Source organism: Clostridium sp. TJA020 (assembly GCF_058310295.1).
In genome coordinates, this window is record NZ_JBZEFC010000001.1 from 519,043 (window position 1) to 576,713 (window position 57,671).

Consider the following 57,671-nt stretch of genomic DNA (forward strand, 5'->3'; position numbering starts at 1 on the left):
TCTCATATTATGTCCAAAAATAATTAAATTTTTTGAATTTTTTAAATTATACTTATCATAAATAAATAATGCTCCTCCTGAATTATTCTCTTTTTTAAAACTATGATTTAAATAATATTCATTATTATTTGTTTGTACTACTGGATAATTTATTTTTGTATTAGGTATGTTTATCCATAATTTGTATTCATTATTAATCTCCTTTAATTTGTTATCTATATTTTCTATATTCTCGTTATCTTTAACTATTTTTTGTATTTCTTTATTTTCTTTATCATTTTCATAATAACTAAATTGTTTATAGCCTATTTGAAAAATACAAAATAAAACTATTAAACACAATATTAATTCAACTATTCTTCTTACAAATTTCATAATTCTCCTCTTTTAAATAAACTTATACATATATTCTACTAATCATTTTGTTAACTCATTAAAAGTACTGTTAGCTTTAATTCTATGAATTTAAATAGGATATCTTTGATTATACGAGTCATTTATAACCTAATATTTTAAATAATTCATAATTGTAATATATATTTTCCACTGATTATCTATAATGTAAAAAACTTTTCTAAATAAGTTCTTCATTAATATCTTAATTATTTATAAATTTATTATTAAAATAATATATCAAGTTATTTTTCTTTTTAAGTTTTGATTTGTAAGACATATCCATGAAATAGGACAATAAATAACTTTCTTAGATAAACAATCAAACTGTGCTTCAATTACCTTTTTAAATGAAGAATTACTCATTAGCTCACCTCCCTTCTATCTAGGATGAATTGAACTATTGTTCATCCCCTTTTTCACTCCCTAACTTCTCGGAGCGGTGTCAAATTGCCGAAGTTTTCAAAAATTTTTTTAGATTTTTTCTGAGCATTAAAAAAGCCCGCACAAAACATATTGTTTGTACAGGCAAAAACCATCAAGTATTTAATTTTTAAAATTCAAGGTATGATAGCAATGTTTAGTTATTATATCTTTTTCTATGGGGTACATTCTACCAATTTTCATATAGAATTTTATTTTGGAATGCTTCATCATAGTATAGATATATTCTTCAGGTGTATGTATCTTATTACCAAAATACTTTTTAAAAGTTGCCTGTACTCTTGAATCATCACTGTATTTCTGTTCATTAATAGTAATTTGTAAAATTTCTTTGATTTCAGTTAATGACATTCCTTCGGCTTTAACACAAAACTTTAATATAAATAATCTATTTATTCCTAACACACTTTCAATACCTCTCTTCTTTCTTAATCAATGGTTTTATTTAATTATGTTTCTTCTTAAACAAAACTAACAATGCACCAAGGCTTAATACCATCTCACCTAAAAGTCCAGTGACATTTGTTGTATCTCCTGTTTTTGGATTGACAGATTCTTTTGTATTATTTGATTCCACAGGTTTACTTGATTTTGATGCTAGGTCATTTGAGCTAACTGGTACATTTGATTTTGGTGTTGAATTATTTGGTACAACTGGTTTATCACCTTTTAATTCACGGTAAACGTATGTTACTTTTGTTGTGCCTTCTGTCACTTTTCCTGTTTCTTCTCCAGCTGTTTTCTCTGGAACAATCTCATAGGTACGTCCGTCTTCTGTTACAATACGAGTTGGTTTGTTATCAGTTGTATCGTATGCTGTACCTGTTGAAGTTTCTGGTGTATCTACTACGGTTTCTTTAATCGTATTTCCAGCTTCATCTTGATAGTGTACGATAACGTCACCTTTGACTAATTCGTAGATATAGGTTACTTCACGTGTACCATGTGTTAGAATCCCTTTTTCAGAATCACCTTCTTCATCGATTTTCACATAACGATATGTTCCCTCGAATGTTTGACCATCTTCCGTGATCTCTTTTTTGATTTCCTGATTATTTTTACGGAATTCTGATGTGTCGTATTGAACATTATCATTTTTATGGAATTCAGTTGGCTCGGTATCCGTGTCGTCCTCTTTTATTCTTTCACCATTTGTGTTTACATAGTGAACAATGACACTGCCCTCATAGATGAGCGGAATCATGAAATCCTCAACCTCGCCATTTACAGCTCTACTCGTACTGTGTTCAATGTCACTCTTATTAGATGAAATTCTAACACGTGCACCAAGTTTTTCAGCATCAACTTCCGTGATAACTAAATTGTCACCAGACCATTTCAGTGTGACTTCTTGATTTTGACCAGTTACTTCAACTAATTCAGAACGTTCATTATCTGAGAAGATACCGTCATTGTTAAAGTCAACCCAGCCATAAACATATGCTGACTTATCAGAACCATCCGTGTCATTGCTTGCAATGATAGTTAACTCATAGGTATTTTTATTTGCATAGTGTGTTGTGTATGATTTATTTTTACCAACTAATTGTTCTTCACCCTCATCTGCTAATCTTGCATTTTCTAAACCTGAGTGATGATCGTCTACGAAAAAGTCGAATCGAGATCGATCGAGATTAAACTCACCATTATCATCGCTATCGATATCTGGTTGAACAGTACCAAGATATGGTTTAGTAATGGCATTACCTAAATAGTCTTTATCAGCAAGTGAGTGAGTAGCTACGCCATAGGATTCAGGAGCATCAGAATAATCTTCTACAAGGAAACCAATCGCAACCGCTTGCATACCAGATGAATTGATATAAACACCTAATTCAGAAACATTAAAGGCGCGGAAAACAGGGTACGAAGTAAGTGAGGAATAGGTACTCATTCCATTTTGCGAACCGTTCCAGTCGTATATAAAGTTATAAAAGCCACCTACTGTATGGGTGCCAATACCAGCATTATCATTTGGGTTAACATAAGCTTGCGGATTTGGGGCAGTTCCTTTTTTATAGACACCTCTAGGAACTACAGCATCTCCAGCAAACGATTCAAGCCATTTATCTTCACGTAAAGCACCCGTCAAAGTCACCGGTGTATGAATTAACCAAGGTTTATAGTGTTCTTGAGCATATGTGCCGTACAATTCCCAAGGCGTTGCATTTTTATCTGATGTCAAATAAATAAACTCGCGATTGGTTAATTCTTCTCCATCATAAGCTATGATATCAACTGGCTTAGTTGTTCCATCTTGAAGAAGTGCTTCTAATTTGAATTTTACACCGATATCACTACCATCCTTATTTGATCCAATATAATATTTTTTATTTCCAGTATTAATAGCATTGAACCTTTGCTTCAATATAGAATAATCCTGCTGTCTTACACGCATGAAATTATCTGCACCGTTGTGTGACATATTTTTTGCATTTGGATCATATACCTCGTTAGCATAGCTGGTACCATTGATCTTATCGATTAATTTAGCCATCTCAAGGTATTCATCAGTAGCTCTAAATGGCTTTGTTTCAAGTACGGTGGCGCGAATCTTATAGTTTTTTGAAACTGTCATTTCAAAGACTTGTCCAGCTTCAAATTGACCATTTTTGTAGTTACCCTTAGTAAGATTCTTTTCATCAAAATCAAAGTAAACCACGTTTCTAAAATCTTGAGCCTTTAAACTCTTTCCATTTGGACCATGAGGATTATTTGCATGAAACTGTTCTAATGTCACTGAACCACGCGGTATGCTATATGCTTCATCACGACTATATGGACGACCTAAGTTTTGAGAACCCTCTTGAGTCACCTCAGTTTCAGCACTGCGTTCTTTTAAAATATTCGTTGCTGAGACTGCTTCTTCTGTATTCGCAGTTTCCACTTCTTCTGTAGGCTGATTATCCGTTTCAGCACTACGTTCTTCTACAACCTCTGTTGCAGGTTCTTCACTTACTTCTGAATTGTTTTCTGATGCAACTGTTTCCGAATGAGCATTTGCCGTACTCACCTCAGGAGATTCATTCTCTTCTACAACTTCACTATTAGGTTGAAGATAATTTTCGCTATTATTTAGATTCTCATCAGTTATTGAATCTTCATTATTGGTAGGTTTTTCATTACTAACAGCAGTATCGGAAGCCACACTATCTGTTTCTGTTGTTGCTGAAGTATTTTCTGCTGCTTGAACAGTAACTCCTGTTCCAAAGAAAACCACACAACCTAAGACACAAGATACAACACCGATACTTAATTTTCTTAAACCGTACTTTACTTTACGATTTTCTTCTATTAAAGGTCGATTGCCTTTTGATTTATACTCATACTTCATTGTGTTTTCCCCTTTCTTTACCTTTTTTGTGTATTTTCCACTTCTTCTTTCGACTTATCCATAGCTTGATTTGCTTCATTCTTAGCATTTTGTATATTTTCATTACTTGTCTTAACTATTCCATTGTAAGTGCTATCATATTAATTGTTTTCCATTTGTCAATGTAGCATTTATATCTGGAGTAGTTGTTGCATCATCAATTGCTTTTTCAGCAGCTTCTTCTACTTTCGCTACTTTTTCTTTTGCTTCTGTTTTAAGTTAAGCTATCAATATCTTTTCCCGTATTTGATTCCTTTTGTACTATTTCTTGTTTTGCATTATTTTTAGCGTTTGCTTGATTTTTTGCATTATATTTACCATCTTTATATCCTATAATTTTATATTGTTTATCTTAAATAAAATTATTATCAGGTTAAAGCTTCTTCATTTACTAAAGTAGACAATATACCAACTGATACCACGGCAATTGCTGTTCCTGTAACTGATAACCTTTTAATTTTAGACATTTTTTTATTCATATTTTAATCACCTCAAATTCCAAAATATTTTCTTCATGTATAAAAATATAATTTTTTAAAATTTTGATTTGTTAAATCAAACGTTTGCATCATTATTTAGGTCTAAACCATCTGTCTTTACTCATATAATCATTGCTCCTTTGTATAAAATTAATTAATTTAACATCAATTAATTTATTAATTTAAATTTCAATAATTACATTTTTAATTTCTATTTTTTAAAATACTGTGCCTATATATTAATAATAATTATTTTTTTGCAATAATTACTTTCATCTTTTTTTGTAGAAATAAAAAAAAGAGAAAGAATATAATTAAAAAAATTAATTATATTCTTTCTCTAAATTTTCTCTTTTTGATATTTTCACTTAATTATATCTTAATTTTCCCATAATAAATTCATATTTTTTCGATTAGTAAAAAATGTTGTTTGAAAAATAGAATCTTTTATATTATAATAAACAAAAATTACATTATAATGTAAATTTCTATTAAAAAAATAAATCTTGCTTATCTATATTATAAAAAAGAAGTATTTTTATTGTTATTAATACTATGCCTAATTATTATTTTGCATTTTGTATAGCTTATTTAAAAACTTATATAACTATGTAAAAATCTTTAAAAATATATATTTTTTATATAAAGGAGAGTATCATGTTTAAAGAAGATTTATTAGAACTATCAGAAAAAACTGAAATTGAAATTTTAAAAAAACTTTATATTAATAATGGAAATTTTTCTAAACACAACATGTGTACTGAATTAAATATTTCTTTTCCAACACTAAAACATTATATAAAAAATATTAATACAATGTTTTCTAATTATTATGATGATAAAATTAATATCTATATTAACAAAGAAATTATATTTTTAAAATATGACATTGATATTAGCTTAGATAATTTTGTTTCAATATATATAAAAAACTCATTAAAATATAAATTATTATCTATGTTTTATTATTATAAAGATTTAAATAGTATTAAATTAAGTACTCAATTAAATGTAAGTCTATCAACGATTAATAGGAAAATTAAAGAATGTAATGAACTACTTGCTCCTTTCAATTTAAAAATAAAAAATTTTGAATTAAAAGGCTCTCCTATTCAGTTTGCTTATTTTTATTATTCTTTTTTTAGAAATAGCGGTGTAAATAAACAAATTAAACCAACTTGCAATGATAAGGATTTAGTCAAATTCTTAGAAAAGGTTTTATCTTTTAAATTTGCTTATTCATATAAATTAAACATATATATTTGGTCAAAAATAATTTTAAGGCACAGAGATAAATTTAATGAAGAAAATTTTTCAGATGAATTTTCTTTATCAAATTTAACCAATTTAAAAGACAACATTATTTTTAAAAACCTCGAATTATTTTACTCTAGATTTTTAATTAATAAAAAATACTTAGCTTTTGTAACAACTTGCTTTTTAAAAAGTTTTGGTGGTTTACCATTTGAAGATAATATAGATCAAAACACTCCTTTTATTTTGTCTAATTTTATTTTAGCAAATATAAAATCTTTATTTTCTAATAATTATTTTAGATTTTCTAAAGTATTTAAAAATAATATTCTAACTTATTGTAATCGACAATTTTATTTTAAAGGTGTATTTTATTCTATCGATAAAAATTTTAGAGATTTTTATTTAAATACTCATTTAAGTTTTTTAAAAAATCACTTCATAACAAATTTATTTAAAAACATACAATCGTACTTTAACTTAAATTATTTTGACTTTGATTGTTTTAAGTTTTTAATAGTACTAAACTTATCAATTTTAAATGAAGATAATAAATATCAATTTATAGATAAAACTAATAAATACACTTTAAAGATTGGAGTTTTATCAAAGACAGATAATTTAGTTTTAGAAATCAAAATTAGAGAGTTTAATAATTTTCTAAAACGAAGATTTAATGCAAAAGCTGAAATTTTTTATGAAGAAAATTTAAATAGCTATGACTTAATAATAACTAATATGCATGATAAATTTTTAGATGGTTTAACAATTAATGTTTTTAGATACACTTACCTAGGTATTGAATACGATTCTAAAAATTTAATCGAAGCTTTGAATTCTATAGAAAAAGAAAGAATAAAAAAACTAGAAATGTAGTTCACTTATCATATTTAATAGTATCAAGAGATGTACTTTATGAAGTTTTAAATAGTACATCTCTTTTTAAGTTTTATTATATATATTTTTAATATTTTATTTTTCAGGATAAATTTCTTCATCCGGAACCCAAGCTTTTCCGAAATTTACATCTTTAAACAAGTAAGTAAGACCTGTAATCTGTTTTAATCTCAAAATTTCATCTTTATCCATACCCAAATGCTTAGATATCCATGCATCACTTCTACCAATTTCATGAAGCTCACGTATAATATTGCTCATCAAATCTACATCATGTGACCCCCTTGCTCTATTATGTCGTATTGTACTTGCCATCCTGCAATCTAATGGTTTATCTATAATAACAACAGGTATTTTACCATTCTCTCTTTCATAAATATCTTTATAGTCCATCATAATACGATATCTATGAAATCCATCTACTATTATATATCTATCTTTTCCTCTTGAGTAATAACATACTATAGGCTGAGTATATCCATCTTCTTTAATACTATCGTATAACAATTTCATTTCGGGTGGAGCTACTGCATTAGGATTGTATGTATTAGGAATTATTTTTTCCACTGGTATTGCAGCTATATTATAGACAGGACTTTTAAAACTCATTATTTTTCCTCCAATCCTTTATATTTTTTTCTTATTATATCAATTTTTCTTTGTTCATCACTCTTAACACTAAATCCCATGAAACGGCATAAATGATCATTTTTTAAAATACAATAACACATTCTCTTCCAAGAAGGTATATCTTTTGTACTTTTTATATCATCTGTATTATCTGGAATCTTCTGAATAAAAATTATTCTAGATTTTTTATCTAATGTATAATTTGAAATTCCATTTCTCTTTATTTTATATCCATTATCTAAAAGTTCTTTAATGGTTTCTTCTGATAATCCTCCCCCCGTTTTATGCCAGAAGTTTATAGAAGTATTAAATTTTTTCACGTAACTATTTCTAACTCTATCTGGAAGCGTATCCAAAAGAAATTTTGTATATGATTTCCATGTATATCCCTCTGGCAGAGTAATATTTCTATATCCAACAGCCTTAGTTTTACCGTAAATAGATGCAAAATTAACACCTTGCACCCTACCTACAAGTTTTGTCCATGTCTTAGGTTCTAGTACTCTATAAAGATTTAATGCATCTTTTGCGTAATCATTAAATGGAGAAGCAACTCTCATCTGACTTGGTTTTAAACCCGCTTTATAATATAAATCATATAATTTATTATATTCATATCCAAATTTATAATAAGCTGTCCAAATATCAGATGTAGTCCAATCATATAAAGGTGAAGCTGACCAAACATCTTTAAATTGTTTGGAAATCCAACACTCTCCTTTATATCCATTTTTTTTATTTAAAAATCCACTATATCTTTGAAGTGATTCATCTGCTCTAATTCCTAAAAGACAAACTGTTTTTTTATCATTATGTACTTGCTTGTACCATCTTCCAAACTGCTTAGCCAAATCTTCTTGCAACATACGATATTTATATAAATAAAATGGATTATTATTCACATGGATAACATAAGGTTTATCTGGAATATTTCTTACCCAAATATCTTTATTCTTATCATCCCAAGGATACCAATATAATTGATAATTACTAAGTGAAGTTCTTACAGCCATAGGTAAACATACCCAATAAGGTTCAATATCAGAAATATATTTTTCAAAAATTTTTTCTACAAATTCAGTTGTCACTTGATATTGAGCTTCAAAATCTTGATGAAATACTCCAATCTTATTGGATAAATTATTTCTTTTTTTATAATCCATTACTAAATGCAATAATAATGCACTATCTTTTCCACCACTAAAAGAAATAAATATATTTTCAAACTCTTGAAAAATTAAATTTAATCTTTGCTGAAGTGCTTCATAAACATTTATATCTTGATATTTACGTTGCACATTACCCCTCCTATTTTTCAAATTCTTATATTTTATTAAGCTTCTAATTACCTTCTTTCTCTAAAATTTAAATCACTGTTTTAAGCACCTAAATATCTCTATAATTTTCATTGCATTGTTTTACAATTTTTACAAAAGAAAAAGTAGTGCATATAATCACTATTCCCAATAAAAATATACTTATTTCTGGGACACTTAATATTAAATTAGGTAATATCATCATGCTTAACCAATTAAAAATCAAGTTTACTATTATACTTCCTAATATAGATTCAGCATATATATATTAATGCTAATACTATTCCTAAAATAAATGTATAAATACCTTGAACTAAATTCAAATGCATAACACCCCAAATTAAAGCTTGCAATATAACTGATATTGCAATATTAAAATTATTCTTCATATATCCGAAAATAATTCCCCTATATAATATCTCTTCATATACTGGTATTAAAATTATATTTATAATCATTTGCAATAAAGGTGAAGTAAAATCTTCTATTTGATTTAAATTACTATTATTCTCAAAAATAAAATTACTCAAAATAATATTTAAAAATAACATCAGTATAGTTATACCTAATCCTAAAATAACTATATTAAATAATTTTTTAATTGAAAAAATTTTAAAACTAATTATATCTTCTATTCTATAATCAAATTGTAAAAAAAATAAAGATATAATTATAAGTACTACTAAATTTCAAGCTAACACTATAGCGTTACCTATATTTAGTCCAAATATTGAAACAACTCCTTGTATAGCTTCTATTACAATTAGATTTAAAACAGGTAATCCTATACATACTCCTATTGTTTTCGATATTTTTTCCAAATCAAATCCTCCTTATAATGATAATAAAAAGTATGTCACTAATTTATAAAAACAAATCTATAATTATCTCAATCAAAACCGATAAATCAACTTAATACTTAAATTTTTTATTTAAATTTATACACTTGTGAACAGATACTGATATTGCATTTTTAGGACACACCTCTATGCACTTTCCACATCTTATACATTCAATACTATTAGGTGTTTTATTCACAGCTATATTCATATCGCAGTTTTTATAGCATAAATTACATTTTGTACACTTATTGTTATTTATTTCATACTTATAAATAGAATATTTATTTAAAAAACCATATATAGCACCTAAAGGACAAATATATTTACAAAATGGTCTATATATCATTGTTGATAAAACAACAATAACTATTAAAATTAATAATTTCCAAACAAATAAAAAACCTATTGAATTGCTAAGTGAACTATTCATTAAGATAAGAGGAATACCAGCCATTAATGTCCCTGAAGGACAAATCAACTTACAAAACCATGGCTTTCCATAGCCCGAATAATTCACTAAAACAATTGGAAATATAACTACAAATATTATCAATATAATGTATTTAATTCCTCTTAAAGCTTTATCAATAGGAACTTTTTTTATCTTTTTCACATAAGGAATCTTATACAATAAATCTTGTACTAATCCAAACGGACATAGCCATCCACACACAAACCTCCCTAAAGTTGAACCAATAATCATTAAAAATCCAATTAGATAAAATGAAAACTTAAAATCTCTATTCCCAATAATTGCTTGAATAGATCCAATTGGACAAGATGCTATTGCACCTGGACATGAATAGCAATTCAGCCCAGGTGCACATATATTTTTTATATCACCTTTATATATTTTTCCACTCATATATCCCAACAAATAACCATTAGTTAATGCTGTAAATATAATTTGAATAGTTAACCTAAATTTAGATCTTATAACATTTATTAAATTCATATAATCACCTATCCAATACCAATACATTCCAAACATATAATTTTAGATTTTTTAGCAACTACTAGATATTCTCCCCTATGAATACCTATCAAAAAAAATACTATACCTAAACTTATTAAAAACAAACCTATTTTATTTTTTATAATAAAATTACTCACTGCCATCAACCTTTTTTAAAACTTCTTTTATCTTGTTCTTCCACCCTTTATAATCATTAGCCCCCTCTACTTTTTCCACAATATTCCCATTTTTATCTACAAAAAATGTTGTAGGAACCACATCTAACATTTTGAAGACATCACTATCTAACATTTCACTTGATAAAATAAGTTGTTGATAAGTTGCTTTAGACTTTTCTAGTATTTCTTCTACTACTTTTTTTCTTTATCTTTTAATCCAAGCCCAGATTCTAATATTAACCCTTTTATTGAAACTCCTTTTGTCTCATACTCTTTATTGATTTTATCTAATATTGGTATTTCATCAATGCAAGGAGTACATCCTGTATTCCAAACATTAATTAATGTAAGCTTTTTATCTGCAAAAATAGAACCATCTACTTTATTTCCATTAATATTTGTAGTTTTCATATTTTTAAAAACATTACTAGATGAACTACTATTACTAGTACATCCTACAATTCCAACCGTAAAAATAATTGATAATATTAATACAATATTCTTTTTTATTTTTTTAATATTCATGTATTCCCTCCAATAAAATATTATTGCTTTTTACTATCATAAATCTTCTATTTTATTATTGATGATATCATAATTAAATTTAGCATTTTTACCATATTCTTATTTGTTTATAAAAAAATTTGAATTATTATAGAATTATTATAATTCTATAATAAATTATCTCATTCTTAATAAAATTAAAATCCAAACTAAAAATATAGTACACATATATTTTATATTCAATATATATGTACTACATTTTAATAAGTGTTTTAATATTATATTATTTAGATTTCAATTTATTTTTTAGTAATCAAAATTAATACAAAACTTTTTCATTATCTCACTAAATACATTCCAATATCTTCAACATCTCCAGTAATGTTTCCACCTTTAACTTTTAATACCTTTCCTTTATATGTTAATGTAATAATAGGTTCAGTCCAACTTTTATCTTTAGGAATCATATCTTCTGTTACCTCAGCATCTTGTTTCAGAGATATTGTTATTCCTAATTTTTCAAGATCTTCATAATCAATAAATCCTGTCTTCTTGAAATATTCAACATTTTTTATTTTTTTAATTTCATCTTCTGTAAATAAATCTTTTATTACCCCTTGATCTCTAGTTTTAAATTGGAACTTGGTACCTGTCCAATCAATTTTTTGACCAACTTTTATTCTTCCGCTATATTTTTCATATATTGTAGAATCATTTAAATATATTCTAGCATAACTTACTTTTTCTAAACTGTCATTTATATTATTTTCAGAACTTTCTATAGATTTAAAGTTTATGAAAAATGCACTTGAAATATTTTTATTTTTTATTTGATCATCTCTTTTTGGCTCAAAATAATAATACCCATTAGGGCCTTCTACTATATCTTTTAACTCTAATTGATATTTGTCCCCATTTAATGATACTAATCTAATTAATGTTTTTTTCTTATCTATATCAGAAATTTTCACTTCTTGAGAATGATGAATGTTATTATCATTATTAAATTTTTTCAAATCAGTAACTTTATTCCACGTAATCCCATTATCAATACTATATTCCATTCCTATTATGTAATTGTTATTAATCATTATTGGAACTATTGTTAATGTATCCTTATATAAGGACTTCTTATGTTCTATAACAACATCTATATTATGATTTGTTTCATAATCATTTAAATCCATTCCATGATAAATAGTTTTTCTTGTATTTTTTTCATAGATTTCTATACCATTTTCTTCAAATTTATCATATGATATTTCATTTTCTTTTCCATCTCGCATTGATAATGTTACTTTTAAATCTGATAAATTCAATTTTTCTTTTTTATTTATCTCTATCTTTTTAGAATTAGGAGCTTTTATTTTTAAACTACTAATAATATTTCCCGTTTTATAATCATTAGCTGATTTATCCATAGCATCTTTTACAGATTTAGCAATTCCTCTAGCACTATATGTAGCTCCTGAAACAACATCAAAAACAATAGCATTTTTTTGTTCTTTCAAATACTCTCTTACAACTTCATAAATTTTTTTGCGTGCATCAGAAGTATCTTTATTTATACTTTTTAATTTTTCTGCATAATCACCTATTAACTCTTTTCCTTTCTCATAATAATTACTTGATTTATAAATTTCATCACCTATTTTTTCACTAATTAATAAATCATTAATTGTTTTTTCAGTATCATTTTTCAAAAGATCAACAACTTTTACAGCTTTATCTCTAAAAGGTTCGTCATCATCTCCATAATCACCTGATTCTTTTGTTGCAACATTTATACTTTTTATTTTATTATTTTCAAATACTACCTCTGACTTAATTGGCTTACCTGTCCATCCTGTTCCTACACCTATGTACTCACCATCTAAATATTTAATATCCTTAACATTCAAATTGTCTTCTCTGTCATTATTTTCATATTTTTCTAGATTTTCCTTTTGATTCTTTGTGATTTCATTCTTTTTATTATCTAAAGTTTCTTTTGGCTCATTATTTTCTGATATATTAATATTTTTAGAAATAGTACTTGTATTAGAAGAAATACTAGTGTCTTTCTTAATTGCTTTATTTAATGCCTCATTAACTGAATTTAATATTCCTTTACTTGAATAAGTAGCTCCTGAAACTGTATCAACCCCACTAGTACCTTGATTCTTTAATATTTTAAATATCAACCTCTTAGCATTATTGAAAAATTCATCATCATCATTGTGATTAATTATTTCAACATTTACTAATGTACCATTTTTTATTATAACTTTTACTTTTACATTCCCTTTAAATCCTTTAGCTTCTCCAATATATTCTCCATCTTTAAATTTATGTTCTCCTAAGTTTTTATTACTATTTTTATTTTCATCTATTCTTATACTACTTTGCTTTAAAATATCTTTTATATTAATTTGTGTAGTATTATTTCCCTTAGATACACTATTATTTTCAGCAATTTTTATGGTATTAATTATTCCCTTATTTTCTTTAGCTACTTTATTTAAAGCTGAATTAACAGCATTTAATATTCCTCTACTTGAATAAGTAGCTCCTGAAACTGTATCAACTCCAGCAGTTCCTTGATTTTTAACTATTTTAATAATTACTCCTTTAGCTTTATTGAAAAACTCTGCATCATCATTATGACTAATTACTTTAACATCTGATAATTTACCATCGCTTATTATAACCTTTACTTTTATATTTCCCTTAAACCCTATAGCTTCTCCTATGTATTCTCCATCTTTAAGCTTATATTCTTTTAAATCTACGCTTTTAACGTTTTGAGAAGTATTATTAGATTTTAAGTTACTAGTTTTACTACTATTTTTAGATACACTCACTTCTTTATTATTTGCCTCTATATTAAAACCCGCTTTAGATAAGGCATCTCTAACAGCATTTTTTATTCCATCAGAAGTTAAAGTTGCTCCTGAAATAGCATCCACATTAGTAGAATTTTCTTTTAAAATACTTGCAATAACTTTACTACCATTCTCATAATATTTTGGTGTTTCTGAATGAGAAACTACTTCAATATTTTTAATTTTACCATTCTCTATAGTAACCTTTACCTTAATATCTCCACCATAACCTTTTGAAACTCCTAAATATGTTCCATCTTTTATTCCACTTAAACTTATATCTTTTTCATCTTTTTTATTGTCAACATCCTCTTTATCTTTATTATCAGTTTCCATAGTATTTAATCTATTCTTTTGGAGATCTACATTTTTATTACTAAGTATGTTATAAGGATCTATTATTGCAAAACTTGTTGCTCCAATCATTCCTGTAATAAGAATTCCCCCGGCAATTATTTTTGATTTATTCTTCATAAATTTTCCTCCTTATTTAGCATTTTTCAATGCATTTTCCACAGCTGAAATTATTCCTTTTGAACTATAAGTAGCTCCACTTACCGAATCAACTTTTGAACTTTGCTTTTTAATTATTGTAGGTATTAATTTTTTAGCTTCATTTAAATACTCATCATCATCACCTGAATTTAGTATATCTATTTTTTCAATCCTTCCATTCTTAACTTCAAGTGACACTTTAATTTTTCCGTTAAATCCTTCTCCTTCCCCCTCAAAAATACCATCTTTAAAAGCAACCAAATTATCATCAATACTAGCCTTTTCATTTTTACTTTCTTTTACACTAACGTTTTTTTCTGAACACCCAGAAAGTGCTACTCCTAAAGAGATAATACCTATTGAAAAAATCAACTTTTTATTCATCATAATACTCCTTTTAAAATTTATATATAATAATTATCATTATCAATAAACCAATTTATTTAAATAAATATTTTTTAAATCTTTTCATATCTAATTTTTAAGAAATCACTTCAGTTAAAAAAATAAATTTTTCACCTATACTTAAACTTTTTAGGATTAATAGCAAAACTGTTAATCTTAAAATTTAGTATATTTTACTATTTATTCACTTACAATATTTTCGGAAATTTTCAGTAAATCTTATATTTCCATCCTTATTTATAAAAATACCTTCTACCCCATCTATAGAATTTATAAGATCTAACCCCTCTCTTTCACCAAATGATAATGCTATTGTACTTAACGCATCTCCATCCATAGAATCATCAGATATTATAGTCACTTGAAGTAAATCTGTTTCAAAAGGTTTACCACTTTTAGGATTTATTATATGATGATATACTTTGTTCTCTTTTTCAAAAAATCTCTCATATATTCCCGAAGAAACAACTGATTTATCACATATTTCTAAAACACCTAATACTTCACCTCTTTCTGAAAAAGGTTTCTGAATACCAATTTTAAAATTTTCTCCGTTATCTTTTTTTCCTATGCATAATACATTACCACCTAAATTTATTATCCCGCTACTTATCCCCTCTGAAATTAAATACTCCTTTATCTTATTTGCTATATATCCTTTAGCAATTCCACCTAAATCTATTGACATTCCATTTTTTTTAAGTCTGACATTTTTTCTATTAATAACTATATTTTTATAATTTACGAGTTTTAAATTTTCATCAATATCTTTTTGATTAGGAATAACCTTTTTTTCACTTTTAAAATTCCAAAGTTTTAAAAGTGGCTGAACGCTAATATCAAAATTTCCTTGAGAAAGTTTACTGTAATATATACTTCTATTTATTATATTTAGTGTTTCATTGTGAACATTAAAACCATCCATTCCACTATTGTTTACATTATAAATATCACTGCCTTTTTTAGTTTTACTAAGAAGAACTTCATAATATTTACATAAATCAAAAGCTTTTCTTAATATATATTCACCATTATTACAATTGCAATATATACTAATTTCTACAACTGTATCAAAATAAAACCCTTGCATAAAGAAATTATTTTTAAAAAAACTATCCTTTCTATCTACTAGTACATCTTTCATTTAACTTCTCATATCCTCCTAACTTAATAAATTATAGAAATTGATTATCATTATCAATATCGATTCAAAAAAAAATTTACACTGAATAATATTTGATTCTTATACTTTTTATCTTATCTTCATTATTCATTTTAATTAAATTATTTTTCAATAAACTCTATAATTTACTTTTAATAATAACATAGCCTGATTTATGTTTTTCATCATTTTTTTATATTTTTTCGAAAAAAAATGATTTTGCAAATCCAAGCAATTTCATTTCATCCACCGTAAAATTACAATGATTTTCTAAAAATTTTATATGCTCTAAATGATTTCAATAATACTCTATGTATTATTAGATACAAATATTAATTACGCATAGACATGACTTAAAGTTTAGAATAAAAAGAAATATACGAGCATATAAATATTCAATTGGTGTTTTGGCTAGTATAATTGCTACTATGGTTATTGGTGGAGCTGCTGCATTCTTTTCTGTAGCAGCATTTTGGGCAGAAACTTCATATGACGAAGTTTGAACTAAATCATCAGTGTATTATAAATATAACCGAATAAGCAGAAATAGAACTAAATTTATTACAAGCTTCTATTCTAATTCTTAAAGAAACAATAAAATAGTCCCTATTGTTACTACATTTGAAAAAGGATTAAGGTGATACTTAGATGGGTGTATATGAAAAGAAATTATTAAAAAATGGTTTTTTATTTTTAATTCTATTTTTGATTTTTAAATATCCACTTAGCAAATTTTGGAGTAAGAATCATATATTATGGCATTTGTTTTACTTACTATTATTACTATAATTCAAATATTAAATTTTAGGCTAAAACATAAAAAATAAAATAGTACTTAAACATTCCTTTTTATTTTCCAAATAAAACAAGGACTCCAAAATCAATGTCCTTGTTTTATATAATGTTAAACTGGAATTTACTATAAAATATCAGCATATATTTTATCATTATCTTTTGTAAAAACAACTTCTGCTGGAAACAAATTTGTTCCCATATTCGCAAATCCTACTACAGACATTGCCCATTCGCTTAAAGTATTAGGTAACCTATAACAGTAATTACCTCCACGTTCTGCTATAGTAGCCAATGGAATCCCTTCCTTGCTAAATCCAATTGAAAGAACGTGGCATTTGTAACTTCCATTCGGCACCTTTAATAATGGTTGTCGTTGTACATCAAAAAACACTTTTGCATTTCTTTGATTTAAAAAAAAATCTTTTTCATCTGATGTTATAAAATTAATTGGAAGTTTATTTCTCATTTTAGAAAAATAATCTTCAAGATACTTACATGCACATGTATTAAAGTATTCACTTTGCATATTAATATCCTGTTTTAATTCTTCTGCTGAAGAAAACTGATTCATATAATTTAAAAGTGCAATAAACACTATTAAATCATCAGAGTACTTGCTTAAAAATGTTTTATACAAATCATTATTTGATTTACAAATTATATTATACATCTTCTTGTACAATTCAAATTGCTCTTCAGTAAGTGAAAACCATTTCTGGTTTAGAAGCTTCTTTTCAGGTTTATCGTTAGAAGAATCATATCTTAAAGAATTATGCAGAGATTTAAGCAATTTTGAAATTAATCCTGCAAACATATCAGAAATACGTACTCCTACTGAATCTTTTGAATCAATTTCTATAGCAGTATTAAAACCTACATACTTAGCTGCATTTAGTGTATTGCTATTGCCCTCTTTATCTATTATCAGATTAGGATTTTTTATTTGTCTATATGTCAAATATTGTTTAAATCCTAAAAAAGCTATATTATAATCCCAATTAATAGTATTAACATCACTGATATCATTTAAAACCTCTAGAATTTCTCTAAAATTCTTGCTTTCTTTTTGTTTTAATGCTAAGTCTAATTTATTTTTTTCAATTCTCTCTTCCAAAAAAGCTTTCAAAGCATCTATAAGTTCTCCTGTATTTTCAAATACTCTCTCAATTATTTCTTTTGGTCTATACATCAAAATAGCTTTTACTATTGAATACTTCATAGCATCCATATCATGCATAAAACTATTTTCATAACCATCAAAAATTTGAGAAATTATAAATTCAATCTTACTAATTACTGCAAAATAAATAGAAATATTTTCATCAAATAATGACAAAAAATCATCAATAAAACAAATATTCTCTTTATTCATAGAAGCAAATCCATTATAAAAGTATTTTTGCTTGAGTGTCTGACTTTTTAATTCTCCTTTAGATTTACGATCACTGTATTTTTCTTCAAATAGAACATAATTATCAAATATTGAATTTTCGTTTTCGCTTTTCCATCCGACAAAAGCAGCAATAAAATTATCATAATAATTGTCAGAAGTTACCGTATTAAGATTGATTTTTCTGCTATGCTCTGATTCATCATAATAAAAATGATATTGTGTCATAAATTCTTCCTCCCCTAATAATAATTCTCCTATACTAATTAGTAATTTTATATTTTTCAATGAAACTTAATTTAAAGTTAACCTTATCTTATATTTTATAATAATAAATCTAAATTTTAATACAAAAACGTAAATTTTACCAATTAAATCTTATACAATATTTTTTATTTTCTAATAACCCAATTACCTTCCTTCTCTAAAGTTAAACTATATTGAGAGATTTGTATTGCTTTTGTCTGTTGATCTATATATTTTACACTAGTTGATACTTTTATATTTTTACCTTCTCTTTTGAAAATAGGATTTACTAATTCTGAAAATATATATTCTTTATTTATAGGTTTAAGTACATCTTCTTTTACATAGTATTCTAACTCATTTTTAGATGCATTTGGATATAGTTTAAAGAATGTATTTAAAAATTCTGTAATTTCTTTAATTGTTTTTTGATCTATTGTACTATCTGTTTCTTCTTTCTTAGGTTCATAATTTAATTTTTCTGGCATTTGAGATAATGTAGGATTTTTAATAATTATCATATTTCCAGAATTATCTCTTCTAACTACAATTTCATATGAAGATATAACATCTTTTACCTCTTCTCCCTCTTTTATAGTCTGCTCCACAGAATACTTAACATCAAGTTCATTTTCTTTAGTCTGATTTACACTCCATATCTTAACATTTTTTACACTAGAGCTTGTTGGAATGTCATTTCTTATTGTATCTCTATTTAATTCCTGCAATTCTTTTATGAGATATTCATTAATTTTAGATGTTCTTCTTTCAATAGATTCTTTATTATTTTCCCATGAATAATATTCTTTAGCAAAGTTTTTCACAAAATTTTCAATACCATTTGTATCTATAATTTTCTGTTCTATAACTTCTTTTTCATGAATAGTATGTTTATCTATTGCAGTAAAATTTTTATAAACACCAAACACTATACTTATAATTAAAACAATCCATAAGACAAGTACAGACTTTCTATTTTTGCCTAATCTTATAACTGGTATCTTATTTACTTTATATTTTTTATCCTTTTTTCTTAACATATTTTCACCTCATCTATTTTTTATTCTGCCTGCTCCAATTAAATGTTCCTTCCAATAGCTCCCGGTTAAATCTGCATACCCAATAGGATCTCCTGCATGATACATTTTGTTATTTCCAACATATATTCCAACATGAGTTACATAAGTTCCAGCATTATATGTCCCATGAAAAAACACTAGATCTCCTGGTTTTGCTTGATCTAGTGTAATACGCTGCATAATATCATATTGCTCTTGTGCTGTTCTTGGTAAATTTATTCCTGCTTTTTTAAAACACCATTGTGTTAACCCGCTACAATCAAAAGAAGTATTTGGATTATCTCCTCCAAATACATATTTCCACCCTTTATACTTTAATGCTTCATTTATGATTATTTTAACTGTTTCATTACTAAATTCACTTGTTCCAATATACTGAAGTACTAATTCTACATAAAATTGATTCCCATATTTATATCTCCAACCACCATTTTTAGCAATAGCTATTGGATTAGTATAAGTTACCTTAACTCCCTGAGCCATATTTTGTGAAAATCTTTCTGCTAAATTATAATTATGAATTTTTCCATTACTTTGAATATAATTTAAATATCCAAATCCATAGTTATATGCTTGTATAGTTGAATTCAGATCACAGCCTTTTTCTTTTGAGGTCTTTAAAAGGTTTGAAAAATATCTACATCCTTGTTCTATTGATTCTTCTGTTCCTAAAGTATTAGGTGAAAGTCCTAGTGATTCTGAAGATTGCATAACATCAACTAAAATTCCACCTGATTCAACTTGCATAATAGCAAGTAAATAATTTATATACTCTTTAATATCATATTTCTGAGCATATCTCTCAACCATAGGCTTATACTTTAAAACTTCTGGTGATAAATTCATTCCTATTATATTTTGATTTCTATATTCATTAAAATTTTCATCTGATATTAAAGGGATAAACAGTAAAATTACTCCAAAGATAAATAAGAATATACTAATAAAAATAATAGATATCTTTATTTTCATTGTTTTCTCACCTTATTCTCAGGAGTAAGATTAGATTTATTTTTTATTTTTCTCTCTTTACTATCTATGTGATTATACTTAGAATCTTTGAAATTAGACTTGGTATTATGTCGTTCTATTTTAATAGTTTTACTGTTTTTTAATTTTTCATTTTGATTATTTTTAACTTTATTAGGTGACTCTTTACCTTGATTTGTAATATCTCTTTTTTTATGAAGAATTTCTTCTGTAGGTATTTCTATTTTATTTATAGAATTACTTTCTTCTAAATTCTTACCATTAACTATTTTTTCTGAGATTGTTGGTCTAATATTTTTTCCTTTTTTATTTTTCACATTTTCAGAACCAATTGAAGGTTTATCTTTTAAACTTAAGTAGTTATCTATATTTTTATTATCTGTAAAATTTTTATCTTTAGATACTACTACATTCCCTAATTTAGCTCTTTTTTGAGCTATAGTTTCCCTATGATTTTGCTGCTTTTTATCTCTACCTTGTTGACGCTTTTCCTTTTCTTCTACGATACCTCTTTTAAAATCAGATATATTATATTTAGTTTTTTCTTTTGTATTATGAATGGCATATTTAGTCTGTATAGGTATATCTTTTATATTTTCCTTAACTTGTCTTGATTTATCAGCTATATTTTTCTTTGTATCTATAACTGCACCAATATTATTACCCATACGTTTTGAGAAACTTTCTTTATTAATTAATTTATTATAGTTATCTCTACTAGGTAAATAATCTACTCTTTTTTGTAAGTTATTTATATTACCTTTATTACTTCTGTTAAGTGATAGTTTGTTTTTGTCTTTTCCTCTAGATATTAAAGCTTGTCTTATATAACGTTCTATATGTTTACTCTTATTTTGCATCTTTCTATATGGCTTTCTAAAGATACGACTACTCATATTTTGGCTATCCCTTGAGTGTAAGCTAAACATCCCCATTATATCTCCTAACTTCATATAAATACCTGCAAATGTTACTATCTGCAAAAATGAAATCATAAAAAATGGATAATCTTTAGATATGGTATAAAACATTGTTGATATACTAAACGCTACAGTTATAATAAGAGTTATTCCAGCTCTCATCATGATAGTATTAAATAACTTTACAACTGCTTGTCTTCCAATACTTTCATATGAGGGTATCATAGATAGTAAAAAACTTAATGGCAAAAATATAGAAAAAATAATAAAAAGTATCTGTGAAAATATCATCATAGATACTAATAAAAATACAAAAATGGTTATTCCTATATTAAATATAATTAGAAAAAACACCTTACCTAATCTACTTATAACTTCTGTTATAGTCAAATTATTATTATGTTTCTCTTCTATTTCAGTTTTAACTATTTCCTCTCTCTTTTTTCCATCATCTTCACCTGGATCTGTCGAAATTAACTTCTCTACTCTTTCTTTCCCTATTTCTTCTATGTTAGAATTTCCATATTGTAATAACATCCATGGTTGTTGCACTTGTATAGAAAACAAATTATCTCTAATTAGATTTATACTATCTTTTCCTTCACTATTTGAATTAGAAATTACAATTTTCGTTCCTAAGTTCAAAGCAGCCGTACTAATATCAGAAGAAAACTCATTTACTTTTTTAATGTAATCAGGAGCATAAGCAATAAAAGATGCAGATATTATAAATATCACAACGAAATTAATAACAGAATTAATTGCCTTAGTAGTTTCTTTTTTAACCAATCCTATATATGCTACGTAAATTCCAAGAATCAAAATAAACAAAAGTAGAAAACCTATATAAAATCCATTATTAGATATTCCGTTTTGATTGATGCCAGCAATTGTTTGAATGCTCTTACCTATTGAATCTGCCATGTCATTAATAAAATCTAATTTATATGCTTCTTGAACAACATATCCAGTTGCATTTGATAGGTATAAACTTATTATCCAAATAAAATTTGTTATGCAATATAACCCATACTGTACTGATTTGCCTATTCCATCAGTCCAATTCCAAGGAAGCCACCCCCAAGAGTTATCAACATAAAAATCAAGCTGATAATTTCCTATAGGGTACATTGAATATATATTCTTTGAATTTATAGTTTCATCTACCAATCCTTCTGCATAAACTACAAATTCACTTATATAGATAAAAAATAATACAAGTATTACTATTAAAATACTTGTCCAGCTTAAATTTCTAAATACCTTCGATTTCATTAATCCACCTCTTTTCTTATAGGTGGTCTTGTATCAAATGCAGTAAGGAGTTCTTGAAAAACTGGATGGATTTGTATTACTCCAACTCTTCCATATAAGTCTTGTATTAAACACTGCCCATTTTCTAACTCTCTTAACCTTTTTTGATTATTCTCATCTTCTTTATCTACTCCAAAAAATTCAAGTGTTCTCTTAATTTCATTAATATCTGTACTTCTAAATGCAAACTTTAATCCAATATTATTTTTTAAATTTTCATCTGATACATCTCCTGCATTTTGAGTAACAAAATATACTCCTGCATTCATAGCACGCCCTGCTCTAACTAATTTATTAGATAAAGTTTTTCCTTGTGCTACATTAAGGAATGTCCAAGCTTCATCTAAATCTACTATTTTAAAAATACTTCTATCTGAATGAATAAAATCTAATGCAAAGGTACTAATTACTATCAACATAGCTACTGAAAGGCTTTCCATTGTTGTATATTCTTCAAAAGAAGTATCTTTATCTGGCAAAACAAGATCTGCAACTTGTATTATATTCATTTGTTTTTCTAGATTAATTGAACCTTTAATATTTCCATCTGAGAAAAGTAATTGTGCAAAATCATAGTCTGTAAAACTTTCAATATGATCTGCAATGTTATTTGATATTTGAGAATTATCTTTCCTTAATTCATCTATTACTTTTAAAAGTCCTCTACATTTACTCTGAGTAACATTTCTTATTGCTTTTCTAAGTATAGGAAACTTCTCTCCATCTCTACTACTTATTCCTGTAAGAAAAGTTAATATATCAATAGCTAAACTTTCACTATCTTTTATTTCTTTCATAATTACATATGGATCTAACATTCCTTTATTTTCTATATCACTTGTTAAATTAACAATGTTTATTTCATGAGCTATCTCTGGTAGGTCTTCCTTCCAATTACCACGTTCAGCTTTTGGATCTACCAAAACAGCTTGTCCTCCAAACAATACTGTATAGTAAACAATTAAATTATTAGCAAATGACTTTCCCCCTCCTAATGAACCTAAAAATGCTGCTGCCAATGCATTAGTTACAGAACCTTTTACTCCTTGGCTTGCAAGAGATGGTTTCAGATATACGTTTCTTCCGGTATCTAAACTATATCCAATATATATTCCTTCATTTTCTCCAAGTTGTTGAGTTGCCCCAAAGCCTAATCCTGCTAAAAAATCACTAGTTACATATTGAATATAATCATTTATATATCTTTTGCTTGAAGGTATAAATTCATTATGAAATCCTATCATATCTCCCATGGGACGTACTAACTTTACATTTAGATCATCATAAAAATCCTTAACCTCATCACAACGACGTTTTAATTCATCAATGCTATCTGCGGGTACTCTAATTACATAACTTAACTTATACATTGATTCTTTTGTTTGATCTAAATTATTTTCAAGCTCATTTACAGCATCTAATGCTTCTACTATATTTGTTCCTGTTTCATTTCCGGCCTGCCAAGCATGATTATCTAAATCTTTTAATTCTTTTTTCTTATTTCTAACTGTAGTTAAAGCCTTTTTATTTGTTACAATTTCTACATTCATACTAGTATCAATAGGAAATGTAAACTGTTGTTGCTGATAATAGAATATCTCACTAGAGGGAAAATCCATTTCTCCAATAATACTTTCAATAGTAAAATAAGCTACAAAACTTTCTGAATCCTCATGTGTAATTTTTAAGTATCTTTGCTTCTCTTCTATAAGACATCTAGTTGGCTTTATAAGATCGTATTTCTTTACTAATGTTTCTCTTTTAAGTTTCTTTGTAGGTAAATGGTATTGATAATCTTCAAAAGCTGTACCTTTCTTTCCATAATTATGTTCAATTAAATAGCCAAAATCATTTTTATCTAACCTTCTAACTTTAAATCTTCTTGAGATTTTATTTTCTAATAACTTTTCCATTTTTGAAAATCTAATGATCTCATCATTATTTATACTGACAAAATCACCCATCAATTTATTATTAACATCATATATAAAATCTGATAGATTAGCTAATATTGACTTTTTTATATTCTTTATATTCATTTCTTCTTCTGTAACTAAAAGCTTAAATCCAATAAAAAAGCGATAATCAATTTGATTATCGCCAATCATAGAAACAAGTGCTTCTGTTTGCTCATCTATTTTTTCATAAGCAATTTCTTTTAATTTTCCTGTAATATTTTTCTTTGACCTTTCTTGTGTAGATCTTATAGAACTTTCAGTGGCTATTTGAAGTGCATGAATTTTACCATTTCTACTTTGTGATATTAATTGCCTAAAACTATCGTGTACAATAAATTTTTGTTCTGCTGATAAGAATGAATAGTTATATGGTATTAATTCATAGTAAGCAAAACATTCTCCCTCCTTATTAAATACAAGATTATTTTCTATATATTTTATGGGGAACATATAATTCACTCCTTACTATAGTTATATTTTCATCAATAATTTTATTTTTAAATTTAATACTTTTTCCTGCATATGTTATTTTAGGTCTTAGTGAATATAGTATTATTGACTTTAAAAATCCATATGGTTTCTTTCCATCAAAAGTCTTTTGAGACATAAACCAAGTTATAAAAACTGGTATTCCAAGATATTTTAGAAATGCTCCTTCAATCATAGATAATGGAGGTAACTTCCCAAATAATATGATTATAAATAGTGTTAATACAAACCATGTCATTTGTGTAAAAGTAACTGGAAATGGAAGTTGAAAATCATTTATTGCATATATAACCTTCTCTACATTCCAAATACCTGTATACGACTTAATCTTTTTCAATCATAATCCTCCTCTTCTATTTAGGATCTATTTTAAATTGCTTTTAATATTAAACATAAAAAAGTGAACAAACTAATTGTCCACTTTTAACTCGCAATATATTAAGATTGTTCCTCAAATTCTAATCGCTAGATTGAAATTTTTCAAATTATATGTCTACTGCTAATTTTAAAATATTAATAAAAGTATTTTTTGTAGTTTCTTATATGCTCATTATTTCATAATGAAGTTCTGCATCAAGTCTAATTTCATTTAGCCTTTGCCATACTCTATATAAAATAAAAATAAATTTATAACTATAATGATTTTCTATTAAATTGGCTAATATACCTCTTACATACTCTTCTCTCTCATAAAGATTCTCTTCATCACATATTGTAGTTAAATGACTTCTATACTCAATATAAGATTTACATTCAAATTCATATAAATCATTTATGTATTCATAATATTTTTTTTCTGATAAAAATCTAATATGTCTTTCCATATAATATTTTTTAGAGTCTTCAATTGAAACATCTTTTTTGCAATTTTTAAATATCTCATAATAAATATATAATGTTGTATACTTTAATTCTTCATAATCAATTTTTCCAATTGGCTCAAAAATGATCTCATAAATATTTTCATATAATGCTACTCCTAAAATTGGATCAACAAAATCTCTATCACTCCATGAAAGAAGTTCTGAACATACTTTTTCAAGATTAAAATATATTCCTTTTGCTATATTTCCACAGTATTCTATTAAAACATCAAGATTAGTCATTTTAACTGTTTGGTATTTAATGTCTCTTAACTTAAGAAATTGTAACATTGTTCTTGTAATAAGTAATGGGTCATATCTTCTTGTGTCATCATTATGTTTGATTTCAGAAAAAATATCATAATTTTTAATTGAGAAAAATTCAGGTTTAAATTCATCCTTCATGATTTTTTTCACTAAATCATATACAAAATTAGACTCTCTTTCTTTAGATTGATTATCATGCCCAAATAAGCTCGTTCCAAAATCAATAATATGAGTATGTAATTCTTTATCTATTATAATATTCCCACCATGTAAATCACCATGAATGATACCAGCTTTCTGATAGTTTTCTACTGTTTGTAATATTTCCTTACAAATTTTAATTCTATCCCATTTATTGTGATCATCCTTAATCCATTCTTTTAATGACTTACCATCTATATATTCCATTGCACACATATAGACTAACCCATTATGTGATATGCTTGCATCATAAATAGTTACAATATGCTCATCTTTTAATTTTGAAATTTTTCTTACTTCTCTTAGATATTGTTCTTGAGAAACTTTTCCATTTTTAGCCTTTTTATGAGGAAGCCATATTTTTATTGCATCAATTCTTTCTGTTATTTGATGCTCAGCCTTTACTACTACACCATTAGCGCCTTCACCAATAACTTCAAGTAAATCATATCCTGCACATTGAATACTTTTCCATTCATTTTTAATATTAATTTCTAGTTTACCATTATCAAATTTGTACTTTTCATTACTCATAGTATTACCTTCTATCTTTATAATTTTATTTGATTAAATATAGCAACATAACACAATATATAATTATATCCAATTAACACTTTTTGTTTTTAGTGCATTATATAGCTGTCAGATAAATAGGACTTTAATTATAAATAAGTAAGTACGAACTAAAAGTGAATAGGTATTAGATATAAGTTAATTTTTACCATCACTTTTAATTCTAATATAAATTCCTATTTATAGAGTATTAAAACTAAATTAACTCATTTTTTAATATATTTCTTTAAAATATATATTTTTATTATATATTAAAATTGGATTATATTTCCATAAAAATTAAATAAAATTAAATTTTTTATTGAGATACCATTAAACCTTCTAATTCAAATTTTCAAATTGAGTTAAAGAATATTTATGTGTTAGTCTTCATTCTCTTACTTATATCTATCCCTTCTAATTTTTTTAGGTTCTAACTCAATATCTGCTATAAATTGAATATGACTTTTATAAGAATTAATATAAAAAATTGTTTTTTAACTATACTATTATTATAAATCTTTTTTAACTCTTCGAAAGTCATCCTATCAGTACAAATTAATTCAATAATTAAATTGATTGCCCATTAAGATAAATGATTACGTAGATCTGTTCCTTAGATATCCATCTATTCTTAACCTTCTTCCATCTTTTACTATAAATTCTTGGCATATTTTAATGATTAGTTACTTTATATGAATAATCCAAAATACATCATAACCCTCAACAGAGCCTACTCTATGAAACTATCTAATCTAAGAATTTATGTCTCACAAAGAAACTTTTTACTATTTTAATCCCAACTATACTGAAACATTTCTCACAAATACTCCTCTTAAGGATACTTATACTCATATACCGATCAACATTTAAATTGAAGTGAATACTTTATTTTAAATATAAAAGATAGCTAGAATTATAACTAACTGTCTTTTATAAAATTTAATTAACATACTCAAATACTCCCTGGTTAGTAACTACAAAGCTATAATTAATCTCTAAGTCACGAGCATATGCTTCATAATTAATATAGTTTCTCACGTTTTCAGGTATTTCTCCTAACATATTGCAATCATCTATAAGATAATATGCAACATCAGACATATCACTACATCCTGGATAATAAACAATATCATCCTTATGTTCGTATAATTCTTCAAAACTAGAAAAAAAAGCTTTTTGAATATCACTTATAGCTTCTCCCATATCTGTAGATGCTAATTCTTCTGCCATATAACACAAACGATTAATTTCTTCTATTGAAGTATATTCACTAATTTCAAAAGGTAACTCCCAATCATGTATTGCATATTCTTCATATTCACTATTTAATCCTATACGTTCCTTCAAATCATCCAAATTAATTGGTGGTGTAAACCAATCTCCAACTAATTCACCTTCATTGTATTTCCCTAAGTTTGCAATATATACTCTCATTTCTTCCATAGTATCATCTCACATTCTTTTATTTAATTTGGATATAAAAAAAGCAGTAGATTTTTATCTACTGCTTTTTTCTTATCTTTCAGAAAAAGATTTATAAATTTCATCATCTGTTCTTTCTTTATTCGGATCATCTGAAAAGAAAAAACTCAAATTCATATCTCTTTGATATGTTTTATATAATCCAGGTCGTAATGCTTGTGCTTTATTGCTATTTTCAATACTTCTTACGTTAGGAGATCCATCTTCCCTTTTCCCATTTCTCCTTACATCATAACAATATATCGCATTAGGATTTCCACCTTCTACTTTACTTCCAATTATTCTTCTTTCAACATTGCTTTTATTTATAATTTTTTCATCTGGGATATACTTAGCAAATATTTCAGAAAAATCATTAAATAAATCTCTGTTTGCAAATCTATCTTTTATCCCAAAAAAATTACAAAATTCTTGATTACTTCTAAAGTAAACATTAAAGAAGTCTATATATCCAGTAATTGAATTATTTATATTATCTAATTCAATAAACTCTATTCTAGCCACAGCATATTTACTAGGTTTATGTTCTCCTTCTTTGTATGTTGTAATTATAACAATATAAATTTTATCTTTATACTTAAATTGAAATGAATCAATAACCCATTGCTTCTTTCTCATATCGTTTAATAACTTCGGTAAATTTTTAAATCTTATTTCTTTATGTTCTTTCATAATACTCTCCTCTTTCAAAATAACATTACAATAAGCTATATACTATATTTACATTCATATAAATAAAATTTACTGGTTAACGTTTGTACTTAAAAAAACACCTAATATCTAATAAATTATATATTAACTTAAAAATCTATATACTTATTTTACCATTTACTTAATTTTTTTAATTATACCACCTTTTAATATTACATAACAATACATTATACTCCCATTATTTTATTAAATAACTCTAATAATATATTTTTAACTCCAGTAGCATTAAATACTAAACCTACTGCAATTAATGCAACAACTAAAAATCCTATAAGTTTTGAAAACTCTCTTTTGAATCCTAGATATACACCAATTACAACTATAGCCATTAATACTAATGATTGTGCATTTGATAAAAACCAGTTATATAAATTTTGACCAAAATTCATTTCTCAAATCTCCCTTCTTTTTTATTAAATCTATATTGCTTTATCTATTGAACCAACTACACTTTCTTTTACTCATCATATATAATATCTTCAATGTTCACCGAATTTTGTTCAATTATTTTTTTATGACGATCTGTTAAGTTTGCATATTTTATTAAATCTTCAATTAATGTTGTGTTATTTAATATATCTAATCTTTTTATAGTTTTTAAAGTTGGTGCAACTTGTCTTGATAGCCAGTTTAAAGTTTTATGAATATTGTACGGTTCTGGACTTGTTGTTAATTTTAATTTTTCTCTGCCTTCACCTATAAAATAGTTCCAATGTTGATTAATCTTCCATTCACTCCTACTTTTATCTTTCTGTTTATCTACAAAACGTATATATCTATTTATAATTGAAAATGCTGTTCTTTCAGCATCTCTATTTGCTAATAAATCAACTGCTGCATGATATGCTCTTTCATTTTTCAATCTTATTTCAAATCTATTTTTTATTTTTGCTTCATCAATAGGTATATCCAGTTTTATATACTGCTCATAATCTTTTTCATAAATACAAAAATAAACCTCACTTTTTAATGAACCAATATATAAAGTATTTCCCATACCTATTTTTTCATCTCTTCTAACTAATTCACCTGATCTATACGATTTGAAACTACGAAATACAGAAATACATTCTTCATTATTGCATTTATTTGTTAATTCTTTTATGTCTAATATTCCTGTCATATCATTAATAGCAAGGTCCATTCTTTTCATAACGCCTCCAGCTAATAATGCATCTAATAAAAAGTCATACCATGATCTATGTTGTGCTAATAAGAAGTTCTCAAATTGCCTACACCCTTGTCCTTTCAATTCTATTAAAACTCCTTTTTCTATATCTTGAGATACTAAAACAAATATATTGCCTATAACGTAATGCTCTGAGTAAGAGTAAAATCCATAATCTTCATGTATCATATATTCAAGTTTTAATTTCAATATATCATTAACAACATTTTTTACATCTGTTGTTGGGAATCTTATTCTTATATAATCAATCATCATTGTTAGTGGCAAATCTGGATTAAATCTTTCTATTGATTTAATTAACTTCTCTTTCATATCATTTTTTATTATTATTTTCCCACTTTCTATTTTATTTAAGTACTCTCTTGTAATACCTACTGATAATGCTAGTTTGTTTTGAGAAATCCCGTATTCAATCCTTTTATTTCTTAGATTTTTAATCCATGCTTCTATACTCAATTGCTTATCCTCCTATTAAAAAAGGTATGTGAAATAACATTAAATTTTTTCACATACCTTTAATTTCTTATAACATTGTTTCCACCTTACTTTTATAAGTTTTGCTTAAATGGTTTTAGTCGATTTGTGCCCCCCTGTTAGATACCGGGGGCTAATAAATATTGGTATGGCAAAGCCATACCAATAGCAGGCTAGTTCGAACTATCGGCTTTTGCTTCGCACGCCGCTTGTTCTACCTGCCTGCTCTTAATAATTTTATCTATTTCTTTCAAAAAATCATGACCCTTTGGTACTAACGGTGTATAAAATTCACTTATAACATTTGTTCCTACATCTACATATCCCCTACCCTTAATTTGTTTTAAGAAAAAGTCTTTATTTGATTCACCAAACATCATATTATATCCAAGCTCAGACATCCTCCCAAGTGCTACTCTAAAATTGAATTGATCACGAATACCATCACCAAGATACTTTGCATCTGGACGTTGACAAGCCAATATAAGAAAAAATCCAGACTGTCTACCTAACATTACTATTTGCTTTAATTTATTTAAAACAGCCGTATTTTCTTTAGTTCCTAACATTTCCATAAAGGCAACATATTCATCAAATATTAAAAAGTTAGCTGGCAGTCCAAGATAAGCATAGTTTTCTCCAGTTTTATAATTACTCATAGCTTTCATAGTTTCACTACGCTTCATCATTTCATCATAAAAATTGTTTATGCATGAAATCATATCATCTTTTTTATAATAAACATTTGGCATAACTGTTCTTAAATCAGCAAGATCCGCATTTTTAGGATCTAAAACATATAGCATAGAGTCTGTACTTAGTAATGCTTCAATAATTGTAAGTATAAAATATGTCTTTCCCCCTCCAGTTCCTCCTGCAATTAGCATGTGTGGTAATTTATCAAACTCCCAATATACAGACTTCATAAGTTTTAAACTTCCATTACGAACTTTAACTTCATCAATGGATATTCTATTTGCAATAGCATCATATAATAAAATATATTCAATATAAGAATCTTTTAACTCTTTAGAGATTAGCTCACAATATAAACCAGATTCTAACTTTTTTTCTAAATTTAATAACTGATCCTGATACTTTCCTAGAGTTATTTCAACTTTAATATAAATTAATCCCTCCTTTAATTCATAATACATTTTAGGGAAATATACTATTTTTTCTTTCTGCTTATTAGAATTTAAATCTTTAAAGAATCCACTCTCTTTAATTAATTCTGATTCATACCATTTGTTTTCTAATATCATTCTAGCTAGTTTTTGCCTATGCACTAGTTGCTTTAAGTTATCATATCGGTAATGATAATATAAAAAAGCAACTAATATACAAATACTAGTTGCTAATATTACTGTTACTATGTTGTAAATTGTAATTGAAAATGATAAACCATAAGTTGAAAACAAACTTACACTTTTCCAATTTATTTGTACAATCTGATTTATATTGAAAACTGACAATAATACAATAAATATAACTAACAATTTACTTGTAGAAAAATGAAAAACCAATGATTTATCACTAGCTCTTATCCGCTTACATCTATAATTTAAAATTTGCATGTATCTCCCTTTCACTAAAATAAAAACAGTAAATTTTTATAAATCTACTGCTTTAAATATATACTATAATATACATTATAGTGATATTTTTTTCACCTCATTAATAAATCCTTTAGCTTTAGTTATACATTCAAGACATTCTTCTTTACTAAATGTTGAAATATTGTAATCCGCAATCCAACGTTTCTGTTTCACATATTTAAAATCTGAAACAAAACTATTTTTTATAATCCCTTGTGAAGATAAATTTATAAGCTTTCGCTCCAAAGCTTTATGATTTTCAGTTACATTCAATTTACCAGGCTCCCAATCAGATAATTGTTTTTTATTTTCTAAAAGTGCTTTAAGAGCATGCATCATTGCATAATAGCTTCTATTAATAGCAGCTTCAAATAACATCTCCCTATACATCGCTTCCGCAGCAGAAATATTTTCATAAGCTGATTGTATTTCAATAAGATAATTAACTACAGGTTTTATTATAAATTGCTCTAACTCTAAGCTCTTAGAATCTATATTGCTATGAAAACTGTTAGCACCTTCAATAAGCCTGTTTTTTATCATCCTCCTTTCATCTTTTACTATATTATCATCCGATAAAATAGCGTGAATTATTTGTATCAAATTTTCAGGGGAATTCCCTTCTAAATTATAAAAGCTATCAAAAATAGGAATATATTTAATATCCTCATTTTCTTTGCGATGTTTCCAAACTCCATAAATCAATGAAATTCTTTTATAAAACTCATTTTCAAAAAAACTATTAAAGTTAGAGTATAGCTTTCTATCATCACCATAAAGAAACCCAATTAAGGTAAACATAAGTGCACTTCTAAATGCACTCAGCAATGATTGTTTTTGACTGTCAAACTCACTTCTCCATGCTCCTAAATTAATATTTATGTCGCCAAAATCAAAGCAGTTAATAATATCTGTACAAGAATCTTTTAATAAATCTACTGTAATATAATCCCAAGTATCTACTTTAATATATGGAATATATTCTGGTATAAGCTTAAAATGATACTTATCGCCTATTTTTTCCTCATAAACTCCAAACTGATGAAGAATATCTTCTACGTTATTAATATTAGGACTTAATCTTTTCGTATTATTAAGAAAAAGCTTAAAAAGCCTTTCATAATCTTCATCAGAAAATTCTTCTTTACAAACAAATTTCTTTAAAATTTCAGCTTCAGTTGGATTGCTTATACTTTGTAAATATAGAATATTTGCACCTATTGGTAAATCTATAGCTTGAACCTCTTCTTTTCCTTGTTCCCCAATTGCAAAACTCATTACTACTGGAAAAATACCTGCATTAATTTTTATTCCGTTCACAATACATCCTCCTATTATATATAAGTTATTTACTTTTATATAATCATTATATTATTCTTATAAATACAAGTAAAATCTGCTTTTTCTTGAATTTCTATATTGTTTTTAAACATTAGCAGCCTTTCTAATTGGGGGTGATAAACAAAATGTTTTTATCTATCATTACAGTAATAATGACTAGCTTTCTGAAATAATCTTTTATGCTTATATTTTATTTCCATAATGTAATTCACCTAATAATATAATAATTGAATCTTATTCTATTACATCTAAATCTGTACTATAGTATTCCTCCTTCTAAATAAAAAACAGTAAATTTTTATAAATCTACTGTTTCAAATTTCTATCATATTTTTAATTACTTTAAATCAACATTATTTTTTTAATAAATTTACTGGTTATTTAAATATATTTTCTATATTTGATTACATTTTTCTTTAGTTTTCTTATTAAAAATTATATTTTCCTTTTCTTCTATCAATTCTTTTTTTATTTTATTTAACTCTCTAATTACTGTCATTGCATTCATAAACATATTATTACATTGAATTACTGACAAATTAATATTATTATGTTTTTCACGTTGTTCTTCAAAATAATTAATTAAATGGTCTTTAAATTCACTTAATGTTAATTCTTCATAATTAGAATCATCTGTATAAAATTTAACATGTATATTACTAAAATCCCAAATATCACACTCTGAAATAGAACTGAATACTTCACTCATACGAACTAAACATGCAAAGTACCCTTTGGAATATTCACTACTTAAATTATATATATTTATTTGTTTTGGATGTTCTATTGAACTATAACTATATATATTAGTTTCAAATTTACACTTATTAATAAATTCATCTATCTTGCTTATTTTATAATCGATTTCTAACAAACAAGCAGTTTGCTTATCTGCTAAATATGATATATACCATCCAGTAATATAACTACAAGATAATCCAATGACACAAGATGATATAAAAGTTGATAAGCTATTATTAATAAGAACAACTCCTACAATAGACGCTCCTATTAAAATGATAAAAAATATAAAACACAATTTATTTTTATGTTTGAATTGCCCTTCAAATGTAATTAATTTTTGAAGTTCTATATTCTCCTTTTTTTTAATCATATAAATTCTCTCCTATATACTTTTATAGGAACATTATACCATTTTTAATAATAATGAACAAATACCATATTGTATTTTTTATAATAAACATTTAATATAACTAATTTTAGTCAAGTATTTTTAGGATCTAAAATACACCTTCTGAAAAACAAAAAACCAGTGATTTATCACTGGCTTTTATCCGATTTCTTCTATATTTATAAAACTTCATTTTTCTAACATTTGTAGTAAGATAGAAAGCAATAAATTTTTGTAAGTCTACTGTTTTAAATATTAATTGCATTCTAATCAATACATATATAATTGTTGAAGCAAATTTTTTAATTGATATCTTATTTTTTTTGTTTCTGGTTGAAACTCTTCTCTTAATCTAGTTCCTTCTTCTACAGATTGATTCTTAAAAATTAATTTTCCACTATTTTCATGGTAACGTAAATAAGTATCAGACAAGTAATATCTTAATCCTTCCAAAGTTTCTAATATTTCACATTTAAGATTTTCTAAATTTTTATTGTTAAAAACATACTTTTTTCTTGACCATTTTTCATATTCTAAATAATAAATATCATCACTATAATTTATTTCTACTAATTCTGATGAAAAATCTGTTCTTATAGCATATTCTATTATTTCTGTATAGTCATTTTTTAGTTCATTTAATAATTCTTTATCATTTTCCGAAATATTATCTGTCTTTCTTGGGATCGTTGCTATATTTATATAAAAATCATCTCTAATTTTTTTTAATTCATCTACTCTAAATCTATTTCCTTTAGGATGACGAGGATTATAACTGCCTATTTCACTATGACAATCAAAACAAAGTGGAATAGCATTATCAAATGTATCTTCTCCTCCATCAGCCTTTTGAATAATATGATGAACTTCTATATCTCGTCCTTTGTATTCTTCACAATAGCAACAATACCTTTTACATTTTAATAAAACTTCTGTTTTAATTTTCTCAGGAAACGACATTTTACCATCTTCTTTCATTTTTATTTATATATAGTATAAATTAATATACTATATATAAATTATAATACTACTAGATGCACAAATGAAATATTTATTTTTTACCTAAATTATTTATCTTATTTTTTAATACTATATCATCTGCTTTAATATACCAATCCACATCAGTACCATTAAAATTAGCTGTAGCCACTGTATCTGCAACTGGATTAATTATATCCACTTCTGTATTATAATCAAATTCTTTTAAAGGTATTGATGCAGGTATACTAACTTGTATCATTCTTCCTTGTCCCCTACTCTTTAAATCATAAGTACGTTCTTTAATCTCATTTGATGGCGTTCCATCATCATTTTGAACACGTACTTCTCTTCTTAATGCAGAAAATTTTAACATTCCAAATGTTTTTTCTTTATCTATAACTATTCCATTTGCTAATCTCATAATCTTATCCTCCTTAAGCCTTTACTATATCATCTGCTAATAAAATATAATTTGTAAAACCACGAGTTCCTATTTTATATCCTTCTGCTATAATTTTAGGATTTATTAACTTTACCTTTTCTTCAACTTCAAAAGCCTTCTCCCCTGCATTAGCTGGTAAAACAACAACTATGTCATCTGCTCTTTGTATATCAGAATAAAGATTATATGATCTAGATATAACTGTCATTTTTCCATTTATTCTTCTTTGTTCAACATCTCCTTCTCCTGCATACTCTAATTTTCCAAAAGTCTTCTCCATATTAGGAATAATATGTTTTAATTTCATAATCATTTACCTCTCTTTTCTAAAATTATATAATTCTTTAAATTAATACTTTTAAGTGTTGGCAATCTAATAAACACTAATTTATAATTCATACTTCCTCTATCCTATCTAAAAATTTGTATAAAAAAACAGATACTTATTTGTATCTGGCATTCACATACTTCTATTTATCTTTTTTACGTCTAATTTTTAATAATAATGTTCCTGATGCTAGCAATACTATTCCATATAAAATAATACTATTGTAATCTCCTGTTTTAGGTATAGATACTTCCTGAATTTTCTTATTAGTCATTTTACAAGTTATAACTTCACCATTTTCCTTTATTTCAAACTTCATTGGTGTTTCATCAATTTGATAACCTTTAGGTGCTTCATACTCTTGGAAGTAATATATTCCCTTAGGTAAATTATCAAAATAATATATACCTTTATCATCTGTTTTCCCTTCTATTAAAATATTTTTATCTTCATCTAATATTCTAATTCCTGTATTAGGTAAAGCTTCCCCTGTTACTAAATCAGTCTTAATTAACTTAGCTCCTCCTTTAATTAATTCATTTTTAATCTCAAGTAAGATTTTATTTTCATTATTATTCTTTTCTGAAATTAAATTATTATCTTCATCAAAGGCTTTTACCCATTCTTTTGTTGATTCAATACGTATTACTTTATTAGATAATATATATTTATCATTAGATGTTTCTTTTTCTTTTAAATAAAATGTTCCTACTGGTATATTGTTAAATTCGCCTATTGAGTCTTTTCCTATTGTTAATTCTTGTATTATATCTCCTTTTTTATCTTCTAATATAAACTTAGCCCCTTTACCTAATTCAGTAAACTCAAAGCTAAATCCATTTCTTTTATTCTTTATAGCTTTTTCATTAATCTTTTTTATTTTAAAGCTATTTAATTGAAGTTTATTTAATATTGGTTTTATATTTTCATTCTTATTTCCAAAGTCTACACCATCTTCATAAATATTAATTTTTACTTCCTTATCATTATTGGTTGAGTTAAATTCAAAATCATATTCTTTCTCATTTAAAATATGATTTTCTCCTGAATCTATTTCTTTTAAATAATATTTACCTTCTGGTAATTTTATATTTAATTCAGCAACTCCATCTTTAACGTCTTTAATCCCTACCATTGAATTTTCTGGAATCTTAATATTATTAAATATCTCTTTTTCTTTTCTAGTGAATATTCCAAATATCTTACCATTACCTTTAATATCTTTTATTACAGGTTTGTTATCTTTCCATCCTTCAATTTTTTCTTCATTTTTGAATATATTAACTAATAAAGATTGAAAATCATTATTTGCTGTAAGACTAGTTTTAGTTAATTCAACTAGCTGACCTGAATAACTTAATTCAAATTCTATCGGATTTGAAGATATTATGTATCCATTTGGAGCACTCTTTTCAATAGCTTGATATTTTCCTAGATACAATTCTGATGATTTCCATTTCCCTTTTTCATCAGTTGTAAGTGTTTCTACAACATCACCTTTCTTAAAGTGTATAGTTCCATCATTTGTAATAATATCTTCTTTTGCTATAATGTCATAGGTTACATTTTCTAAAGTTTTATATTCATATATTATCTCATGTAATTTCCCATATTTCGTTTCTTCTATTTTTATATCTTTAGGTACTTGTCCTTTCTTTGTAAATTCAACAATACCTTTTTGTGATGTATTCTCAAATCTTATTTCAATAATCCCATTTGATGAACCATCTACTTTAAAATGTATAGGATCTTTTGCTAATACATAATCCTTTGGAGCTTTAACTTCTATTAATTCATATTCCCCATATGACAATGCTTCTGGTGTTATTAAATATCCTTCATCACTTGTATAGAACGTATCATTTTTTTCATCTTCATTATTTTTAGGCATTGTTATAAAGTCTCCAGTTTGCAAGCTTTTTATTTTAAATTCAGCCCCCTTTACTGGTATTATATTCTTAGTTTCTGAATCCATCTTTACAACTTTCAATTTTTCTTCAATTACTCTATTCTGTATTGCATAATGATGTGTTTCATTTTGTTTTTTTACTGTTACTTTAAAATCTTTTGATGCAATATATCCTTCTGGTGTTTTAGTTTCTTTTACTGTATAAGTATCGTAAGGTAATCCTTCAAATTTTAAATATCCTTTCTCATCTGTATATCCTGTTTTAACTAACTTTCCTGTTGTATCACTAAATACAGAAAACTCTACATCTTTTAAAGATTTTATTTCTTTATTTTTTGTTTTGAAAATATTTTTTATTTTTTCTTTCCAATCATATTCTCCAAACTTTATTAAATCAAATCCACCTGTAATTACTTTCTCTTTTACTAGTGTTTCTTTTATAGCTGTTTCTACATTTTCACCTGCGTAACTTATTTCAAAATAATGTTTAGTAGTATCTAATAAATATCCTTCGGGAGCTTTCTTTTCAATCCAATAATACTTACCAAGATATAAATTTTCTACTTTTGCTTTTCCACCTTTAATCGTTACTGTTTCAACTAACTCATCATTATTTGATTTTCTTAATTCATAAACTGCACCATCAAGTTTTGCACTTCCTTGAGGTATTGATCCAGTTTTTTCATCTTCTTTAATTAATATTGCTTTTCCTTTTTGTTCTGTATCTTTTTGACTAATAGATGTTGATATTACTTCTACAGTTTGTCCAGCATATTTTAATTCAAATGGTATTTTTTCTTTACTTATTAAATATCCCTCTGGAGCCTTTTCTTCAAGTGCATAAAACTTGCCAAGCTTTATATTTTCTGATGTTGCCTTCCCGAATTTATCTGTCGTCATAGTAGTTATCTTTTGATCATTTTCATTATAAATACTATAAATTGCCCCTTCTAATTTATAACTATCATTAGGCATTTCTGTTCCAAAGTCTTTTCCCCTCTTACTAAGTATTACATTACCTAACTGTTCTTTATTTCCTAATGTAACTTCTATAGTTTTATTTGCTTCAATAACAACTTTTTTAATTTCACCTTTATTAAAATATCCATTTGGTGCTGTCACTTCTGATATTGTTACATTTGTTCCTGCTGGTATATCTTCTATACTTGCAATCCCATTTGAATCTGTTATAATCTCTTTACCCTTACCATCATACTCAAATTTAAGCTTAGTATTTGCTAATGCCTTTCCTGTATCTTCATCAACCTTTTTTACTTTAATATTTCCTAACTTGATTACATTTATATTTAAATTTGCACTCATTGAACTTTCCATATGAAACTCTGCTAAGCTTTGATAGTTAGGCTTACGATAGACTATTGATGTTCCAACCTCATTTTCTGGAATTTTTCTATAGCTAATAACTCCAGAAGTCGATTTTTCATTTGCTGTAATTTTTAAAGTATTTTCTTCAAGCACTATATTTGTTCCCGTATTATTTGATTCTAACTTCATTTCTCTAACAATTCCATTCTTATCTTGTAATTCAATTGTTTCTCCACTTCTAACTCCAACTTTTTCATTATTCCATGAAGGTAATATATTATGTCTATTTACCTTTTCAAGTATTTCAGCTTTTCTTTTATGATAATTGGGAAGTGTTGTAGATATAAATTTATCTCCTAACTCCTCCCATATAATTATTTGAGTTAATGCATAGTCATATTTTGATTTATTTGTATCTGTATATCCATAGTAAGCTATCTTAGATAATATATCTTTCTTTGAATTTATATACTCCTCTGATATATATCCTCCTCCACTTGCTGTTTTAATTCCTGGTTCTACACAAAATACAACTTTATTATCCATTTTCATACGATAAATATTATGATTAATTTTTCTTCCTGTAATTGGACTAATACCTAAATAATTAAATCCTGTATGTTCACTCATATCCAACTCACTAGCATAAACTGAAACCGATGATGTAAGTATAGTAGTAATTATAGTTATAAAAACCATAATAAAACTTAAAATTCTTTTAGATGCTTTGAACTTTTTCTTCATTAACTATCATCCTTTCTTCAATATATTTTTATATAAAAAATAGACATCGAATATATAAATTCAATGTCTACTCATATAACTAATATCTTAAAATATAATATACTAAATTTTTCATAATCTTAATCACAATACTCTATCCTTTTTACAATCTTAGTATCATCAAATAATTCGTAGAATTCATTAATACAATCATGCGTCTGCGAATTCGAAAATCCTGCTGGTCTATCTAAACTAAATGTAAAATCAATTCTTCTTTTAGCTCTTGATAATGCAACAAAAAATGCACATCTATCTTCATCTGGTTGATTTTTAAAATTCCAAAATGCTGAGTCTTCTAAACCAACAAAAAAGATAGTATCATATTCAAGTCCTTTGCTTTTATGAATTGTCATTATTGGAATTGAATTTTTCCCTTCAAAGTTATCAATCGCTTTAATCCAATCCTTAGTTTCATTATATTCACTCCATACTAGCTTTTTAAATTTATCTACCAAATCATCAAAATAATCTTTAGATTTATATTGTTGAAACTTTGATGCAAATTTTTCGTATGAAATATACTCAACCTTAGAATCAACTAAATCTGAGAACTGTTTTTCATCAGTAATATTTAAATTTACTTTGATATCATTAATCATTAATTCCACTTTGGTAATAAAATCATTTAATACTTTTGGATTATAAACTTCATCTATTCCATATAATTCACCTAGAATATCGTAAATATAATCCCAATCATCAGGGCTTCTGTCATTTAATGACAACCTAAAAAGCGAAACAAGTATCTTTATTATATCTTCTTTTAATAGTTCCTGATATACTGCTTCATTACGTGCCTTAATATTACATTCAGAAAGTTTATGTATAATCTCTTTTGAATAAATATCTACGCTCTGCTTTACTAATATACATATTTCATTAATTTTTATTCCGCTTTCTATCAATCCGACTATTTCTTCACTAAGTATATCAGCTTCTTTTATATAATCCTCAAAAAGTCTTAAATAAGCTTCTCCATCTTCATGATTCCACTTTTCATTAGTTTTTAAATCAATTGCATCTTCATTGAATCTGTTATACATTGCTTTTTGAATCTCTACAAGTCTTGGCGCTGAACGATGGTTCATAATTAATGTTCTTTTTTGACTTAAAAAATCATTTTGAAAATCTTCAAATATTGATTTTCTAGCACCAGCCCATAACATAATTCGTTGTTTACCATCACCAACAGCAGTAATTATTGTTTCTGTTTTAAAAAAACAGGCTTTAACAAGATCATATTGAATAGATGTAGTATCTTGAAACTCATCTAAAAACACATGACTATAAGTCATTTCAATTGCTTTTTTAATATACCTATTGGTTCTTATCAAATATTCTGCTAAGCGTGATATCATTTCAAAAGTAAGTGAACTTTCAAAATTATTATCTTCTTTACCTTTAAGTAGTACATTCCAAGCATCTATAAAAATCTTATCTACAAAATTTGTATGTAAAGGCAATTTATTTATCGATAATTTATTTCCATATAATTTATTAAATTCAGTTTGATTTCCTCTGAAATTTAATCCTGATATCTCAAATGCTCTTCTAACATCACCATTTGTAGCTATATTGTAATTATTTAAAGGTCTATACTTTTCATCTAAACTATTTCTAAATCTATCTACGATTTCTTTTGCAAAAGCATCATATGTCTTTGATTCAAATCTTAAAGCTAATTCTTTGCCACATCTTAATTCTACACGCTCTTTTAAATTATCAGCAGCATCCTTTTTAAAACTAATAGCAAGGATTTTTTTAGGATATTTACATGTATTAGTCTCTAACAAAAAGCAAGCTCTCTGTGCTAATAATTCTGTTTTTCCCGCTCCAGGACCAGCTACAACAAGTGTATTTTTATCATTAATAACTGTATTCATCGCCTCAACTTCTAATTTAAATCCTGATGCTGGATGCCACTCTTCCTTAACAATCCAATTCCTCTTCATTATCTTCTTCATCCCCTAAATCATCTATCATCTTTTCAATAACTCTATTTACAAACTCCTTTAGACATTCTGGAAAACTTTCAAAATCTAAATCAGTATTATTTGAAAATAAAGATAAATGAGTAGTTGGTTTACCTCTTCCTAAAAAGAAATACGAATACCATATCATAAGTTCTTTCTCTTCTTTAGTATAGGTAGATCCATCGCCACCTTCTTGTTTTAATGTTGATTTAATATCGCTAACTATTCTAGCTTGATAATCAGTTTTTAATTTAGATTCAGTATTTTCATTAATTTCAATATTCTGTATTTTACCATAGTCTTTTATTCTAGGCCCTTCACTACTTGCTAATGCTGAAATATATTTATCTTTAAAGCTTTGTAACATTGCAAAATCTATATCTAATGGATTTGAAAAATAAACATCATACTTTTTAAGCTTTTTAATCCATTCAGACATATTTTCAGTATCAGTTACATCCCAAGTATGCATCTCTTTAAATTCATTATCTTGTAAAATTCCATCCTTTTTATCAAGTAATACATTCTTATCACGACCAATCTTTATCAATTGTTGTATTGCATACTTTATACGTCCCCAACCACCTCCATCTCGTTCTCTATCTAAATCTAATAATGTGATATATGGAATTTCTAAATCATTTAATAAACGCCAAAAATGATTAACATGCCTACCACCTAATGGTACTATTGAAATTTCTGATGAATCTACAGATTTTGCTTTTAATTCAATCATCTTTTTAATAATAATCTCTTCACTGTCACCTTCACCTAATACAACAAGTTTTGCAAAATAAAGTTCAGGATATGCTAATACTGCTTCCTTTACAAATTTAAATTGTTCTGATTCCTTTTCTTTATTTGGTAATATAATTGACTTCACTTTTGTACATTCATGTTCCTTACAAATTCTAAAATATCTTATATCTGTTGGTTCAATTCTTTTCACTATAGCTGGTGAATGTGATGTCAATATTGTTTGTGAGTTTTCTTTTTTAGAAATAAGATTCAATTTTTCAACTACTCTTCCTAAAAGATGAGGTGAAATATGATTTTCTGGCTCTTCAACTGCAACAATCGTTAACACAGGTGGTATTAATGTAAATATCTCTTCTTCTTTGTCATCATTAATAGATTTTAGAATTTCTTCTTCAATTTCTAAAAATGTATTTACAAGCGAAAGATAAAATAAAGAACGTAAACCATCCCCAAGTTCTTCAACACGATAGTCCCGATGTGTCTCTGTAGGTGAAAAAGTTACTTCCACTTTCTTTAAAATTGTTTCTAAATCAGTACTATTAAAGTTTATCTTTGGATTTGAGTATCTAATATCTTTATGATAACTATTCCATTGAGTTTCTAATGATTTCTTTAAAGATTCGACCCCTCTTTCTTCAAAGAAAATTTTCTCAGTTTCATTTGCTTTCGTTTTAATTTTTGTTTTAGTTTGTTCTGACCAACTTATACCATTCAGTAATCTTGAAATTATTGTCCCTGATACATTTCTTAATTGTTCATCTGGCTTTCTAATAGCAGGTACATAAATAATCTTTATCTGATCAAGATCATGTCTTTTAATATTACGCTTATCTTCAGGATTTATGTCCTCTGTTGTAGACGTTATATAGTATATATTCGAGTCAATACTCCCTTCAGGATTTGAACTTTTTTCCCAACTTGCCTCAAGCCTAATCCTTAAATAAGGTTTTCCTCCCGGTTCGTTAACAACCATGTTTTTAAAAAATACTGGTATCGATAAGTTATCTTCATCCCTCTCCAATTCAGGAAATTCAAATTGTGTTTCAATATATAATTCATTCATATCAACACTATCCGGATCAGTGCTTTCAGGTATATGGAAATCTGATCTTTCAATAATTCTATCACTAGATTTTTCTCCGAAAAGTTTTATAAGTGCACTTAATAAAGCAGTTTTACCACTACTATTATGACCTATGAATCCAGTTAAATTATTGATCTCAATAGTTGTCGGTTCTTTTCCAAAACACCTATAGTTACTAAGAATTATTTTTGTTAATTGCATAATGGTTTTCCTCCCCCAAACCCAATACATATCTTATGTTTTTTTACTCTGTATTTTTCCCTTTATTATACATCTTTTCCTGAATTTTTTCTATTATTATACTAATAAAAATAATTCTATTATTCAATATTACAAAAATTTTTTAAATACTTTAATTTTTTATTTAGAACATGTATTATATATAGGTGTTGGATATATAATATATAAACTCAATATCTATTTTTATAATTTAAATTTAATAAAATCGTACTAAACTTAAACAAATAAGCTATCTACATAGGCATAAATTCTTTTATTTCACTAAAAAAGTCATCTGTGTACACAAATGACTTTTTAATGTGATTATAGATTTTATTTTTTTATTATCTATACCTTTACGGTTCATTTGGTCCAATTAATCCCATTACCATTCCTTTTGGTAGATTAAAGGTTATATCCTTTAACGAAAAATATTTGTAATTTTTAATGACATTTTTTAACTCTAATATATTATCATAATTTTCCATAAAAACTCTCCTTAAATTTCTTTTAATGTTTTAAGTATTTCTATTAATTCATCAAATTCTAACCCTATGCTATTTGAAATATTAATTGCTTCAATAAATTTATCTTCAATTTCTTTAAGCTTTGCCTCTTTTAAAAATTCTCTATTTTGCTCTGCAACATACGACCCCTTTCCTCTAATTGTGTATATATATCCATCTCTTTCAAGTTCCTCATAAGCTCTTTTTGTAGTAATAACACTAACTCTAAGTTCTGCTGCTAAACTTCTTATTGATGGAAGTAATTCATTTTCTTTTAAATTTCCTGATATTATTTCATTTTTAATCTCTTTTGCTATTTGTTCATATATTGGTATTCCTAAAGTATTCGAAATTATTATGTTCAAATTTTCACCCCTCTTTATATATACTGTATATATCCTTTATATACAGTATATGCACATTGAATAATTTTGTCAATTATTTTTACAAACTTTCAGTATTACATTACAGTATTATACTTAAATGAATAAACATATTTCATTTATTGCATACATCTTAAAATATATTGCTATATTAACAGGTAAATCAAATGTAAATCTTAATAAAATCAATTTATATTATGATTAAATATAATTTATACCAATCTTATTATAAGTTACATTTAGGTTTTAATATTACTATTTAAAATTTAGTAGCAATAGCAATTTGAATTTTACACAAAGGAAAAAATTATATTGAAGTAATAGGTAGAATTAGTCTTTCATTCTTTTTATAAATGACTCTTAAAATGGATCTTATAAACTTAAAATTATGGGAGCTTTTTGATTTAATAATGATTGTTGTACAAACTATACTATAGTATTGTTCAATTATTTTATAACATTTAATATAAATATTAAAATTTTATTATGTAATTTTATTTGCATCATCAAAATTCGGACTTGTAATGAGTGAGACTATACAGGCTTTCGCAAATACGAATGCATTAACAAATAAATTTGACTTTGCAAAAACTCCATGTATTACTGTCTCTATATTAAGATATCTATTAATTCTTCTATTATTAAATTATTTATAAATATAATAAATTAGTTAATATTTAATTTATAAAAAAGTCTATGCGAAATATTCACATAGACTTTTTCAAAATTAATATTATTTATTTATTTTTCCGTTAGTAAATGAATTTACTATTATATATTTACTGTCTCCTACATTCATATACTCTATTTTGACCTTATCACCAACACTACTTAAAGCTACTTCTCTAGCTGTTTCTGTTGATACTGAATATATATTATCTGAACCTTTAAGCTTAATATCATATATACTAGTTCCTTCTTTTATAACAAGACCTATTCTTTCTATTTCTCCTTCTATAACTTTAGCGCTATTACTTCCTTCCAAAGAAATGTTTGTGTTAGTTAAAACTTCTAAATATTTATTTAATGTTGCTTGAAGAGAATCTCCAACTGCAACAGTATTGTAATTTTTAACATTAACCATAGCATAATTTTTAACTAATCCATTTGCATCTTTTAATGTCATAAAATACGTTGGTTCATTCTGAATATTTATTAAATAAGGGAATGTAGCTGTATATTTATATTGCTGAACTTTTCCTTCAGCGGACTTCATTGCAGCTGTTTCAGTTGCACCTGATGTTTTATACATAGTTGTTTTTCCAGTTCTAGTGTTAGTTAAAGTAAACCCTACTAATCCCTCATCATTTCCAACAGAAGTTATACCAGTATAATAATAACATTCATTTTTGTTATAAATAAGATTCATTCCATCTGTTGATAATAATTTATCTTTATCACTAAAATTAAATACTCCATGAACTAATGTACCCCATTTATCAATATAATTTTTTATAAATCTATCTGGTTGTATTCTATCAACCCATTTTGGCATATTATCTATATCATAAACTTCTGACTTACCACTTTGTGCATCAATTATTAAAGCACCTATTGCTTTATATTCTGTAATTCCAATAGCATTATCATATCTTGTTATTACCCAGTATGGCTTTCCACTATCATCTAATTCAAAAGTATAATCTGTATGGGCTTTCTTCATGTCCCTTAAAAAAGCTGCTCTATTTAAATCTGAAAATAGATATGCTGAATCTAAATATTTTATCTTTAATGGTTTTCCATCAAGTTCTGTTACAAGCTGTACATCATTTTGATTAGTTGCACTAACCTTTACATACCCCGCAGTTCCTTCCATGTTTGATAACCATTTAAAAAGTGATGAATGTTCAAGAGGTGCTACATAACAAAGTTCTCCATTTACACTTTGAAGAGTTAAATCACCTACATAAACTTGGCTTCCAAGGCTTGGTATTTCACCAAGTTTTTTGTCAGCTAATTTATCTGCTAGCTCTTTATCTATTGTAGGAAGTTGTTTTAAATCTATGTGATCTATTTGACTTGAAAATTCAACTGATTCAACTGGTCCAATTAAATTTCTATGATTTTTATAACTTATAACTGGACTAAAAAATACCATAAGTCCTACATATATTAAAAATACAATAACTCCTGACATAATGTATTTTTTACTAAAATGTGTAACTCCATAAATTATGCTACAAACTATAAAGGGAAGTATTAATACAAAAAAACTTAATGATAAATCAAGTATAAGCTTACTTTGAAATAATAATATTACCCCCAATAATAAATAAGCAATTAAAAGCCATTTTAAAAATTGATTAAATTTAGCAGTTTTATTTTTAATATTTTCCGTAAAACTATTTTTTGCATTTTTCATTTTAGATATATTTTCAAATATATCTTCAAAATCACCTCTACCATTCATGGTATATTCCTCCTTTTATTATATTGTTACAATTATATCATAATGTAATATTAAATACTATATATTAATAAAATTTATTCATTATTTTTTTAAAATATATAAAAAAAAATAATAGCTATGTTATCATTTAGATAACATAGCTATTATTCAAAATTTTCTATTCTTATTATATTTTTTATTTTTATAGATTTTCTTAACTCATATATATAATCTATTGCATCAATTATTTGTATTTCTTTGCATTTATCAGTAATTATTATGACACTACTAATATTATCATCTATAAAACTACTTTCTATATGCTCTATATTTATATCATATTCTCCTAAAATAGATATTACACTTCCTATAATATTTTTATTTATATTTATTCTTATATAATATTTGTTATAAGTACCTTCAATATTTCTAAAATTAATATTTTTATTTTTTATATTATTTAAATTAATATTTTTTATATTATTTATAATTAATTCTGCTTTTATTTTATCATTTTCTATTTCATTACAAATCATAAAATTACCATAATCTTTATGATTAATTAATAACCCAATTTCATTCTTTAATATATTGCATAATTTATTGTTTTTTGAGATAAGACAAGGATGTACTTTAAATTCTAATTTATTATTTTTAAATTTTAATATACTTAAAAGCCTTATGGCCATATTAAACTTTTCAGCATATTCAATATCTAATTTACTTATATTTTCTATACCTTCAATATATATTTCTTCATCTTCAATATCAATATTTAATACATTTGATGAAATAAATTTTAACTTATTTTTTGAATATTCCCCTTCAATATGTTTTAATAAATCAAATTTTTCACTATAATTATTCTTATAAGTATTTATTGCATCAATTAAATCTATGTTATTATTTTCCATTATATTAATTATATTATTAGATATATTATCTAATATACCAAAAATACTAATTATTTTATTTTTATCAAAATTTAATCCATCAATTAAAGAATCTATACTATATTTTACAGTAACATTTAATTTATTACCTATCTTTTTTAATAATTTATAATCTTTATAATTTAGACTATTTTCTAAAATAATTAAATGCTTTCTACTCTCTATACATTTTATTAAATTATCTAAAGTTAAAATACTTTCCTCTAAATACACAACTAAATTTATGTCATCATCTTTTAGTATTTCATTTATATTTGTAATTAAAATATCTTCTAATAAACTAATATCATACTCCTTTATTGAATTAATATTTTTAACTAAAATTTTTGATATTTCTATATTTTTATTAGATAAAAGCTTTTTTGTAATATTATTAAAACCTATTAATGCAATTTTATTCCCCATATTTATCCCCCTTAATTTAAAAACATTCCCTTACACAATATTATATATTCTAATGTAATTTTTTTCCATATTTATATATGAAAAAAGCTTAGTTTTTTATTTACAAAACTAAGCTTAATATTTTAATTTAATATTCTTCTTGCTCTACCTATACGGCTCCAAGGAACACTTGCTATTTTAACATAATCATGTGATTTTGGAGCTTCAATCCATTGACCATTTCCTATATACATACCAACATGTTGAAGATTTCCATAAAATAATAAATCACCTGGTCTTACATCATTTAATGATACTTCTCTACCAGCATTTATTTGTGAATATGTTGATCCTCCAATATTTATTCCAATTTGTCTAAATCCCCAATATAATAATCCTGAACAATCAAATGCTCTATATCCATTATTTATATATTTAGAAGGTATATTATATTTTCCAGCAGCTGCTGCATCAGGGAACATATTTTTAAACATTTTCAAACTGTCATGTGTTATTATTTCCCCTTTACCTCCCCATATATATGGAGATCCTATCTGTTGTTTTAATATATTAAACACAGTTTCAAAAGATGCTGATGTTGATGTAGATCCTGAACTATTAACTTCATTTTTATCAATTATTTTTATATATTCTGAACTTGCATAACCAACTTTTCCATTTGCATTTACTTTATACCAGCTTCCACTTCTTGCTGTAATTTTAAAAGTTTCTCCTGGGAATAAGTATCCAACAACAGAACTACTTGTACTTGGTGACTGTCTAAGTCTTAAACTTGTTGATACATTTACTACTTTTCCATATTCACCTAAAGCCTCACTGCTACTATTATTACTTGAATTACTATCTACTGTTGAATTTCCAACTATTTTTACATAATCTTGATGAACATATCCAGTTGTTCCGTTATGTTTTATTTTATACCATGAACCACTTTTTCCTAATATATCAAAAGTTTGTCCTGATAAAAGATACGCAACAACAGAGCTACTTGTACTTGGTGCATTTCTAACTCTTAAGTTAGATGAAATATTTATAACTTGTCCTCTTTTTCCAACTACATTGCTATTGCTTTCACTACTATTATTACTTGATGAATTATCTTCTCCTTGGCCTACTATTTTTACATAATCACTATGAATATAACCACTTGTACCTCTTGAATTTATTTTATACCAAGCACCACTTTTTCCTGTAATATTAAACTTATCTCCGTTATATAAATATCCAATAACAGAAGTATTAGTTCCAGCACCACTTCTTATTCTAAGACTTGATGATACATTAACTACTTGTCCAACTTTTCCACCTAAAGATTCATTACTTGAACTATTACTACTATTATTACTACTATTATTGCTTCCTGATACTTTACTTACATAATCTTCATGAACATATCCAGTTATTCCATTATGCTTTATTTTATACCATGAACCACTTTTTCCTAATATATCAAAAGTATTTCCTTCATATAAATATCCAACTATTGAATTATTAGTTCCAGCACCACTTCTTATTCTAAGGCTTGATGATACATTAACCACTTTTCCTTTTCCTGATTGTGATGATTCTGGACTTGAATTATTTGAACCTTCTTTTATATAATCTCCATGTGCATAAGCTTTCTGACCTCTAAAGTCAATTTCATACCATGCTCCTACTTTTTTAATAATATTTACTTTTTCTCCATTACGTAAATATCCTAATATATTTGAATCTGTATTTGGTTTAAATCTTACTCTAAGATTAGTTTCAACATTTACAACATAACCTACTTTATGTTCATCTGCATGAGCAGTAACTCCATCATGAAGTAAAATAGTTCCAGCACTAGCTGATGTTGCAAGCATTAATGCCACAATTTTTTTCTTATCCATTATATCACTCCCATATAACCAAGTATAACACCTTACAAATTAATTCTACTTTATTTTAACATATTTTTAAAGAAATTTTTATTTCTTTTTCCAATTTAAAACATTTTGTTAACTTATTAACCTAAATTACTTATTTTTTGTAAATTAAAGTCTCATTGGTAATGTACTACAGCAAACACTCCCACCTAATTTAACTATTTCATCATATTCACAAAATATAACTTTATAACCTGCTTTTCTTAATATTCTTGTAACTTCTATATCTGTAGCTATTATTCTCTTTTTATCTAAAACTACAAAATTAGGCCCTAAGTTATCTGCACTCTCTTTTGATATATAATATAAATTTTTTATTCTACTTTTTATTTCATCAATATCATATACATAATCACTTACTACTGCTGACTTTCTATCTATAGAATTAAATACACAATCTAAATGTAAGTTATTTTCACTATCAAATCTTATTGGAACTATTTCATATTTTAAATTTTTTTCTTCTACATAGTCTCTTAATTCATAAACTGCAGCTTCTGTTGTTCTTTGACTTATTCCAACAAAAACTGTATTACCACATATAACAATATCCCCGCCCTCTATATTATTTTCAAATATATAGTAATTTGTTCTATTTCTTTCTATATAATTTATTAATTTTTTAGTTTCACTTTTTCTAGATGCATTTCTTAAATTGCATATAAACATAATATTACCTAAAGAAAATCCTAAATCTCTAGTAAATAACTCACTAATACATCTTTCTGTATTTAAAAACTTAAATTTAATATTTTCTTCAGTTAATATATTAAGTAAATTATTATAGTTATCTAATGCCCTTTCTTTACTAAAATTATTTCTATATCTATTATTATTATCTATATCTATAAAACTTGGATATCTCATTAAAATATAATCTATTTCTCTCATTTTTACCTTCCTCTTCTGTCTAGTATTACTAATTATTCTTTCAAAAACCAAATAATTTGTCAATATTTTTTAATTCTAAATAAACGTTTCCTATCATCCCATGCTTATCATGACTATCAAATAATTTATGAAAATCTGAACCCGCTGTATATATATACCCATTTTCCTCTGCCAAATTCAAAAAGTATTTTGTATCTTTAATAGTATTTCTAGAGTGTATTGCTTCTATTCCATCAAAGTCAAACTTTAAAACTTCATTTAATATTCTTTTTCTCAAACATACAGGATGAGCTAATATAACTTTACCATTAAACATTTTTAAAAACTTAATTCCATCCTCTAAAGAAATTTTACTCTTTTTCTTAGAAATGACTTTTTCATTAAAAATTTTATTTTTAAATTCATTTATTTTTTTAAGCTTTAAAAGTTTTAATCCATCTAGGAACTTTTTATTTTTATATATTTTTGAATTAAAATATCCAAGTATATGAACTCTATTCCCTTTATATCTAGTAGATAACTCTATAGCTGGAACAACTTTAATATTTACTTTTTTAGATTCCTTAATAGCTTCCTCTACTCCATCTACAGTATTATGATCAGATATTGATATTACATCTAAACCAACTCTTTTTGCTAATATAACTATTTCTTTTGGAGATAATTCTCCATCTGAATAACTAGAATGTATGTGAAAATCTCCTTTCAAAACAATTTCTCCTTATAAAATTACATATACAATTAATTTATTCATCTATATATAAAATTGTACATATAAAAAAGCTATAAAGAAACATCTTCCTTCTAGCTTTTTTGTTAATTTTTATTTTTCTATTTTATTTATATCTTTTTCATCTATATCCTCTTTACTACCTGTTTCCTTTTCTAATCTTATATTACTTTTTGATATATAAATCTTCTTTGCATTTACTTGAGGTGGATTTGATTTAGTCATCTTTTCATCTAATGAAGCACATATATAGTCTCCAACTTCGCACTTTACAGAATCACACTTTGTATGTTTATTGCACTCTGTATAAATTTTAGTATCTTTATTTATTAAAAGAATAACCTTTCCTTTGTATATATTGCATCCTTTTAAATATCCATCAATAAGTACTCTAACATTTTTAGTATCTTTACATTCTTCTACCTGTTTAACTTCTCCTATAATAATAAGATTTTTAAATTGGTTAGCAGATGCAGAAATACTAAACATACTTAAAAATAAGGCTATAAATACTATGTATTTTTTTAACTGTTTTCTCATATATTTTCCTCCTAACTTAATAATACAAAAGTTATTTTTACCTTAAGTTTATTTTAATATTCATCCCTATCATAGGAAACGTTTACTTACCAAATGTATATAATATACTAATATTACTTTTATGGAGAATAATTTAATATGCAAAAATATGAAATACTTCAAAGAGGTAAATGTTTAATTTTATACTCTTTAATTTTAATTTTTTTAGCATTTTTTATATCAATCATTTCTAATTTTGTATATTCTGATGTACTTCTTATATTAGGAATTATTTTCTCTATAATTGGTGGTTTTTCTATTTCTGGTGGATTTCATATTGGAAACGGTATTAACACTTTAGGTCAAAGCAATTCTCAATACGTATCTAAAACTAATTTAGAAATGGTTCACCATGAAAAAGAATCACTTGATAGGGCAAATAATGCTCTAAGAACTACTATATTTGATGTTAAATTCCATAGTGCTGAATTAATGCTTAGTGGAATACTATGTATTATAATAAGTTTAAGTTAATATAAAAACACCCAGAAAATTAATATTTTCTGGGTGTGATTTTAATTATTCTTCATTCTCTTCTTTTAAATTTATTGATATTCCAAGCTCATTTAATTGCTTTTCATCTACAATGTTTGGAGCTTCACTTAAATAACAATATGCATTTTGGTTTTTAGGGAATGCTATAACATCTTTTATATTATCAGTTCCTGCTAAGAACATTATCATTCTATCTAATCCAAATGCTAATCCGCCATGTGGTGGTGGACCAAATTTGAATGCTTCTAGTAAGAAACCAAATCTCTTCCAAGCTTCTTCCATTGTAAATCCTAAAGCTTTAAACATTCTTTCTTGAAGTTCAGTGTCATGAATTCTTATTGATCCTCCACCTAACTCTTCTCCATTTAAAACTAAGTCATATGCAATTGATCTTACTTTTCCTGGTTCAGTTTCTAAATACTTTAAGTCTTCTTCCATTGGTGCTGTGAATGGATGGTGACATGCAGTGTATCTTTCTTCTTCTTCACTATATTCAAATAATGGGAACTCTGTAATCCAAGTGAAATTAAATTCATTTTTATCTTTTATTAAATCAAGCTTTTTAGCAAGTTCTAATCTTAATGCTCCTAAGCTTTGGAATACTACTGAATTTTTGTCTGCAACTATTAAAACTAAATCGTTAGTGTTAGCTGAAACTTTTTCTAAAAGATTAGTCATTTGTTCTTCTGTTAAGAACTTAGCTATTGGAGATTGTATTCCATCTTCTTTAACTTTAATCCATGCAAGTCCCTTAGCTTTATAAGTTTTTACAAATTCACCAAGTCTATCAATATCTTTTCTTCCCATAGAAGCTCCACCTTCTACACAAAGACATCTAACTGACCCACCATTTTCTAAAGGTTCTTTAAATACTTTAAAATCAACATCTTTAACTACTTCTGATATATCTTGTATCTTCATTCCAAATCTTAAATCTGGTTTATCTGATCCGTAGCTTTCCATTGCTTCTTTAAAAGTCATTCTCTTAATTGGAAGTTTAACTTCATGACCTAAAACTTCTTTAAATACATGAGCTATTAATCCTTCATTTAAAGCCATTACATCTTCTTGCTCAACAAAGCTCATTTCTAAGTCAACTTGAGTAAACTCTGGTTGTCTATTTGCTCTTAAATCTTCATCTCTAAAACATTTAGTTATTTGATAATATTTATCAAATCCTGAAACCATTAATAATTGCTTAAATATTTGAGGTGATTGTGGAAGTGCATAAAACATTCCTGGATAATTTCTTGAAGGAACTAAGTAATCTCTTGCACCTTCTGGAGTACTTTTTGTAAGTACTGGAGTTTCAACTTCTAAAAATCCACAATTATCTAAATAATCTCTTATTGCCTTAGTAGTCCTATTTCTTATCATAAATATTTTTTGCATATCTGGTCTTCTAAGGTCTAAATATCTATACTTTAATCTTATATTCTCAGCTGCATCTAGTCCTTCTTTTATATATATTGGAGGTGTTTCTGATTCTGAAAGAATTCTTATATCCTCACATTTTAATTCTACAAGTCCTGTAGGTAATTCTTTATTTGGAGCTTCTCTAAGTACTACCTCACCAGTAACTGCTATACAATATTCTGGTCTAACTCCTTTTGCTTTTTCGAAAACTTCTTCAGTAACATCATCTCCAAATACTACTTGCATTATTCCAGTTCTATCTCTTAAATCTATAAACTGTAAGCCTCCAAGTTTTCTATTTCTTTGAACCCATCCCATTAAGGTAATTTTCTTACCTACATGCTCTTCTCTAGGTTCACCACACATCATTGTTCTCTTTAATCCACTAAGTGATTCTGCCATATGTGATTCCTCCATATCTATATTATTTTTTCTCTGCAAGCTAAAACAAATTTTAAGCTTTAATAAGCTCTTTTATTTTTTCTAAATCATCTAAGCTTAATTCAAATTGTTCTCCATCACTCATTCTCTTAAATTTAGCTTTTCTATTTTGAAGTTCATCATCACCTAAAACAACATTGAATTTTGCCCCTATTTTATTCGCATATTTCATTTCTGCTTTAAAGCTTCTTCCTGCATGATTTATTTCTGAACTTACTCCAATTTCTCTTAAAGCATGAGCTAGCCTAAATGCTTCCTTAGCCCCTTCTTCTCCCCTAGCTGCTAAATAAAGTTCTACTGTTGGATCCTCATTTATAACTATACCTTCTTTTTCAATAGCAAGTATAAGTCTTTCTATTCCCATACCAAATCCAACTGCTGGTGTTTCTGGTCCACCAATTTCTTCTATTAGCTTATCATATCTTCCCCCTCCACATACTGTGAAGTCTGAATTTAATATTTCAAATATTGTTTTTGTATAATAATCAAGTCCTCTAACAATTCCTGGATCAACTGTATAAGGTATACCTAAAATATCTAAATATTCCTTTACCTTATCAAAATGATCACTACATTCATCACAAATATAATCCAATATTATTGGAGCACTTTTAGTTATTTCTTTACACTTATGTTCTTTACAATCTAATATTCTCATTGGATTTTTGTTAAATCTTGTTTTACAAGTTGGACATAAGTTATCATAATTTTCTTCTAAAAATTTCTTTAATGCATCATTATATTTAGGTCTACAATTTGGACATCCTAAATTATTTATATTAAGACTTAATCCTTTAAGCCCTATCTTTTTTAATATAGTCATAGCAAGAGCCATAACTTCTGCATCTATTGAAGGCTTTTCACTTCCAAACATTTCAATTCCATATTGATGGAATTGTCTATATCTTCCTTTTTGCGCTTTCTCATATCTAAAACATGGTGTTATATAGAAAAGTTTTGTTGGTTGTGCTTCATTAAATAATCTATTTTCAATAAAAGCTCTAACAGCTGGAGCTGTTCCTTCAGGTTTTAAAGTAATACTTCTACCACCTTTATCTTCAAAAGTATACATTTCCTTTTGAACTATATCAGTTGTTTCTCCAACACCTCTTAAAAATAACTCAGTATGTTCAAACATTGGAGTTCTAATTTCTCTTATACCAAAATTTTTTGATATTTCTCTAAATATATTTTCAACGTAATGCCATTTATAAGCATCAACTGGTAACATATCTTTAGTACCTTTAGGTGCCTGTATTTCCATTATCTTTCCTCCTACTTATACAACGTATTTAGTAAATCTATTTTACCTTCAATCATTTCATCTATTCTATTTATATATTCTCTAACATCTTTAACATTTGGAAATCTTTCAATTCTATTTTCTTCTCTAAATACAACTTTAGATACAGCATCAGCTCCAAGTGCTATTATACTTTGAGTATCTTCAATCATTTGCATATTATATATACATTCTTTTCCCGCTTTAGAATATCCTATATTCTCCATATTTCCAACCATATTTTTTTGTCTATACATATAGTAAGGTATAAGTTCTAAATCATTTGCTAGCTTTCTGCTTT

48 protein-coding genes (2 of these 48 only partly in view) are annotated in these 57,671 nt (G+C 26.1%); 2 read left to right on the top strand and 46 right to left on the bottom strand.

The window, feature by feature from the left end; all coding sequences use genetic code 11:
• The 4 genes from srtB to AC4FQ1_RS02815 form a co-directional block, all read right to left on the bottom strand.
• Nucleotides 1-375, bottom strand: the 5' end (the start) of a protein-coding gene (srtB, locus tag AC4FQ1_RS02800; RefSeq protein WP_057537813.1) for a class B sortase. Its footprint begins 375 nt before the window's first position; only the first 375 of its 750 coding nucleotides appear in the window; its start codon is at nt 373-375; the stop codon falls past the left edge of the window.
• 258 nt (nt 376-633) lie between these two features.
• On the bottom strand, nt 634-759 hold the full coding sequence (locus AC4FQ1_RS02805) for a hypothetical protein (protein ID WP_278308153.1): 126 nt from the start codon (nt 757-759) through the stop codon (nt 634-636).
• A gap of 180 nt (nt 760-939) precedes the next feature.
• Nucleotides 940-1,242: a hypothetical protein gene (locus tag AC4FQ1_RS02810; RefSeq protein WP_491168872.1), complete on the bottom strand. Its 303-nt coding sequence runs from the start codon at nt 1,240-1,242 to the stop codon at nt 940-942.
• Nucleotides 1,243-1,282: 40 nt separating this feature from the next.
• Nucleotides 1,283-4,171, bottom strand: a complete 2,889-nt coding sequence (locus AC4FQ1_RS02815; protein WP_491168873.1) for a CshA/CshB family fibrillar adhesin-related protein — start codon at nt 4,169-4,171, stop codon at nt 1,283-1,285.
• 1,175 nt (nt 4,172-5,346) lie between these two features.
• On the opposite strand from AC4FQ1_RS02815, the gene AC4FQ1_RS02820 reads away from it, so the two are divergent.
• Nucleotides 5,347-6,819 (top strand): AcpB/EbpR/MafR family transcriptional regulator, encoded by a 1,473-nt coding sequence (locus tag AC4FQ1_RS02820; RefSeq protein WP_057537811.1) that lies wholly within the window; start codon nt 5,347-5,349, stop codon nt 6,817-6,819.
• A 96-nt stretch (nt 6,820-6,915) separates the two neighbouring features.
• Here AC4FQ1_RS02820 and AC4FQ1_RS02825 read toward each other — a convergent pair whose 3' ends face one another.
• From AC4FQ1_RS02825 to AC4FQ1_RS03015, 39 genes are all read right to left on the bottom strand, one after another.
• Nucleotides 6,916-7,449 carry an IbrB-like domain-containing protein gene (locus AC4FQ1_RS02825; protein WP_057537810.1) on the bottom strand — a complete coding sequence of 178 codons (534 nt, stop codon included), beginning with the start codon at nt 7,447-7,449 and terminating at the stop codon, nt 6,916-6,918.
• A complete protein-coding gene (locus AC4FQ1_RS02830) occupies nt 7,449-8,768 on the bottom strand; it encodes a phosphoadenosine phosphosulfate reductase (protein WP_057537809.1) in 1,320 nt (439 codons plus the stop codon). The genes AC4FQ1_RS02825 and AC4FQ1_RS02830 overlap by 1 nt, the downstream gene beginning before the upstream one ends.
• A gap of 272 nt (nt 8,769-9,040) precedes the next feature.
• Complete coding sequence (locus AC4FQ1_RS02835) at nt 9,041-9,316, bottom strand: CPBP family intramembrane glutamic endopeptidase (protein ID WP_491168874.1); 276 nt, start codon at nt 9,314-9,316, stop codon at nt 9,041-9,043.
• A gap of 159 nt (nt 9,317-9,475) precedes the next feature.
• Nucleotides 9,476-9,607, bottom strand: a complete 132-nt coding sequence (locus tag AC4FQ1_RS02840; protein WP_278308152.1) for a hypothetical protein — start codon at nt 9,605-9,607, stop codon at nt 9,476-9,478.
• A gap of 91 nt (nt 9,608-9,698) precedes the next feature.
• Nucleotides 9,699-10,619 carry a 4Fe-4S binding protein gene (locus AC4FQ1_RS02845; protein ID WP_330374972.1) on the bottom strand — a complete coding sequence of 307 codons (921 nt, stop codon included), beginning with the start codon at nt 10,617-10,619 and terminating at the stop codon, nt 9,699-9,701.
• Entirely contained in the window at nt 10,592-10,747 is a 156-nt protein-coding gene (locus AC4FQ1_RS02850) for a CD1871A family CXXC motif-containing protein (protein ID WP_334291066.1), read from the bottom strand. The genes AC4FQ1_RS02845 and AC4FQ1_RS02850 overlap by 28 nt, the downstream gene beginning before the upstream one ends.
• Nucleotides 10,734-10,871 (bottom strand): TlpA family protein disulfide reductase, encoded by a 138-nt coding sequence (locus AC4FQ1_RS02855; protein WP_491168875.1) that lies wholly within the window; start codon nt 10,869-10,871, stop codon nt 10,734-10,736. Before AC4FQ1_RS02855 ends, AC4FQ1_RS02850 begins: the two co-directional genes overlap by 14 nt.
• Nucleotides 10,872-10,954: 83 nt before the next feature.
• The gene (locus AC4FQ1_RS02860) at nt 10,955-11,287 is read right to left on the bottom strand and encodes a redoxin family protein (protein ID WP_491168876.1); all 333 of its coding nucleotides are present in this window, start codon (nt 11,285-11,287) and stop codon (nt 10,955-10,957) included.
• Between the two features lie 317 nt (nt 11,288-11,604).
• Nucleotides 11,605-14,604, bottom strand: a complete 3,000-nt coding sequence (locus AC4FQ1_RS02865) for an FMN-binding protein (RefSeq protein ID WP_491168877.1) — start codon at nt 14,602-14,604, stop codon at nt 11,605-11,607.
• A gap of 12 nt (nt 14,605-14,616) precedes the next feature.
• A complete protein-coding gene (locus AC4FQ1_RS02870) occupies nt 14,617-15,009 on the bottom strand; it encodes an FMN-binding protein (protein ID WP_057537805.1) in 393 nt (130 codons plus the stop codon).
• A gap of 205 nt (nt 15,010-15,214) precedes the next feature.
• On the bottom strand, nt 15,215-16,174 hold the full coding sequence (locus AC4FQ1_RS02875; RefSeq protein ID WP_057537804.1) for an FAD:protein FMN transferase: 960 nt from the start codon (nt 16,172-16,174) through the stop codon (nt 15,215-15,217).
• Between the two features lie 937 nt (nt 16,175-17,111).
• The gene (locus AC4FQ1_RS02880; protein ID WP_057537803.1) at nt 17,112-18,605 is read right to left on the bottom strand and encodes a hypothetical protein; all 1,494 of its coding nucleotides are present in this window, start codon (nt 18,603-18,605) and stop codon (nt 17,112-17,114) included.
• Nucleotides 18,606-18,769: 164 nt separating this feature from the next.
• Entirely contained in the window at nt 18,770-19,663 is an 894-nt protein-coding gene (locus tag AC4FQ1_RS02885; protein WP_057537802.1) for a conjugal transfer protein, read from the bottom strand.
• Between the two features lie 9 nt (nt 19,664-19,672).
• A complete protein-coding gene (locus AC4FQ1_RS02890) occupies nt 19,673-20,674 on the bottom strand; it encodes a bifunctional lytic transglycosylase/C40 family peptidase (RefSeq protein WP_491168878.1) in 1,002 nt (333 codons plus the stop codon).
• Nucleotides 20,671-22,887, bottom strand: a complete 2,217-nt coding sequence (locus tag AC4FQ1_RS02895) for a CD3337/EF1877 family mobilome membrane protein (RefSeq protein WP_491168879.1) — start codon at nt 22,885-22,887, stop codon at nt 20,671-20,673. Before AC4FQ1_RS02895 ends, AC4FQ1_RS02890 begins: the two co-directional genes overlap by 4 nt.
• Nucleotides 22,887-25,334 (bottom strand): conjugal transfer ATPase TcpF, encoded by a 2,448-nt coding sequence (gene tcpF / locus AC4FQ1_RS02900; protein WP_491168880.1) that lies wholly within the window; start codon nt 25,332-25,334, stop codon nt 22,887-22,889. Before tcpF ends, AC4FQ1_RS02895 begins: the two co-directional genes overlap by 1 nt.
• Entirely contained in the window at nt 25,306-25,710 is a 405-nt protein-coding gene (locus AC4FQ1_RS02905; protein WP_491168881.1) for a conjugal transfer protein, read from the bottom strand. Before AC4FQ1_RS02905 ends, tcpF begins: the two co-directional genes overlap by 29 nt.
• A gap of 202 nt (nt 25,711-25,912) precedes the next feature.
• Entirely contained in the window at nt 25,913-27,238 is a 1,326-nt protein-coding gene (locus tag AC4FQ1_RS02910) for a protein kinase domain-containing protein (protein ID WP_491168882.1), read from the bottom strand.
• A gap of 960 nt (nt 27,239-28,198) precedes the next feature.
• On the bottom strand, nt 28,199-28,702 hold the full coding sequence (locus AC4FQ1_RS02915; protein ID WP_491168883.1) for an antirestriction protein ArdA: 504 nt from the start codon (nt 28,700-28,702) through the stop codon (nt 28,199-28,201).
• Nucleotides 28,703-28,774: 72 nt separating this feature from the next.
• On the bottom strand, nt 28,775-29,413 hold the full coding sequence (locus tag AC4FQ1_RS02920) for a DUF6037 family protein (RefSeq protein WP_491168884.1): 639 nt from the start codon (nt 29,411-29,413) through the stop codon (nt 28,775-28,777).
• Nucleotides 29,414-29,619: 206 nt separating this feature from the next.
• On the bottom strand, nt 29,620-29,841 hold the full coding sequence (locus AC4FQ1_RS02925) for a hypothetical protein (RefSeq protein ID WP_491168885.1): 222 nt from the start codon (nt 29,839-29,841) through the stop codon (nt 29,620-29,622).
• Nucleotides 29,842-29,909: 68 nt separating this feature from the next.
• Nucleotides 29,910-31,097 carry a MobT family relaxase gene (gene mobT, locus AC4FQ1_RS02930; protein ID WP_491168886.1) on the bottom strand — a complete coding sequence of 396 codons (1,188 nt, stop codon included), beginning with the start codon at nt 31,095-31,097 and terminating at the stop codon, nt 29,910-29,912.
• Between the two features lie 191 nt (nt 31,098-31,288).
• Nucleotides 31,289-32,692 (bottom strand): FtsK/SpoIIIE domain-containing protein, encoded by a 1,404-nt coding sequence (locus tag AC4FQ1_RS02935; RefSeq protein WP_491168887.1) that lies wholly within the window; start codon nt 32,690-32,692, stop codon nt 31,289-31,291.
• Nucleotides 32,693-32,767: 75 nt separating this feature from the next.
• Nucleotides 32,768-34,033: a HEPN domain-containing protein gene (locus tag AC4FQ1_RS02940; protein WP_491168888.1), complete on the bottom strand. Its 1,266-nt coding sequence runs from the start codon at nt 34,031-34,033 to the stop codon at nt 32,768-32,770.
• A gap of 415 nt (nt 34,034-34,448) precedes the next feature.
• Nucleotides 34,449-35,168 carry a hypothetical protein gene (locus AC4FQ1_RS02945; RefSeq protein ID WP_491168889.1) on the bottom strand — a complete coding sequence of 240 codons (720 nt, stop codon included), beginning with the start codon at nt 35,166-35,168 and terminating at the stop codon, nt 34,449-34,451.
• A 288-nt stretch (nt 35,169-35,456) separates the two neighbouring features.
• Nucleotides 35,457-36,164 (bottom strand): HNH endonuclease, encoded by a 708-nt coding sequence (locus AC4FQ1_RS02950; protein ID WP_491168890.1) that lies wholly within the window; start codon nt 36,162-36,164, stop codon nt 35,457-35,459.
• Between the two features lie 73 nt (nt 36,165-36,237).
• Nucleotides 36,238-36,588, bottom strand: coding sequence for a YdcP family protein (locus AC4FQ1_RS02955; protein WP_491168891.1), 351 nt, complete (start codon nt 36,586-36,588; stop codon nt 36,238-36,240).
• Between the two features lie 13 nt (nt 36,589-36,601).
• A complete protein-coding gene (locus AC4FQ1_RS02960) occupies nt 36,602-36,916 on the bottom strand; it encodes a YdcP family protein (RefSeq protein ID WP_491168892.1) in 315 nt (104 codons plus the stop codon).
• Nucleotides 36,917-37,079: 163 nt separating this feature from the next.
• Complete coding sequence (locus AC4FQ1_RS02965; protein WP_491168893.1) at nt 37,080-40,916, bottom strand: SpaA isopeptide-forming pilin-related protein; 3,837 nt, start codon at nt 40,914-40,916, stop codon at nt 37,080-37,082.
• 119 nt (nt 40,917-41,035) lie between these two features.
• A complete protein-coding gene (locus AC4FQ1_RS02970; RefSeq protein ID WP_491168894.1) occupies nt 41,036-42,907 on the bottom strand; it encodes a UvrD-helicase domain-containing protein in 1,872 nt (623 codons plus the stop codon).
• Nucleotides 42,885-44,972, bottom strand: coding sequence for an ATP-dependent nuclease (locus AC4FQ1_RS02975; protein ID WP_491168895.1), 2,088 nt, complete (start codon nt 44,970-44,972; stop codon nt 42,885-42,887). Before AC4FQ1_RS02975 ends, AC4FQ1_RS02970 begins: the two co-directional genes overlap by 23 nt.
• Before the next feature lie 374 nt (nt 44,973-45,346).
• On the bottom strand, nt 45,347-45,478 hold the full coding sequence (locus tag AC4FQ1_RS02980) for a hypothetical protein (RefSeq protein ID WP_491168896.1): 132 nt from the start codon (nt 45,476-45,478) through the stop codon (nt 45,347-45,349).
• Between the two features lie 11 nt (nt 45,479-45,489).
• On the bottom strand, nt 45,490-45,861 hold the full coding sequence (locus AC4FQ1_RS02985; RefSeq protein WP_491146815.1) for a GntR family transcriptional regulator: 372 nt from the start codon (nt 45,859-45,861) through the stop codon (nt 45,490-45,492).
• Nucleotides 45,862-46,612: 751 nt separating this feature from the next.
• Nucleotides 46,613-48,241 carry an NADH dehydrogenase subunit 6 gene (locus AC4FQ1_RS02990; protein WP_491168973.1) on the bottom strand — a complete coding sequence of 543 codons (1,629 nt, stop codon included), beginning with the start codon at nt 48,239-48,241 and terminating at the stop codon, nt 46,613-46,615.
• A gap of 191 nt (nt 48,242-48,432) precedes the next feature.
• Complete coding sequence (locus tag AC4FQ1_RS02995) at nt 48,433-49,626, bottom strand: hypothetical protein (RefSeq protein ID WP_491168897.1); 1,194 nt, start codon at nt 49,624-49,626, stop codon at nt 48,433-48,435.
• Nucleotides 49,627-49,748: 122 nt separating this feature from the next.
• Nucleotides 49,749-51,500 (bottom strand): C40 family peptidase, encoded by a 1,752-nt coding sequence (locus tag AC4FQ1_RS03000; protein WP_491168898.1) that lies wholly within the window; start codon nt 51,498-51,500, stop codon nt 49,749-49,751.
• A gap of 144 nt (nt 51,501-51,644) precedes the next feature.
• Entirely contained in the window at nt 51,645-52,427 is a 783-nt protein-coding gene (locus AC4FQ1_RS03005) for a dimethylarginine dimethylaminohydrolase family protein (RefSeq protein ID WP_491168899.1), read from the bottom strand.
• Between the two features lie 40 nt (nt 52,428-52,467).
• Nucleotides 52,468-53,136, bottom strand: coding sequence for a PHP domain-containing protein (locus tag AC4FQ1_RS03010; RefSeq protein WP_491168900.1), 669 nt, complete (start codon nt 53,134-53,136; stop codon nt 52,468-52,470).
• A gap of 114 nt (nt 53,137-53,250) precedes the next feature.
• Nucleotides 53,251-53,697, bottom strand: a complete 447-nt coding sequence (locus AC4FQ1_RS03015; protein WP_491146810.1) for a hypothetical protein — start codon at nt 53,695-53,697, stop codon at nt 53,251-53,253.
• Nucleotides 53,698-53,835: 138 nt separating this feature from the next.
• Between AC4FQ1_RS03015 and AC4FQ1_RS03020 the strand changes: the two genes are divergently transcribed.
• Nucleotides 53,836-54,210 (top strand): hypothetical protein, encoded by a 375-nt coding sequence (locus AC4FQ1_RS03020; RefSeq protein ID WP_491168901.1) that lies wholly within the window; start codon nt 53,836-53,838, stop codon nt 54,208-54,210.
• A gap of 45 nt (nt 54,211-54,255) precedes the next feature.
• Here the strand turns inward: AC4FQ1_RS03020 and aspS are convergent, their stop codons facing one another.
• The 3 genes in view from aspS to AC4FQ1_RS03035 are tightly spaced (at most 52 nt apart) and all read right to left on the bottom strand, a layout consistent with a single transcriptional unit that may run on beyond the window.
• Nucleotides 54,256-56,049, bottom strand: coding sequence for an aspartate--tRNA ligase (gene aspS / locus AC4FQ1_RS03025; RefSeq protein ID WP_303128608.1), 1,794 nt, complete (start codon nt 56,047-56,049; stop codon nt 54,256-54,258).
• Nucleotides 56,050-56,101: 52 nt separating this feature from the next.
• Complete coding sequence (gene hisS / locus AC4FQ1_RS03030) at nt 56,102-57,352, bottom strand: histidine--tRNA ligase (RefSeq protein WP_303128611.1); 1,251 nt, start codon at nt 57,350-57,352, stop codon at nt 56,102-56,104.
• An 11-nt stretch (nt 57,353-57,363) separates the two neighbouring features.
• On the bottom strand, nt 57,364-57,671 hold the 3' end of the coding sequence (locus tag AC4FQ1_RS03035; protein ID WP_491168902.1) for a coproporphyrinogen III oxidase. It continues 1,120 nt past the right edge of the window; 308 of the gene's 1,428 nt are visible here — the last part of the coding sequence; the start codon falls outside the window, past its right edge — the gene reads right to left on this strand; its stop codon occupies nt 57,364-57,366.

What these genes read in the sequence shown, in the direction of transcription:
- AC4FQ1_RS02805 (WP_278308153.1), bottom strand. Translation starts at nt 759, where the DNA reads ATGAGTAATTCTTCATTTAAAAAGGTAATTGAAGCACAGTTTGATTGT.
- AC4FQ1_RS02815 (WP_491168873.1), bottom strand. Translation starts at nt 4,171, where the DNA reads ATGAAGTATGAGTATAAATCAAAAGGCAATCGACCTTTAATAGAAGAA.
- AC4FQ1_RS02820 (WP_057537811.1), top strand. Translation starts at nt 5,347, where the DNA reads ATGTTTAAAGAAGATTTATTAGAACTATCAGAAAAAACTGAAATTGAA.
- AC4FQ1_RS02825 (WP_057537810.1), bottom strand. Translation starts at nt 7,449, where the DNA reads ATGAGTTTTAAAAGTCCTGTCTATAATATAGCTGCAATACCAGTGGAA.
- AC4FQ1_RS02845 (WP_330374972.1), bottom strand. Translation starts at nt 10,619, where the DNA reads ATGTTTGGAATGTATTGGTATTGGATAGGTGATTATATGAATTTAATA.
- AC4FQ1_RS02850 (WP_334291066.1), bottom strand. Translation starts at nt 10,747, where the DNA reads ATGGCAGTGAGTAATTTTATTATAAAAAATAAAATAGGTTTGTTTTTA.
- AC4FQ1_RS02855 (WP_491168875.1), bottom strand. Translation starts at nt 10,871, where the DNA reads ATGTTAGATGTGGTTCCTACAACATTTTTTGTAGATAAAAATGGGAAT.
- AC4FQ1_RS02860 (WP_491168876.1), bottom strand. Translation starts at nt 11,287, where the DNA reads ATGAATATTAAAAAAATAAAAAAGAATATTGTATTAATATTATCAATT.
- AC4FQ1_RS02865 (WP_491168877.1), bottom strand. Translation starts at nt 14,604, where the DNA reads ATGAAGAATAAATCAAAAATAATTGCCGGGGGAATTCTTATTACAGGA.
- AC4FQ1_RS02870 (WP_057537805.1), bottom strand. Translation starts at nt 15,009, where the DNA reads ATGAATAAAAAGTTGATTTTTTCAATAGGTATTATCTCTTTAGGAGTA.
- AC4FQ1_RS02875 (WP_057537804.1), bottom strand. Translation starts at nt 16,174, where the DNA reads ATGAAAGATGTACTAGTAGATAGAAAGGATAGTTTTTTTAAAAATAAT.
- AC4FQ1_RS02880 (WP_057537803.1), bottom strand. Translation starts at nt 18,605, where the DNA reads ATGACACAATATCATTTTTATTATGATGAATCAGAGCATAGCAGAAAA.
- AC4FQ1_RS02885 (WP_057537802.1), bottom strand. Translation starts at nt 19,663, where the DNA reads ATGTTAAGAAAAAAGGATAAAAAATATAAAGTAAATAAGATACCAGTT.
- AC4FQ1_RS02890 (WP_491168878.1), bottom strand. Translation starts at nt 20,674, where the DNA reads ATGAAAATAAAGATATCTATTATTTTTATTAGTATATTCTTATTTATC.
- AC4FQ1_RS02895 (WP_491168879.1), bottom strand. Translation starts at nt 22,887, where the DNA reads ATGAAATCGAAGGTATTTAGAAATTTAAGCTGGACAAGTATTTTAATA.
- tcpF (WP_491168880.1), bottom strand. Translation starts at nt 25,334, where the DNA reads ATGTTCCCCATAAAATATATAGAAAATAATCTTGTATTTAATAAGGAG.
- AC4FQ1_RS02910 (WP_491168882.1), bottom strand. Translation starts at nt 27,238, where the DNA reads ATGAGTAATGAAAAGTACAAATTTGATAATGGTAAACTAGAAATTAAT.
- AC4FQ1_RS02915 (WP_491168883.1), bottom strand. Translation starts at nt 28,702, where the DNA reads ATGGAAGAAATGAGAGTATATATTGCAAACTTAGGGAAATACAATGAA.
- AC4FQ1_RS02920 (WP_491168884.1), bottom strand. Translation starts at nt 29,413, where the DNA reads ATGAAAGAACATAAAGAAATAAGATTTAAAAATTTACCGAAGTTATTA.
- AC4FQ1_RS02925 (WP_491168885.1), bottom strand. Translation starts at nt 29,841, where the DNA reads ATGAATTTTGGTCAAAATTTATATAACTGGTTTTTATCAAATGCACAA.
- AC4FQ1_RS02935 (WP_491168887.1), bottom strand. Translation starts at nt 32,692, where the DNA reads ATGCAAATTTTAAATTATAGATGTAAGCGGATAAGAGCTAGTGATAAA.
- AC4FQ1_RS02945 (WP_491168889.1), bottom strand. Translation starts at nt 35,168, where the DNA reads ATGATTAAAAAAAAGGAGAATATAGAACTTCAAAAATTAATTACATTT.
- AC4FQ1_RS02950 (WP_491168890.1), bottom strand. Translation starts at nt 36,164, where the DNA reads ATGAAAGAAGATGGTAAAATGTCGTTTCCTGAGAAAATTAAAACAGAA.
- AC4FQ1_RS02955 (WP_491168891.1), bottom strand. Translation starts at nt 36,588, where the DNA reads ATGAGATTAGCAAATGGAATAGTTATAGATAAAGAAAAAACATTTGGA.
- AC4FQ1_RS02960 (WP_491168892.1), bottom strand. Translation starts at nt 36,916, where the DNA reads ATGAAATTAAAACATATTATTCCTAATATGGAGAAGACTTTTGGAAAA.
- AC4FQ1_RS02965 (WP_491168893.1), bottom strand. Translation starts at nt 40,916, where the DNA reads ATGAAGAAAAAGTTCAAAGCATCTAAAAGAATTTTAAGTTTTATTATG.
- AC4FQ1_RS02970 (WP_491168894.1), bottom strand. Translation starts at nt 42,907, where the DNA reads ATGAAGAGGAATTGGATTGTTAAGGAAGAGTGGCATCCAGCATCAGGA.
- AC4FQ1_RS02975 (WP_491168895.1), bottom strand. Translation starts at nt 44,972, where the DNA reads ATGCAATTAACAAAAATAATTCTTAGTAACTATAGGTGTTTTGGAAAA.
- AC4FQ1_RS02980 (WP_491168896.1), bottom strand. Translation starts at nt 45,478, where the DNA reads ATGGAAAATTATGATAATATATTAGAGTTAAAAAATGTCATTAAAAAT.
- AC4FQ1_RS02990 (WP_491168973.1), bottom strand. Translation starts at nt 48,241, where the DNA reads ATGAAAAATGCAAAAAATAGTTTTACGGAAAATATTAAAAATAAAACT.
- AC4FQ1_RS02995 (WP_491168897.1), bottom strand. Translation starts at nt 49,626, where the DNA reads ATGGGGAATAAAATTGCATTAATAGGTTTTAATAATATTACAAAAAAG.
- AC4FQ1_RS03000 (WP_491168898.1), bottom strand. Translation starts at nt 51,500, where the DNA reads ATGGATAAGAAAAAAATTGTGGCATTAATGCTTGCAACATCAGCTAGT.
- AC4FQ1_RS03005 (WP_491168899.1), bottom strand. Translation starts at nt 52,427, where the DNA reads ATGAGAGAAATAGATTATATTTTAATGAGATATCCAAGTTTTATAGAT.
- AC4FQ1_RS03015 (WP_491146810.1), bottom strand. Translation starts at nt 53,697, where the DNA reads ATGAGAAAACAGTTAAAAAAATACATAGTATTTATAGCCTTATTTTTA.
- AC4FQ1_RS03020 (WP_491168901.1), top strand. Translation starts at nt 53,836, where the DNA reads ATGCAAAAATATGAAATACTTCAAAGAGGTAAATGTTTAATTTTATAC.
- aspS (WP_303128608.1), bottom strand. Translation starts at nt 56,049, where the DNA reads ATGGCAGAATCACTTAGTGGATTAAAGAGAACAATGATGTGTGGTGAA.
- hisS (WP_303128611.1), bottom strand. Translation starts at nt 57,352, where the DNA reads ATGGAAATACAGGCACCTAAAGGTACTAAAGATATGTTACCAGTTGAT.